49 protein-coding genes (1 of these 49 running past the window's edge) are annotated in these 57,671 nt (G+C 71.4%); 34 read left to right on the plus strand and 15 right to left on the minus strand.

The genetic code is table 11. The features are described from left to right. The first annotated feature begins 327 nt into the window (after positions 1–327). From ABIC29_RS02515 to ABIC29_RS02560, 10 genes are all read left to right on the plus strand, one after another. The gene (locus tag ABIC29_RS02515; protein ID WP_116080697.1) at positions 328–957 is read left to right on the plus strand and encodes a hypothetical protein; all 630 of its coding nucleotides are present in this window, start codon (positions 328–330) and stop codon (positions 955–957) included. Between the two features lie 71 nt (positions 958–1,028). After that, entirely contained in the window at positions 1,029–2,066 is a 1,038-nt protein-coding gene (locus ABIC29_RS02520; protein WP_199471277.1) for a WxL protein peptidoglycan domain-containing protein, read from the plus strand. Continuing rightward, positions 2,063–2,320 carry a hypothetical protein gene (locus ABIC29_RS02525; protein ID WP_116080699.1) on the plus strand — a complete coding sequence of 86 codons (258 nt, stop codon included), beginning with the start codon at positions 2,063–2,065 and terminating at the stop codon, positions 2,318–2,320. Before ABIC29_RS02520 ends, ABIC29_RS02525 begins: the two co-directional genes overlap by 4 nt. Positions 2,321–2,382: 62 nt before the next feature. Further along, the gene (locus ABIC29_RS02530; RefSeq protein ID WP_354242421.1) at positions 2,383–5,013 is read left to right on the plus strand and encodes an immunoglobulin-like domain-containing protein; all 2,631 of its coding nucleotides are present in this window, start codon (positions 2,383–2,385) and stop codon (positions 5,011–5,013) included. Positions 5,014–5,183: 170 nt separating this feature from the next. Further along, positions 5,184–6,212: a LacI family DNA-binding transcriptional regulator gene (locus tag ABIC29_RS02535; protein WP_116082254.1), complete on the plus strand. Its 1,029-nt coding sequence runs from the start codon at positions 5,184–5,186 to the stop codon at positions 6,210–6,212. Then, positions 6,209–7,753, plus strand: a complete 1,545-nt coding sequence (locus tag ABIC29_RS02540) for a sugar ABC transporter ATP-binding protein (RefSeq protein ID WP_354242424.1) — start codon at positions 6,209–6,211, stop codon at positions 7,751–7,753. Before ABIC29_RS02535 ends, ABIC29_RS02540 begins: the two co-directional genes overlap by 4 nt. A gap of 195 nt (positions 7,754–7,948) precedes the next feature. Further along, complete coding sequence (locus tag ABIC29_RS02545) at positions 7,949–8,944, plus strand: ABC transporter substrate-binding protein (RefSeq protein WP_116080702.1); 996 nt, start codon at positions 7,949–7,951, stop codon at positions 8,942–8,944. A gap of 131 nt (positions 8,945–9,075) precedes the next feature. Further along, a complete protein-coding gene (locus ABIC29_RS02550; RefSeq protein WP_116080703.1) occupies positions 9,076–10,707 on the plus strand; it encodes a sugar ABC transporter ATP-binding protein in 1,632 nt (543 codons plus the stop codon). After that, complete coding sequence (locus ABIC29_RS02555; protein WP_116080704.1) at positions 10,704–11,798, plus strand: ABC transporter permease; 1,095 nt, start codon at positions 10,704–10,706, stop codon at positions 11,796–11,798. The genes ABIC29_RS02550 and ABIC29_RS02555 overlap by 4 nt, the downstream gene beginning before the upstream one ends. Further along, on the plus strand, positions 11,795–12,850 hold the full coding sequence (locus tag ABIC29_RS02560; RefSeq protein ID WP_116080705.1) for an ABC transporter permease: 1,056 nt from the start codon (positions 11,795–11,797) through the stop codon (positions 12,848–12,850). The genes ABIC29_RS02555 and ABIC29_RS02560 overlap by 4 nt, the downstream gene beginning before the upstream one ends. A gap of 81 nt (positions 12,851–12,931) precedes the next feature. On the opposite strand, the gene ABIC29_RS02565 is transcribed toward ABIC29_RS02560, so the two are convergent. Beyond that, on the minus strand, positions 12,932–14,689 hold the full coding sequence (locus ABIC29_RS02565) for an L-aspartate oxidase (protein ID WP_354242429.1): 1,758 nt from the start codon (positions 14,687–14,689) through the stop codon (positions 12,932–12,934). Positions 14,690–14,766: 77 nt separating this feature from the next. Here ABIC29_RS02565 and ABIC29_RS02570 point away from each other — a divergent pair, with 77 nt between their 5' ends. The 3 genes from ABIC29_RS02570 to ABIC29_RS02580 all read left to right on the plus strand — a co-directional run bounded on the left by ABIC29_RS02570 (position 14,767) and on the right by ABIC29_RS02580 (position 18,507). Then, entirely contained in the window at positions 14,767–15,699 is a 933-nt protein-coding gene (locus ABIC29_RS02570; protein WP_354242432.1) for a LysR family transcriptional regulator, read from the plus strand. Between the two features lie 67 nt (positions 15,700–15,766). Next, positions 15,767–17,146: an FAD-binding oxidoreductase gene (locus ABIC29_RS02575; protein ID WP_116080707.1), complete on the plus strand. Its 1,380-nt coding sequence runs from the start codon at positions 15,767–15,769 to the stop codon at positions 17,144–17,146. Then, the gene (locus tag ABIC29_RS02580; protein ID WP_354242435.1) at positions 17,143–18,507 is read left to right on the plus strand and encodes a class I SAM-dependent methyltransferase; all 1,365 of its coding nucleotides are present in this window, start codon (positions 17,143–17,145) and stop codon (positions 18,505–18,507) included. Before ABIC29_RS02575 ends, ABIC29_RS02580 begins: the two co-directional genes overlap by 4 nt. A 71-nt stretch (positions 18,508–18,578) precedes the next feature. Here the strand turns inward: ABIC29_RS02580 and ABIC29_RS02585 are convergent, their stop codons facing one another. Then, positions 18,579–20,006 carry an APC family permease gene (locus ABIC29_RS02585; RefSeq protein ID WP_354242437.1) on the minus strand — a complete coding sequence of 476 codons (1,428 nt, stop codon included), beginning with the start codon at positions 20,004–20,006 and terminating at the stop codon, positions 18,579–18,581. Positions 20,007–20,173: 167 nt separating this feature from the next. Further along, positions 20,174–20,653 carry a pyridoxamine 5'-phosphate oxidase family protein gene (locus tag ABIC29_RS02590; protein WP_354242440.1) on the minus strand — a complete coding sequence of 160 codons (480 nt, stop codon included), beginning with the start codon at positions 20,651–20,653 and terminating at the stop codon, positions 20,174–20,176. Positions 20,654–20,790: 137 nt separating this feature from the next. Between ABIC29_RS02590 and ABIC29_RS02595 the strand changes: the two genes are divergently transcribed. The 9 genes from ABIC29_RS02595 to ABIC29_RS02635 all read left to right on the plus strand — a co-directional run bounded on the left by ABIC29_RS02595 (position 20,791) and on the right by ABIC29_RS02635 (position 31,261). After that, positions 20,791–23,034 (plus strand): HelD family protein, encoded by a 2,244-nt coding sequence (locus ABIC29_RS02595; RefSeq protein WP_502915460.1) that lies wholly within the window; start codon positions 20,791–20,793, stop codon positions 23,032–23,034. 43 nt (positions 23,035–23,077) lie between these two features. Further along, complete coding sequence (locus ABIC29_RS02600; RefSeq protein WP_354242443.1) at positions 23,078–23,563, plus strand: nucleoside deaminase; 486 nt, start codon at positions 23,078–23,080, stop codon at positions 23,561–23,563. Between the two features lie 173 nt (positions 23,564–23,736). Further along, positions 23,737–24,657, plus strand: a complete 921-nt coding sequence (locus ABIC29_RS02605) for a lytic transglycosylase domain-containing protein (protein ID WP_116080712.1) — start codon at positions 23,737–23,739, stop codon at positions 24,655–24,657. 140 nt (positions 24,658–24,797) lie between these two features. After that, complete coding sequence (locus ABIC29_RS02610) at positions 24,798–25,550, plus strand: oxygenase MpaB family protein (protein ID WP_354242445.1); 753 nt, start codon at positions 24,798–24,800, stop codon at positions 25,548–25,550. Between the two features lie 69 nt (positions 25,551–25,619). After that, complete coding sequence (locus ABIC29_RS02615) at positions 25,620–26,837, plus strand: low temperature requirement protein A (RefSeq protein WP_116080714.1); 1,218 nt, start codon at positions 25,620–25,622, stop codon at positions 26,835–26,837. A gap of 69 nt (positions 26,838–26,906) precedes the next feature. Beyond that, positions 26,907–28,103 (plus strand): MFS transporter, encoded by a 1,197-nt coding sequence (locus tag ABIC29_RS02620; protein ID WP_116080715.1) that lies wholly within the window; start codon positions 26,907–26,909, stop codon positions 28,101–28,103. Between the two features lie 55 nt (positions 28,104–28,158). Then, positions 28,159–29,718 (plus strand): SLC13 family permease, encoded by a 1,560-nt coding sequence (locus tag ABIC29_RS02625; RefSeq protein WP_354242448.1) that lies wholly within the window; start codon positions 28,159–28,161, stop codon positions 29,716–29,718. Positions 29,719–29,843: 125 nt separating this feature from the next. Next, positions 29,844–30,473, plus strand: a complete 630-nt coding sequence (locus tag ABIC29_RS02630) for a hypothetical protein (RefSeq protein ID WP_116080716.1) — start codon at positions 29,844–29,846, stop codon at positions 30,471–30,473. Then, positions 30,470–31,261: a PspA/IM30 family protein gene (locus tag ABIC29_RS02635; protein ID WP_116080717.1), complete on the plus strand. Its 792-nt coding sequence runs from the start codon at positions 30,470–30,472 to the stop codon at positions 31,259–31,261. Before ABIC29_RS02630 ends, ABIC29_RS02635 begins: the two co-directional genes overlap by 4 nt. A gap of 26 nt (positions 31,262–31,287) precedes the next feature. Here the strand turns inward: ABIC29_RS02635 and ABIC29_RS02640 are convergent, their stop codons facing one another. Then, on the minus strand, positions 31,288–31,911 hold the full coding sequence (locus ABIC29_RS02640; RefSeq protein ID WP_116080718.1) for a response regulator: 624 nt from the start codon (positions 31,909–31,911) through the stop codon (positions 31,288–31,290). Further along, the gene (locus ABIC29_RS02645) at positions 31,908–33,131 is read right to left on the minus strand and encodes a sensor histidine kinase (RefSeq protein WP_116080719.1); all 1,224 of its coding nucleotides are present in this window, start codon (positions 33,129–33,131) and stop codon (positions 31,908–31,910) included. Before ABIC29_RS02645 ends, ABIC29_RS02640 begins: the two co-directional genes overlap by 4 nt. A gap of 186 nt (positions 33,132–33,317) precedes the next feature. Here ABIC29_RS02645 and ABIC29_RS02650 point away from each other — a divergent pair, with 186 nt between their 5' ends. Together ABIC29_RS02650 and ABIC29_RS02655 are read left to right on the plus strand one after the other, a co-directional pair. After that, on the plus strand, positions 33,318–34,391 hold the full coding sequence (locus tag ABIC29_RS02650; protein ID WP_354242454.1) for an ABC transporter permease: 1,074 nt from the start codon (positions 33,318–33,320) through the stop codon (positions 34,389–34,391). Further along, positions 34,388–35,083 carry an ABC transporter ATP-binding protein gene (locus ABIC29_RS02655; protein ID WP_354242457.1) on the plus strand — a complete coding sequence of 232 codons (696 nt, stop codon included), beginning with the start codon at positions 34,388–34,390 and terminating at the stop codon, positions 35,081–35,083. Before ABIC29_RS02650 ends, ABIC29_RS02655 begins: the two co-directional genes overlap by 4 nt. A 99-nt stretch (positions 35,084–35,182) precedes the next feature. Here ABIC29_RS02655 and ABIC29_RS02660 read toward each other — a convergent pair whose 3' ends face one another. Together ABIC29_RS02660 and ABIC29_RS02665 are read right to left on the minus strand one after the other, a co-directional pair. Beyond that, positions 35,183–35,872: a DNA alkylation repair protein gene (locus tag ABIC29_RS02660; RefSeq protein ID WP_354242460.1), complete on the minus strand. Its 690-nt coding sequence runs from the start codon at positions 35,870–35,872 to the stop codon at positions 35,183–35,185. Positions 35,873–35,920: 48 nt separating this feature from the next. After that, entirely contained in the window at positions 35,921–36,898 is a 978-nt protein-coding gene (locus ABIC29_RS02665; protein ID WP_116080723.1) for an LLM class flavin-dependent oxidoreductase, read from the minus strand. A 111-nt stretch (positions 36,899–37,009) separates the two neighbouring features. Between ABIC29_RS02665 and ABIC29_RS02670 the strand changes: the two genes are divergently transcribed. Then, positions 37,010–37,669, plus strand: a complete 660-nt coding sequence (locus ABIC29_RS02670) for a pentapeptide repeat-containing protein (RefSeq protein ID WP_354242463.1) — start codon at positions 37,010–37,012, stop codon at positions 37,667–37,669. A gap of 85 nt (positions 37,670–37,754) precedes the next feature. Further along, positions 37,755–38,654 carry a methylisocitrate lyase gene (gene prpB, locus ABIC29_RS02675; RefSeq protein ID WP_354242466.1) on the plus strand — a complete coding sequence of 300 codons (900 nt, stop codon included), beginning with the start codon at positions 37,755–37,757 and terminating at the stop codon, positions 38,652–38,654. 85 nt (positions 38,655–38,739) lie between these two features. On the opposite strand, the gene ABIC29_RS02680 is transcribed toward prpB, so the two are convergent. From ABIC29_RS02680 to ABIC29_RS02690, 3 genes are all read right to left on the minus strand, one after another. Next, entirely contained in the window at positions 38,740–39,855 is a 1,116-nt protein-coding gene (locus ABIC29_RS02680; RefSeq protein ID WP_116080726.1) for a WxL protein peptidoglycan domain-containing protein, read from the minus strand. A gap of 70 nt (positions 39,856–39,925) precedes the next feature. After that, positions 39,926–42,355: a purple acid phosphatase family protein gene (locus tag ABIC29_RS02685; RefSeq protein WP_354242470.1), complete on the minus strand. Its 2,430-nt coding sequence runs from the start codon at positions 42,353–42,355 to the stop codon at positions 39,926–39,928. Between the two features lie 141 nt (positions 42,356–42,496). Beyond that, the gene (locus ABIC29_RS02690) at positions 42,497–43,750 is read right to left on the minus strand and encodes a HupE/UreJ family protein (RefSeq protein WP_354242473.1); all 1,254 of its coding nucleotides are present in this window, start codon (positions 43,748–43,750) and stop codon (positions 42,497–42,499) included. A 152-nt stretch (positions 43,751–43,902) separates the two neighbouring features. Here ABIC29_RS02690 and ABIC29_RS02695 point away from each other — a divergent pair, with 152 nt between their 5' ends. After that, the gene (locus tag ABIC29_RS02695; RefSeq protein ID WP_354242476.1) at positions 43,903–44,703 is read left to right on the plus strand and encodes a BMP family ABC transporter substrate-binding protein; all 801 of its coding nucleotides are present in this window, start codon (positions 43,903–43,905) and stop codon (positions 44,701–44,703) included. Between the two features lie 31 nt (positions 44,704–44,734). Here the strand turns inward: ABIC29_RS02695 and ABIC29_RS02700 are convergent, their stop codons facing one another. From ABIC29_RS02700 to ABIC29_RS02710, 3 genes are all read right to left on the minus strand, one after another. Beyond that, entirely contained in the window at positions 44,735–45,403 is a 669-nt protein-coding gene (locus tag ABIC29_RS02700) for a GAP family protein (RefSeq protein ID WP_158551744.1), read from the minus strand. 19 nt (positions 45,404–45,422) lie between these two features. Continuing rightward, complete coding sequence (locus ABIC29_RS02705; protein ID WP_354242478.1) at positions 45,423–46,643, minus strand: AI-2E family transporter; 1,221 nt, start codon at positions 46,641–46,643, stop codon at positions 45,423–45,425. A gap of 112 nt (positions 46,644–46,755) precedes the next feature. After that, entirely contained in the window at positions 46,756–47,325 is a 570-nt protein-coding gene (locus ABIC29_RS02710; protein WP_116080732.1) for an NADPH-dependent F420 reductase, read from the minus strand. A 107-nt stretch (positions 47,326–47,432) separates the two neighbouring features. Between ABIC29_RS02710 and ABIC29_RS02715 the strand changes: the two genes are divergently transcribed. From ABIC29_RS02715 to ABIC29_RS02735, 5 genes are all read left to right on the plus strand, one after another. Then, the gene (locus ABIC29_RS02715; protein WP_354242480.1) at positions 47,433–47,954 is read left to right on the plus strand and encodes a MarR family winged helix-turn-helix transcriptional regulator; all 522 of its coding nucleotides are present in this window, start codon (positions 47,433–47,435) and stop codon (positions 47,952–47,954) included. A 91-nt stretch (positions 47,955–48,045) separates the two neighbouring features. Beyond that, on the plus strand, positions 48,046–50,586 hold the full coding sequence (locus tag ABIC29_RS02720; protein WP_354242482.1) for a glycoside hydrolase family 2 protein: 2,541 nt from the start codon (positions 48,046–48,048) through the stop codon (positions 50,584–50,586). A gap of 92 nt (positions 50,587–50,678) precedes the next feature. Then, positions 50,679–51,974: a flavin-dependent oxidoreductase gene (locus ABIC29_RS02725; RefSeq protein WP_354242484.1), complete on the plus strand. Its 1,296-nt coding sequence runs from the start codon at positions 50,679–50,681 to the stop codon at positions 51,972–51,974. After that, positions 51,971–52,501 (plus strand): MarR family winged helix-turn-helix transcriptional regulator, encoded by a 531-nt coding sequence (locus ABIC29_RS02730; RefSeq protein WP_354242487.1) that lies wholly within the window; start codon positions 51,971–51,973, stop codon positions 52,499–52,501. The genes ABIC29_RS02725 and ABIC29_RS02730 overlap by 4 nt, the downstream gene beginning before the upstream one ends. Beyond that, entirely contained in the window at positions 52,498–52,998 is a 501-nt protein-coding gene (locus ABIC29_RS02735; RefSeq protein WP_354242490.1) for a DUF3237 domain-containing protein, read from the plus strand. The genes ABIC29_RS02730 and ABIC29_RS02735 overlap by 4 nt, the downstream gene beginning before the upstream one ends. Here the strand turns inward: ABIC29_RS02735 and rox are convergent. Further along, positions 52,983–54,419, minus strand: coding sequence for a rifampin monooxygenase (rox, locus tag ABIC29_RS02740; RefSeq protein ID WP_354242493.1), 1,437 nt, complete (start codon positions 54,417–54,419; stop codon positions 52,983–52,985). The two genes, ABIC29_RS02735 and rox, sit on opposite strands and share 16 nt — an antisense overlap. 30 nt (positions 54,420–54,449) lie before the next feature. Next, entirely contained in the window at positions 54,450–55,055 is a 606-nt protein-coding gene (locus ABIC29_RS02745) for a TetR/AcrR family transcriptional regulator (protein WP_354242496.1), read from the minus strand. 210 nt (positions 55,056–55,265) lie between these two features. Here ABIC29_RS02745 and ABIC29_RS02750 point away from each other — a divergent pair, with 210 nt between their 5' ends. Both ABIC29_RS02750 and ABIC29_RS02755 read left to right on the plus strand, forming a co-directional pair. Further along, positions 55,266–56,267: an SDR family NAD(P)-dependent oxidoreductase gene (locus tag ABIC29_RS02750; RefSeq protein ID WP_116080739.1), complete on the plus strand. Its 1,002-nt coding sequence runs from the start codon at positions 55,266–55,268 to the stop codon at positions 56,265–56,267. Between the two features lie 245 nt (positions 56,268–56,512). Beyond that, a protein-coding gene (locus tag ABIC29_RS02755) for a family 43 glycosylhydrolase (RefSeq protein ID WP_354242499.1) crosses the window boundary here: on the plus strand, positions 56,513–57,671 show its 5' portion. The gene runs 3,140 nt beyond the window's last position; the window shows 1,159 of its 4,299 coding nt (coding positions 1–1,159); it begins with the start codon at positions 56,513–56,515; its stop codon lies off the right edge, out of view.

Raw genomic sequence — 57,671 nt, forward strand, 5'->3', positions numbered from 1 at the left:
ACGGGTCGGCCGTCGTTCGACGCGCGTTCCGTCGCGGCACCGGCGGAGGGCTCAACGACCCGATTCGACCCCCGCGCGCGGTCGCGGAGCGCGGATGGGGCGGGTCCGTCGAGCGGGCCTCCGAGCCGTCTTGACGGCGCTGGACTGCGTGCCTATCCTGTAAATGTTCCCGGGAACATTCTCGGTTCCATTGCGGCCCCACGACGGGCCGCCACCGGCAAGGACGCCGACCTCGGTCGCATCCCGAGCCACACAAGCGAACGTGACAGCCCCCTAGCTGCACGACGATTCGGCTCGGCGGAAGCCGACCGAGAAACTGGAGGAATCATGATCAGCAAAGGTGCTGCAGCGCGTTGCGCGGCGGGAGTTCTCGGCGGGCTGCTGCTCGTGGGTGTGGGGAGCGCGGCGTTCGCGGAATACCCCGACGCAGAGGGCAGCTCGGGCGTCGACGTGAAGGTCGACATCGCGTCGGTCGAGAACGGCGCGCTGAGCCTCACGGTGGAGAACACCGAGACGACCCTGACCGAGACGGGCTCGACGGCCCAGTACCGCCAGTTCACCGGCGCCCTCCCCGACGTGACGGTCACCGACACGCGCGATGAGGTCCCCGCCGGCGTCTACTGGTACGTGACCGGCCAGGCCGGGAGCTTCGTCGGCGAGAACGGCCAGCCCGACATCAGCGCGGAGCACCTCGGCTGGTCGCCCGCCCTCGTGACCACGGGCAACGGCGAGGTCGCCGCCGGTGACGTCGTCGGCACCACGCTCGACGTCACGCCGAACAACGTCGGCCTCACGGGCGAGGAGCTGCTCGCGCTCTCGCTCGACTCCGCGGAGTCCGCCGCGGCATCCGGGCAGTGGACGGCGAACGCCGACCTCGTGCTGAAGACCCCGGTCGACGTCGCGCCCGGCAGCTACACCTCGCTGCTGACGCTGTCGCTCTTCGAAGACCAGCTCTGACCCCATCCGCCAGCGGTCGGGTCGGCGCGACACCGCCGACCCGACCGCGAACACTCCGACCAGGACGCACCGTGATCCGAACCATGCTCCGCTCCGCGACCGTCGCGCTCGCGCTCGTCGCGGGACTCATCGCCGCGACGGCCGCGCCGGCCGCCGCCGAGGAGGGAACCCCGGTGTCCTGGTCGGTCACGCCGGCGGATGCGGCCGGACCCGACGGACGCGTGTCCGTCGAGCACCCCATCGATCCCGGCGCGGAGACGCAGGACCACCTCGCGGTGCGCAACCTCGGCTCCGAGGAGGTCACGTTCCGTCTCGCGGCGGCCGACGGCTTCTACAACGACAACGGGCGCTTCGACATGCTCCCGTCCGACCAGCAGTCGGTCGATGCCGGCACCTGGATCGACCTGCCCGAGAGCGTCACCGTGCCGCCCGGGGGAACGGTCGTGGTGCCGTTCACGATCACGGTGCCCGAGAAGGCCGAACCCGGCGATCACGCCGCGGGCATCGCGGCCTCCGTGCTCTCGGTGAAGCAGGGCGACGGCGCGGGCGTCGGCGTCGAGAGCCGCGTCGGATTCCGGGTGATGACCCGGGTCACCGGCGAACTCGCACCCGCGTACTCGGTGACGAACGTCGCCACCGACTACGACCTCTCGTGGAACCCGATCCGGCCAGGAAGCATCGACGTCTCGTTCGACGTGGTCAACGAGGGCAACACGAGGCTCGAGGTGTCCGGCGTGCTCGAGATCGCCGGACGGAGCATCGCCTTCCCCGGCAAGACCGAACACCCGCAGGACGTCCTCCCCGGAGAGAGCCGGTCGTTCTCGCTCACGGTCGACCAGGTCTGGCCGCTGCTTGCCATCCCCGGTGAGATCGAGCTCGCTCCGACGGTCACCACCGCCGGCGGCGAGGAGACCACCGTCGCGCCCTCGTCGACGGGCGTCTTCGTCTGGGCCGTTCCGTGGCCCCAACTGCTGCTCCTCATCGGCATGGTCCTCGTCGCGATGGCGCTGCTCTGGCGTCGTGGCCGGTCCAGGCGCCGACTCGACGCACTGCTCGAGCAGGCACGTGAAGAGGGCCGTCGCGACCTGGCCATGGAAGGCCGGAGGTGATCGGCGGGTGGCTCGGGCATCTCGAGAAGCTCCCGGTCGTCGGTGGGGGACCGACGACCGATCCGCACGGCATCGTCATCCGCGTCGACATCCCGCCGCTCGGATGCGTCCAACTCTGCGGCCCTGAGTCGCTCCCGTTCACGGGCGTGACCGGCGACCTGCTCGCCTGGGCCGCGGCACTGCTCGCCGGGGGAGCGGTGCTGTTCATCTCCACGGTCGTCGCACGGCATCCGATCGGACGCACGCGCCGCTGACCGCCACTGCTCCACATCCGTCGTGCCCGGACTCGGGCGCGACCACGTCACAGGAGGTTCCGATGGTTCGAGGACGAACGCCGCGCGCGAGGCGCGCCGGCCGATGGGTCTCCGGCGCGACGAGCGCCCTGCTGGCCGCCGGCAGCCTGGCGATGATGGGCCCGGTCGCGTGGGCCGCCGAGCCGGCTTCGCTGCTGGCGTCGTACGACTTCTCGGAGGCGTCGGGCACGGTCGCCCACGACCTCTCGGGTGGCGGCCGCGATGCGACCGTCGTGGGCGGCGAGGCCTGGCGCAACGGGTTCATGCGGTTCACCGGGTCGAACCACGTGAAGCTGCCCGACGGGTTGCTGGCGGGCAGGTCGGCCGCGACGATCGTGATCGAGACGAGTCCGACGGCCCTGAGCGGTGCGAAGTTCCTCTGGAACATCGGCGGGTCCGGCGAAGGCGCCACCGGGCAGTTCTTCATCCAGCCGATCGCCCCGCGCGTGGCGATCACGAAGACGAACTGGTCGGGCGAGCAGACGGTGACGTCGGCCACGAAGCTCGCCGAGGGCCGCTGGCAGTCGGTGGCGGCGACGATCGCGAAGAACGCCGACGGCACGACGTCGACGCTGCGGCTCTTCATCGACGGGGTGCAGGTCGCCGAGAAGGCGAACTCGACCGTGAACCTGAGCGACCTGACGACGCACGCGATGAACTTCATCGGCAAGTCCGCGTACGCGGCCGATTCGCTCTATCAGGGGGATGTCTCGTCGTTCCGCGTCTACACCGAGGCGCTCCCGGCAGCGGACCTCGCCGCCATCGCGGCGACGGATGCCACGGCGGCCGCGGCTGAGACGGCCGCGGCGCTCGATCTGGCGGCCGTGAACACGCAGGACCTGTCGAAGGTCGAGACCGACCTCGTGCTTCCGACCGCCGGAAGCGTGACGTGGACGTCGTCGCCGGCCGGGATCGTCGGCGCCGACGGCACGGTCACCCAGCCGGCATCCGACACCGAGGTCACCCTGACGGCGACCTCGACCGTGCGCGGCAGGACCGCGACGAAGGCCTTCACCGTGACCGTGCTCCGCGCACCCACCGCCGCCGAGGCGGTGCAGCGCGACCTCGACGCGATCACCCTGCCGCACGCCGATGACGTGCGCTCCGACCTCTCGCTGCCGACGGCCGGTCCACGGTTCGGCTCGGCACTCACGTGGAGCTCCTCGGCCCCGGCCGTGGTCGACGTGATCGGCACCGACACGGTCGCGCCCGGCGTCGTGACGCGCCCCGCGAGCGGCGACGCGCGCGTCGTGCTCACCGTCACGGCGGAGAAGGACGGCGTCACGGCGACCCGCGACATCCCGCTCACCGTGCGCAAGGCGTTCGAGCTGGCCCCGACGACCGACTACCTGTTCGCGCACTTCACCGGCACCGAGGGCGCCGCGAGCGACGAGCAGATCTACTTCGCGACCAGCCGCGACGCCGCGACGTTCACCGACACCCGGGCGAGCGGCAATCCGGTGCTGTCCCTCGCCAAGGGGCAGGGCGACGGCGGCGTCCGCGACCCGTTCGTGGTGCGCTCGCCCGAGGGCGACCGGTTCTACCTCATCGCGACCGACCTCAGCATCTACCACCGCGGCGGCTGGGGCTCGGCGAACGCGACGGTCACGGGTTCGAAGGACCTCGTGGTCTGGGAGTCGACCGACCTCGTGAACTGGACGGAGCCCCGCTTCACCGACGTCGCGAGCGGCATCCCGAACGCCGGCATGGCCTGGGCGCCCGAGGCGATCTGGGACGACGTGACGCAGCAGTACTCCGTGTACTGGGCGACGCGTGCCGACGGCAACACCGAACTCGGCGACAGCGTCGACGTGTACCTCTCGACGACGCGCGACTTCCGCACCTTCTCGACGCCCGTGAAGTGGATCGACCGCCAGGGCTCGATCATCGACACGACGGTGATCAAGGTCGGCGACTGGTACTACCGGGCATCCGGTGACGGCCAGATCACGATCGAGCGGTCGAAGAAGCTCGATGCGGTGACCACCTCGGCCACGGCCAAGACCACGGGCACCGACCAGGAGTGGGTGCTCGTCGGCACCCTGCAGTCGATCCTGAGCGGCAGCGGCACCTGCGCCGCAGGCACGAACTACACCGGCGCCTGCCTCGAAGGTCCCGAGTTCTTCGCGTACAACGACGACGACCGCGGCGCCGCCCAGCAGCTCTACGGACTGCTCGCCGATCAGTACGGCGCCGGCAAGGGGTACCTGCCGTTCCGCACGACCGACCTCAACTCGACCTCCGCCTCGGTGTGGTCGAAGGCGACCAACGTGAACCTCGGCACGCTCAAGAAGCGCCACGGCGGCATCATGCCGATCACCGCTTCGGAGTACCAGCGCGTCATGTTCCACTACGCCGGCGTCGGCACGGACCCCGACCTCGCCATCGAGGCCACGGCGACGTCGCGCTGCGTCGCGGGCAAGGTCGGCCTCGTCGCCTCGGTGAAGAACGTCGACACGAGGGCGGCGGATGTCACGGTCGAGACCGCGTACGGCACGAAGACGTTCACGGGCGTCCAGCCGGGCAAGACCGTCTCGCAGGCCTTCTCGACGCGGACCGCGTCGATGCCAGAGGGATACGTCGCGGTCGACGCGACGGCGACGGGGGCGGGTTACGCGGGCGGCGCGTCGTACGAGTCCCGCTCCTGCGGTTGAGCGGTGTGCCCGCGCGGTGATCCGCGCGGGCACGCCGATCATTCCGAGACGTGATCCGAGGCGTCGAACGAATAGGCTGTGCACGTCGGCCGGTCGTCGAGCGGTCGAGGTCGGCGGTTCGGCATCGGGGAACCTGAGCGGCGACGACACTGCGAGACAGGAGACCGGTGGTGAGTGACGTCGAGAGCGGGGACCGCCCCGAGAAACTCGGCATCCGCGAGGTCGCCGTGCTCGCCGGCGTGTCGCACATGACCGTCTCGCGGGTGCTCAACGGACACCCCAACATCCGCCCGGCCACTCGCCAGCGGGTGCTCGACGTGATCGAGCAGCTCGACTTCAAGCCGAACAGCGCCGCACGGGCCCTCGCGACCCAGCGCACCCAGCGCATCGGCGTCATCGTCGACAGCTCGGTCGAGTTCGGGCCGACGAGCACGCTGCGCGGTCTCGAGTTCGCGGCGCGCGCCGGAGGCTACTCGGTGGCGTCGGTCGCGATGCAGGACGACGCGAGCCTCACGCCAGAGGGGGCGGTCAGCCACCTGATCGCCGAGGGCGTCGACGCGCTCTGCATCGTCGCGCCGCGTTCCTCCTCGGTGTCGGCGCTGCGCCGCATCTCGATCGACGTGCCGGTGCTCGTGGTCAAGGCCGCGAAGGACCCGAACTTCCTGACGGTCAGCGTCGACCAGCAGCTCGGCACCACGCTCGCCGTCGATCACCTGGTCGCGCTCGGGCACCGCGACATCCTCCACCTCGCCGGGCCCCTCGACTGGCTCGACGCCCGAGGCCGTGAGCGGGCGTTCCACGCGCGCATCGAGCAGTGGGGGCTCAGGGCCCGCCCGATCGTGGTCGGCGACTGGACGGCGGATTTCGGCTACGACTACGCCGTGGGCCTCAGCGGCATCCCCGAGTACACGGCGATGTTCGTGGCGAACGACGAGATGGCGTTCGGCGTCGTGCACGGCTTCCACGACCGCGGCATCCGGGTGCCAGAAGACGTGAGCATCATCGGATTCGACGACCTGCCGCTCTCCCGCCACTTCATCCCGCCGCTCACCACGGTCACCCAGGACTTCTACGCCCTCGGCGTCAAGGCCATGGAGGTCCTGCGTGCGGCGCTCGAGGGGCGCGAGATCCCGCAGCGGTCGAAGATCCCCAGCGAGCTCGTCGTGCGCTCGTCGACCGCGCCTCCGAGGGCGTCATGAACGCGAACGATGCCTCGACGCACCCCGTGGTCGAGATGACGGGCGTCACCGTCGACATCGACGGCACGACGGTACTGCACGGGGTCGACCTGCGCCTGTTCGCCGGCGAGGTGCATGCGCTCATGGGCGGCAACGGCGCGGGCAAGTCGTCATTGGTGAAGGCGTTGAGCGGTGCCTACCGCATCGGCGCCGGCGAGGTGCGGATCGGAGGCGAGCCCGTCGTGCTCTCGGGGCCGGCCGAGGCCGAGGCCGCCGGCATCGCCGCGGCCTTCCAGGACGTCGACCTCTGCGGCAACCTCTCGATCGCCGAGAACGTGATGATCGGTCACGAGGTGCGCCGCTGGTACGGCATCTCGTGGGGCGAGACCCGGCGGCGTGCCACCGCCGTGCTCGAGGAGCTCGACCTCGGAGACCTCGATCCCAAGCAGGCGGTGTCGACCCTGCCGCCCGCCCTCCAGCAGCTCGTCGCGATCGCGCGGGCCATGGTCACCCATCCCAAGGTGCTCGTCCTCGACGAGCCGACGTCGAGTCTCGACGCCGACGAGGTCTCGACGCTGTTCCGCGCGCTCCGGAAGCTCCGCGAGCAGGGCGTCGCGATCCTCTTCGTCTCGCACTTCCTCGAGCAGGTGTACGCGATCAGCGACCGCATCACGGTGCTCCGCGACGGCTACGGGCAGGGCGAGTACGCGACTCGTGAGCTCGATCGCGCGCTGCTCATCTCGAAGATGATCGGCAAGGATCTCGTCGAGCTGCGTCGCATCGGGTCGGATCGCCGCGCGCACCGGGTCGACCCGACGGGAACGCCCGTGTTCCGCGCGGTCGGCGTCGGTCGGCGAGGCGAGCTCGAGGCGACCGACTTCGAGTTGCATCGCGGCGAGGTGGTCGGCCTCGGCGGCTTGCGCGGCTCGGGGCGGAGCGAGTTCGGGCAACTGCTCACCGGGGTCGTGCGGAATGACTCCGGCGCGTTCCTGATCGACGGTCGGCCGGTCGGCCTGCCGAACCCGGCGACGGCGCTCCGGCGCCGCATCGCGTTCGCGAGCGAGGACCGTCGTGACGGCGGCATCATCGAGGAACTCAGCGTGCGCGAGAACATCATCCTCGCGCTGCAGGCGATCCGCGGCTGGGCCAGGCCGATCTCCCACGCCGAGCGCGATGCGCTCGTCGAACGGTACGTGGAGTCGTTCGGCATCGTCGCGCCGGGGCTGGACGCCCCCGCGCGGCAGCTCTCCGGCGGCAACCAGCAGAAGGTGCTGCTCGCGAGGTGGCTCGCGACCCGCCCGCTCGTGCTCGTGCTCGACGAACCGACCCGCGGCATCGACATCGCGGCGAAGGTCGAGATCCAGGCCCGCGTCGCCGAGATGGCCAGGGACGGCATGGCCGTCGTGTTCATCTCGTCGGAGCTCGACGAGGTCGTGCGGCTGAGCGACCGCATCGCGATCTTCAAGGACCGCCGCAAGATCGGCGAGGTGAGCAATGGTCCGGGGCTCAGCGTCGACACGATCATCGAGATGATCGCGGCCGACGACGAGGACGACGCCTAGGTGTAGTTCCCCTGGATCGGGGGTCGCGCGCCCTGTTTCCGGAATGTTATGTTTCCGGGAACAAACCGCTTGTGCGCCTGACTTTGTTCCCGGTAACATCTGGGGTGTGGGACGCGCCAAGCGTCGCCGCAATCACTCGAATCCGCTCAGCGGAAACACCGGCGCCATGGCGCCGGGTCTCAAGGAGGAGATCACATGTCAGTTCAGAGGCGATTCACGAAGATCCTCGGCCTGGCGGCCGTCGGTGCGCTGAGCATCGGCCTCGCCGCATGCTCGAGCGGCGGCGACAGCGGCTCGGATGCAGAAGGCGGCGACCTCACCACGGTCGGCTTCGTGGCGGTCGGCCCCGAGGGCGCATGGCGCGAGGCCAACGAGACGAACATCCAGGACACCTTCACGAAGGAAGCCGGGTTCGACCTCAAGTACGCGCCCGCCACCAACCTCGACCAGAAGTCGCAGATCGACGCGTTCACGTCGTTCGTCGACGAGGGCGTCGACGTGATCCTGCTGTCGGCCACCGAGGCATCCGGCTGGGAGGACTCGCTCGAGCGTGCGCAGGAGGCGGAGATCCCCGTGATCCTCCTCGACCGCGGCATCGAGCCCGACGACACCAGCCTGTACGTGACGCGCATCGCGCCCGACAACGTCGAGGTCGCGAAGGAGGTCGGCGCCTGGGCTGTCGAGCAGTTCCCCGACGGCGGCAACTACATCACCCTCGAAGGCCCCGCCGGCGTCGGCGTGGTGAACGAGCGCAACGAGGGCTGGGACTCGGCCGTCGACGGCTCGAAGCTCGTCGAGGTCGCGGCGCAGACCGCGAACTGGTCGGCTGAAGAGGGCAAGAGCGTCACCGAGACGCTCCTCAAGGCGAACGGCAACGACATCCAGATGATCTTCGCGCAGAACGACGAGATGGGCCTCGGCGCAGCCCAGGCGGTCGAAGAGGCCGGCCTCACGCCGGGCGTCGACGTCAAGATCGCCACGATCGACGGCACGAAGGCCGCCATGCAGGCGCTCGCCGACGGCCAGCTCAGCTACGTGCACGAGTACAACCCGCTCTTCGGCGAGACCGCCCTCGACGTCGTGAACAAGACGCTCGACGGCGAGTCGGTCGAGTCGTACATCATCGTGCCGAGCGAGGCATTCGATTCGGCTGAGGCGGCTCAGGCCGTGCTCGCCGACCGCAAGTACTGATCGGCTGACCACGCCGCGCATCGCGGCGTGCAGCGCACGCGGTGCGGGGTCTGCTGCCACAAGCGACCCCGCACCGCTCCATTTGAAAGGCCGGCCGCGCTCATGCGGTCGAAGCACAGGATGCGAATGCCATGAGTGAATCACTGCCCATCGTGGAGATGCGCGACATCTCCATCGAGTTCCCAGGCGTCAAGGCGCTGGACGGCGTGGACTTCCGCCTCTTCCAGGGCGAGGTCCACGCGCTGATGGGCGAGAACGGCGCCGGCAAGTCGACGCTGATCAAGGCCCTGACGGGCGTCTACAAGATCGACGGCGGCTCGATCATCGTCGGGGGCCAGGAGCGGCAGTTCCACGGCACCCGCGATGCCCAGAGCGCCGGTGTCTCGACCGTGTACCAGGAGGTCAACCTGGTCACGAACCTCACCATCGGCGAGAACGTGATGCTCGGCCACGAGATCCGCGGTGCGTTCGGCGTCAACTGGCGTGCGACCCACGCGGCCGCCACCGAGGCGCTCGCCCGACTCGGGCTCGACCACCTCGACACGCACAAGCCGCTCTCGACGCTGTCGATCGCGATGCAGCAGCTCGTGGCGATCAGCCGGGCCATGGCGGTCAAGGCGAAGGTGCTCATCCTCGACGAGCCGACCTCGAGCCTCGACGCCGCCGAGGTCGAGGGCCTGTTCCGGGTCATGCGGTCGCTCCGCGACCAGGGCGTCGCCATCCTGTTCGTCTCGCACTTCCTCGACCAGGTGTACGCCATCAGCGACCGGCTGACGATCCTGCGCAACGGCAGGTACGAGGGCGAGTACCTCACCCGCGAGCTCGACCGCCACGCCCTGATCTCGAAGATGATCGGCAAGGACCTCGGCACGCTCTCGTCGCTCGGCGGCAACCGCCGCGTCGAGCAGCGCGACTACGAGGCCGAGGAGCCGCTGCTCGCCGCGAAGGGTCTCGGCCGGCACGGCTCGATCGAGCCCACCGACCTCGAGATCCACCGCGGCGAGGTGGTCGGCTTCGCCGGCCTCCTCGGGTCGGGCCGCACCGAGCTCGCGCGGCTCCTCTACGGCGCCGACCGGGCCGACGAGGGCGAGATCACGCTGCACGGCAAGCGCGTGGACATCAAGAACCCGGCCGACGGCCTCGTCAAGCGCATCGCGTTCTCGACCGAGAACCGTCGCGACGAGGGCATCATCGCCGATCTCACCGTGCGCGAGAACATGATCCTCGCCGTGCAGGCCGAACGCGGATGGGCGCGCCCCATCCCGCGCAAGGAACAGGACGAGCTCGTCGAGAAGTACATCGCCGCGCTGAACGTGCGCCCGTCCGATCCGAACCGGCTCATCAAGAACCTCTCGGGCGGCAACCAGCAGAAGGTCCTGCTCGGCCGGTGGCTGGCGACGAAGCCCGAGCTCCTGATCCTCGACGAGCCGACGCGCGGCATCGACGTCGGCGCGAAGGCCGAGATCCAGGAGGCCGTGGCCGAACTCGCCGAGGACGGCGTCTCGGTCGTCTTCATCTCGTCCGAGCTCGAGGAGGTCGTGCGCCTGAGCGAGCGCATCGTCGTCCTGAAGGATCACCAGAAGATCGGCGAGATCGTCAACGGACCCGCCATCACCGCTCAGCACGTCGTCGACGTCATCGCCGCGCACGGTGTCGAGGCGGCGGCGGAGAGTGGCATCATCGATGCCGAGGCGGGTTCGCACCCGACCGAGGCCCCGCACGCGAGCGCGCTTGCGCCCGCTGCGCCGGAGGAGGAATCATGAGCACCGCTGCTCGATCGAACTGGCTGCGCGAGCTCATCCGCAAGCCGTACTTCTGGGGTGTGGTCGCGATCTTCGCGCTCCTCGCCCTCAACGTCCTCAAGGACCCGAACTACCTCGCACTGTCGGTCAACCCGGTCAACGGCAACCTCGTCGGCAACGTCGTCGACATCCTGAGGGCGTCTGCTCCGATCCTGATGATCGCCGTCGGCATGTCGCTCGTCATCGCCACCGGCGGCATCGACCTCTCGGTCGGCTCGGTGATGGCGGTCTCGGGCGCCGTCGCGATGGTGTTCATGAAGGATGCCGGACAGTCGGGCTCGCTCGGCGTGGCCCTCGGGGCCATCGGGCTCGCGCTCCTCGTGAGCGCCGTCCTCGGCGCGATCAACGGCGTGCTGGTCGCCTACATCGGCCTCCAACCGTTCATCAGCACGCTCATCATGATGCTCGCGGGCCGCGGCATCGCGAAGGTCATCACCGAGGGGCAGAACACCTCCGCCACGAACGATCCGTTCCGGTGGATCGCGAACGGCTTCGTGGTCGGCCTGCCCGTGGTGTTCCTCCTCGCGATCGTGATCGTGATCATCGTCGGCCTGGTCGTGCGCCGCAGCGCACTCGGCCTCATGATCGAAGCGATCGGCATCAACCCGAAGGCGAGCCGCATGGCGGGCATCAAGCCCAGCGGCCTGCTGCTCACCGTCTACATCCTGAGCGCCGTGCTGGCGGGCATCGCCGGCATCATGTCGGTCGGCACCGTCATGACGGTGGACGTCTCGCGTACGGGCTACCAGATGGAGCTCGACGCGATCCTCGCGGTCGTGATCGGCGGCACCTCGCTCGCCGGCGGCAAGTTCTCGATCGGCGGCGCCGTGGTCGGCGCCCTGCTCATCGCGACGCTCGACAAGACCATCGTGTTCCTCGGCATCTCGTCGTCGGCCACCCCTGCCTTCAAGGCGATCGTGATCGTCGTGCTCTGCCTGCTGCAGTCCGAGCGGGTGCGCAGCTGGTTCGGCCAGCGGCGCAAGCCTCCGCAGCTGAAGTCCGACTCGACCCCCGTTGCGCCGAAGCAGCAGAAGCAGGAGGTGACGGCATGACCACCGTGCAGACCCCCCGCGTCGACGCACCCGTCGAGGCATCCGCATTCTCGAAGATCGTCGCCCGCGTGAAGCGCGTCGTGTCGTCGAACCCGTCGGTGCTCCCGACCGTGGCGGCCATCGTCATCTTCGTCGCCATGGTGATCTACGGCGAGGTGGCCTACGGCCGCATCGTGCAGTACAACACGCTGTCGAACCTGTTCATCAACAACGCGCACCTGATCATCCTCGCGGTGGGCATGACGTTCGTGATCCTCACGGGCGGCATCGACCTGTCGGTCGGCTCGGTCATCGCGCTCTCGAGCGTCGCCGGCGTGATGCTCGCGAACGCCGGGTGGAATCCGTGGCTCGTGATCGTGCTCATGGTCCTCATCGGCACGGCCATGGGCCTCGCCAGCGGCATCCTGATCCAGTACTTCAACGTGCAGCCGTTCATCGCGACGCTCGCCATGATGTTCCTCGGTCGCGGCCTCGCCGCGCTGCTGAGCACCAAGCCCGAGCGACTCGCCGACGACTCGCCGATCCTCTGGCTCGGCGAGCAGTTCAAGGTGATCGACGGCGAGAAGGTCAACGACGTCGTCATCACGCCCGGCGTGATCATCGCGCTGCTGGTCGTGCTCATCGCGTTCTTCGTGCTGCACCGCACCCGCACGGGCCGCACGGTGTACGCGATCGGCGGTTCCGAGAGCTCGTCCGCCCTCATGGGCCTCGCGGTGCCGCGAACGAAGATCCTCGTGTACGTGATCAGCGGAACGCTCTCGGGCATCGCCGCCGTCGTCTACACGTCACGCCTCGGCATCGCGCAGAACATCACCGGCATCGGGTGGGAGCTCGACGCGATCGCGGCGACCGTCATCGGCGGCACCCTGCTCACGGGCGGGTACGGCTACGTGCTCGGCTCCGTCGTCGGCGCCCTCGTGCTCGGCCTGATGAACGTGCTGATCACCCGCGACGGCGGCATCCCGCCCGAGATGACGACGATCATCACCGGCGGCATCCTGCTGGTCTTCGTGCTCCTGCAGCGCGCGGTGACGTCGAAGCGGCACACCTAGCCGCCGCAGGGCCTGAACGATCGAAGGGCGGATGCCGTGTGGCATCCGCCCTTCGTCGTGTTCCGGCGTGCTCGTTCCGGGCTACTCGACGAGCTTGCCCGCGACCGAGACCTCCTCGCGCATGAGGGCGGCGATCTCGTCGGGGATGGGCGGGATCGACTCGCGGGTGACCCCGCCCGACGGCGACCAGACGAGGTTGACCTGCAGCGCGGCATCCGTCTCGGGGTGGTCGCTGCGGTTGTGGCAGCCGCGGGTCTCGCGCCGTTCGAGGGCGGCCTCGAGTGTGGCACGTGCCGCGAGGGCGGCGGACTTGAGGTCGAACGCGTGCGCGAGGTCCTGGTACCCGGCGATGTCGGGGTGCACGCCGATGTCGGCCATGCGGGCCTCGATCGCGTCCAGCTCGGCGAGGCCGGCCAGCAGTCCCTGCTCGTCGCGCACGACGCCGGCGTGCTCGGTCATGGTGTTGCGGATTGCGCGCTGCAGGGCGCGCACGTTCTCGGTGCCGTCCGAGGCGAGCAGGCCGGCGATCTCGTCGCGCGCCGTCTGCACGGCGGCGGCCGACCGGGCTTGCGCCGGGAGGTCGGCCGAGTACGCGGCGGCGGCCTGGCCGACGATGCGTCCGAACACGAGCAGCTCGATGAGCGAGTTGCCGCCGAGGCGGTTGGCGCCGTGCAGGCCACTCGATGCCTCGCCGATGGCGTAGAGCCCGGGGACATCCGTGCCGTGGTCGTCGGGCCGCACCCACACGCCGCCCATCGAGTAGTGGGCGGTGGGAGCGATCTCGATCGGCTCCTTCGTGATGTCGAGCATCTGCAGCTCGAGCATGGTCTGGTAGACGCGGGGGAGGCGCTGCATGATCGTCTCGCGCGGCAGGTGCGAGACATCCAGCCAGACACCGCCATTGGGGGTGCCGCGCCCCTCCTTGATCTCGGTGTAGCAGGCGAGGGCCACGCGGTCGCGGGTCGAGAGCTCGAGGCGCTCGGGGTCGTACCTGTGCATGAAGCGCTCGCCGAGGCCGTTGGTGAGGATGCCGCCCTCACCGCGAGCGGCCTCGGAGATGAGCGTGCCGGCCGCGTTCTCGGGCTCGATGATGCCCGACGGATGGAACTGCACGAGCTCGGGGTCGCGGAGCCGCCCGCCCGCCTCGACGGCGAGGCGGAAGGAGTCGCCCGTGTTCTCGTCGCGCCGCGACGACGTGCGCCGCCAGATGCGGTTGTGCCCGCCGGCGGCGAGGATGACCGCGTCGGCATGGATGAGGTACCGCGTGCCGTCCTCGAGGTCGAACCCGTAGGCGCCGAACACGGCGCCGTCGTCGTTCACGAGGATGCGCGTGACGTAGACCGTGTCGAGGATCGGCACGTCAAGCTGCGCGGCGCGGTTGACGAGCGTGCGCTGGATCTCGAGGCCGGTGTAGTCGCCCGCGAACGCCGTGCGGCGGTAGGTGTGCGCGCCGAAGAAGCGCTGCGAGATGCGGCCGTCGTCCTCACGGGCGAACGGCATCCCGTAGCGCTCGAGGTCGTCGATGCCGCGGGCCGCGCCCGACGTGACGATCTCGACGGTGTGCGGGTTGGCGAGCAGGTAGCTCTCCTTGAGGGTGTCGGCGGCGTGCTGCTGCCAGCTGTCGTCGGCGTCCATCGTGGCGAGGGCCGCGTTGATGCCGCCGGCCGCGAGCGACGTGTGCGCGTCGGACTTGGGGCGCTTGCCGAGGGCCAGCACGTCGACGCCGGCCTCGGCGAGTTCGATGGCGGCGCGCAGGCCGGATCCGCCCGTGCCGATGACGAGGACGGTCGTGGAGATCCGCCGCTCTGCGGGGCGGTCGGCGGGAGTCGTGGTGCTCATGGCGTCCACGTTAGGCAGCGGCATCCGATTACTCCAATGCATGTATCGCGTTACAACGATGTGCATAAGCTATCGATATGAACCTCGAGCAACTGCGCAGCTTCGTGGAGGTGGCCCGGTTCGGCAACTTCACCCGTGCCGCCGAGGAGCTGTACCTCGCCCAGCCCTCGCTGAGCCGCCAGATCGCCGCGCTCGAGCAGGACCTCGGCGCGGAGCTGTTCCACCGTGCTCGAGGCGGCAGCACGCTGACGGTCGCGGGCGAGTCGCTGCTGCCGCTCGCCAGACGCATGCTCGCCGACGCGGAGTCGGTGCGCCGCGAGCTCGCCGAGCTCGCAGGACTCGAGCGCGGCCGGGTGCGCCTCGGCGCCACGCCCACCCTGTGCATCAGCCTCGTCGCCGAGGTGCTCAGCGCGTTCCACGCGGCGCATCCGGCCATCGAGCTGCACCTGTCCGAGCACGGGTCGCGGCACCTGCTCGACCAGCTCGCCGGCGGTGAGCTCGACCTCGCGCTGATCACGACGTCGGATGCCTCATCGGCCGATCGCTTCACGGTGAGCCCGCTGCTCGTCGAGGAGCTCGTCGTGATCTCGTCGGCCGGCTCGCCGCCGGTCGCCGTCGGCGACGCCATCACGCTCGACGAGGTCGCGAGGCTGCCGCAGATCGTCTTCAGCTCGAGCTACGACCTGAGAGCTGCGACGGATGCCGCGTTCCGGGCCACCGGCGTCACGCCGGAGGTCGTGCTCGAGGGCGCCGAGATGGACGCGGTGCTGCGCTTCGTCGAACGCGGGCTCGGCGTCGCGATCGTGCCGGCGATGGTGCTCCTCGACCGGCCCGGACTGCGATCCGTGCGACTCGCCGGGCATGCCCTCGAGCGCACGATCAGCGTCGCCGGTCCGGCGGATGTCGCGCCGACCGCGGCGGTCGAGGTCATGCGCCGCACCATCACCGCCGGCGCCACCGCCTTCGCGGCCCGCGCAGGTGCGACGATGCGGCTCGCCGGCGACGGCTGACCGACCGGCTCGGCGCCCCTTCGCCGAGCCAGTGGCCACGGCGGGCGGGCAGGACTAGCGTGGGATCGTGTCCGCTCCCGCGACCGATGCACGGACCGCTCACGCCGCCGGCGTGGAGCGCCTGCTCGCGAGCTACCGGGCCGTGCCCGAGGCATCCGCGGTCCGGCTCGCGAAGCGCACCTCGAACCTGTTCCGCACGCGCGCGAAGGCGGATGCCGCGGGCCTCGACACCTCGGGCCTGACGCACGTGATCTCGGTCGACCCAGAGGGCCGCACGGCCGATGTCGCGGGCATGTGCACGTACGAGGACCTCGTCGCCGCGACCCTGCCGCACGGCCTCGCGCCGCTCGTCGTGCCGCAGCTGAAGACGATCACGCTCGGGGGTGCCGTCACGGGCCTCGGCATCGAGTCGACCTCGTTCCGCAACGGGCTCCCGCACGAGTCGGTGCTCGAGATGGACATCCTCACGGGCGCGGGGGAGGTGGTCACGGCATCGCCGGAGGAGCACGCCGACCTCTTCCTGGCGTTCCCGAACTCGTACGGCACCCTCGGCTACGCCGTGCGACTGCGCATCGAGCTCGAGCCCGTACTGCCGTTCGTCGCCCTGACGCACCTGCGGTTCCACGACCTCGCCGAGCTCGTCGCGACCATGGACCGCATCGTCGCGACGGGCGAGCACGACGGCACGCCCGTCGACTTCCTCGACGGCGTCGTGTTCGCCGCCGACGAGGGTTACCTCTGCCTCGGCAGGCGGACCGCGACATCCGGACCCGTCAGCGACTACACGCGCCAGCGCATCTACTACCGGTCGATCCAGCACGCCGAGGGCGCGAAGGCCGATCGGCTCACCGTCCACGACTACCTCTGGCGGTGGGACGCCGACTGGTTCTGGTGCTCCGAGGCGTTCGGCGCGCAGCATCCGCTCGTCCGTCGGCTCTGGCCCCGGCGGCTCAGGCGCAGCAGTTCCTACGCGCGACTCATGCGGCTCGAACGCCGGTACGACATCGGCGACCGACTCGAGAGGCTGAAGGGCCGGCCGCCGCGGGAGCGCGTCATCCAGGACGTCGAGGTGCCGATCGAGCGCACCGTCGAGTTCCTCGAGTGGTTCCTCGAGCACGTGCCGATCGAGCCGATCTGGCTCTGCCCGCTGCGGCTGCGAGGCGACGGCGCCTGGCCGCTCTACCCGCTCGAGCCGCACCGCACCTACGTCAACGTCGGCTTCTGGTCGACCGTGCCGGTCGGCGTGACCGAGGGCGAGACGAACCGCCTGATCGAACGCGAGATCACGGCGCTGGACGGGCACAAGTCGCTCTACTCCGACGCGTACTACGCCCGCGACGAGTTCGACGCGCTCTACGGCGGCGACGCCTTCCGAGCCGCGAAGGCGCGCTACGACCCCGACTCACGACTCCTCGACCTCTATGCGAAGGCGGTGCAACGTCGATGACGACGACCAAGGGACCGATGACCGGCACGACCGGCACGAGCGATCCGATCGATCGAGCGGATGCCCCAGGCGACCCGGATACGGCAGGAAGGCTCTCACTCGCCCAGGTGCTCGAGGTCTTCGCCGGCGGGCGGTTGCCGCTGCGGTTCAGCGCCTACGACGGGAGCTCGGCCGGGCCGGCCGACGCGGAACTCGGCATCGAGCTGAAGACGCCGCGGGGCACGACCTACCTCGCGACGGGACGCGGCGACCTCGGCCTCGCCCGGGCGTACATCGCCGGCGACCTCGACATCCACGGCGTGCACCCCGGGGATCCCTACGAGCTGCTCAAGGCCCTCGCCGACGAACTCGTCTTCAAGCTGCCGCCGCCGAAGCTCATGGCCCAGGTGGTGCGCTCGATCGGCATCGAGCACCTTCGCCCGATCGCACCGCCGCCGCAGGAGGTGCCGCCGCGCTGGCGTCGCGTCGCCGAGGGCCTGCGGCACAGCAAGTCGCGCGACGCCGAGGCGATCCACCACCACTACGACGTGTCGAACACGTTCTACGAGTGGGTGCTCGGGCCGTCGATGACCTACACCTGCGCCTGCTACCCGACGCTCGAGGCGACGCTCGACGAGGCCCAGGAGAACAAGTACCGCCTCGTCTTCGAGAAGCTTCGGCTGAAGCCGGGCGACCGCCTGCTCGACGTCGGCTGCGGCTGGGGCGGCATGGTGCGGTACGCCGCGCGCCGCGGCGTCAAGGCGATCGGCGTCACGCTCTCCGAGGAGCAGACGGCGTGGGCGCAGCGCGCCATCGACGACGAGGGCCTCTCCGGCCTGGCCGAGGTGCGCTTCGGCGACTACCGCGACATCCGCGAGACCGGCTTCGACGCCGTCTCGTCGATCGGGCTGCTCGAGCACATCGGGGTCAAGAACTACGCGTCGTACTTCCGGTTCCTGCAGTCGCGGCTGCGCACCGGCGGGCTGCTGCTCAACCACTGCATCACCCGCCCCGACAACACCTCGCAGCCCTCGGCGAAGGGATTCATCGACCGGTACGTCTTCCCCGACGGGGAGCTCACGGGCTCCGGCCGCATCATCCGCGAAGCCCAGGACGTCGGCTTCGAGGTGCTGCACGAGGAGAACCTGCGCGAGCACTACGCGCTGACCCTGCGCGACTGGTGCGCGAACCTCGTCGACCACTGGGACGAGGCGGTCGCCGAGGTCGGGTTGCCGACCGCGAAGGTGTGGGGACTGTACATGGCGGGGTCGCGGCTCGCGTTCGAGTCCGGCGGCATCCAGCTGCACCAGGTGCTCGCCGTCAGGCCCGACGAGCAGGGCGGCAACGGGGGGCTGCCGCTCCGGCCGTGGTGGTCGGCCTGACCCCGCGAGCACGATCGACGACGGCATGACGAGAGGCGGATGCCGCGGCATCCGCCTCTCGCAGGCGATCGCTACTCGGCCGCGTCGAGCCGCTTGCGGTCCTCGGCGAGCAGGGCGTCCTCGCCCTCGTCGCCCTCGGCGATGACCTCGTCCTCCTCGAGCGAGAGGCGCATCGGACGGCGGAACAGGCGGGTCAGCACCAGCAGTGCGACCACCCCGATCGAGAGCCAGAGGAGGCCGTAGATCATCGCGTCGCCGCTGATGTTGAGCCAGAGCACCACCGTGAGCACCACGCCGATGACCGGCAGCACGATATTGCGCACGATCTGCGACGCGGACCTCACCTCGCGGCGGCGCACGGCGAAGTGCAGGATCACGGTGATGTTCACGACCGTGAACGCGATCAGCGCGCCGAAGTTGATCAGCGAGAAGATGAAGTCGAGGTCGGCCACCGCTGCGCCGAGCGAGACGACGCCGACGAGCACGATCGCGACCGCCGGCGTCTGGAATCGCGGGTGCACGTACGACAGGCGGCGCGAGATCGGGCCGGTGCCGTTGCGGCCCATGACGTAGATCATGCGCGAGACGCTCGCGTGCGAGGCGAGGCTCGATGCGGCGACCGCGGCGACGGCGGCCGTGACGAAGAGGATCTGGAAGAGCATGCCGCCGACCGAGTACGCGAGCTCCGGCAGCGCGGTGCCCTCGGTGAGTCCCTCGACGCTCGGGAAGAGCGACTGGGTGAACCATCCGGCGACGAAGAACAGCCCGCCGCCGATCACGAGCGAGAGCACGATCGCCGTCGGCACGGTGCTCGCGTCCTTCGCCTCTTCGGTGTACATCGTGATCGCGTCGAACCCGATGAACGAGAAGCACACGATCGTGGCGGCGCTGATGACCGTCGCGATCTGCACGTTCGCGTGGTAGAGCGGTTCGATGCTGAACGGCGTTCCGTTGCCGGCGCCCGCGTTGAGCGCCCCCCAGGCGAGGCCGATGAACACGACGATGAGCACGACCTGGAAGACGAGCAGCGTGGCATTCACGCGCGAGGTCGACGTGATGCTCCACAGGTTCAGGAGCGTGATGAGCGCGACGTACCCGCCGACCCAGATCCAGCCCGAGATGTCGGGGAAGAACGCCTCGAAGTACTGGCGCAGCAGCAGCGCGTTCACGAGCGGCAGCAGCAGGTAGTCGAGCAGGGCCGTCCACCCCACGAGGAAGCCGACGTTCGGGTGGATCGTCTCGGACGCGTACGTGTACGCCGAACCCGCCGAGGGGTAGACGCGCGTCATGCGCCCGTAGCTGATCGCGGTGAAGAGCATCACCACGAGCGCGAACAGGTAGGCGAGCGGCACCACCCCGCCGCTCTCGTCGGAGACGTAGCCGAACGTGTCGAACACGGTCATGGGGGTCATGTAGCCGAGGCCGAGGGCGACGATCGCCCAGAGCCCGAGCGAACGCCGGAGCTTCACGGGGTGGGCGGTGGGTGCGGAGGTCGTCATGGGTGTTTCCTGTCGTCGCCGTCGATCGAGCGGGGCGACGCTACGCTACTCGCGCCCCGCCCGACATCGCCACTCCGGCGAGTTCGTCCACGAGCACCGGCCGCGCCGTACGTTGCGCGGCGTACGCAACCGCGAATCTGCGGTGTCCAGGACGTGCTCCGATGAGCTCAGAGCGTGACGGTCTCGTTCTCGCCGCCGTCGTAGCGTTCGCCGGTCACCTTGGCCTTGACGAAGCTGATCAGCGTGGCGATGCGCCCGCCAGGGGTGTCCCAGTACTCGCCCGACTCGGCGGTGACCTTGATGAGGACCGCATTCGGGCTCTGCGGGCCGTCCGGCAGCCAGGCCTCCACCGCGGCATCCCACAGCTCGTCCTTGCGGGCGGGGTCGTCGACGAGTTCGGCGATGCCGGCGAACGAGACGAACGTCGACCCCGAGTTCAGCGTCACGCCGACGTTCGCGTTCGCCGAGATCTCGCTCGCGTCGCGCGAGTCGCGCTCGGCGAAGTACCAGATCACCCCGTCATCCGTGACCTCGCGGGGCGACATCGGCCTGGAGACGAGCTTGCCGTCGCCGGTCACGGTCGTCAGCCACCCGAACGGGATGGCGCGCGCGAGTTCGATGATGCGTTCCTTCTCGGTGCCGGGCATGGCCCCTCCTTCGATCGTCGTGTCATCCGACGCTAGGCCGACCGGCGGGCACGCTGCAGGGGATTGACTTCACAGGTGGATGTCGCGGCGTCAGCGGAGGGTAGAATCGACGGTTCCGCCGCACGAGGAGACCCGACATCAGCAGCAGCACTTCCACCACGCCCGTCGCCGAGGAGCAGGCGGCGCTCGACCACATCCGCGGGGTCGTCGCCGGGCTCGTCGAGCAGGAGGCCGAGTACCTCCGCGCGATGCTCGGCCGCCCCAGCGACGAGTTGAACCTCACCGAGCGCGACGCGCTCGTCGCGCACCACGCGCAGCGGCTGCAGGGGCTCCGCACCGCGTCGTACGGCCTGCTCTTCGGGGGCATCGAGACCGACGAGGGCGAGCGGTTCCGCATCGGCCGCATCGGCCTCAGCGACCCCGACGACGGCGAGCGACTGCTCATCGACTGGCGTGCGCCCGTCGCGCGCCCGTTCTACACGGCGACACCGCTGCACCGCGAGGGCGTGAAGGCCCGGCGTCGCATCTCGTCGACCGACCGCACCGTGACCGCGGTCTACGACGAGCCGCTCCTCGTCGACCTCGACCACCCCGACGCCATCGTCGAGGCGGTCGGCGATGGTCCGGATGCCGCGCTCATGGCCGCACTCGACCGACCGCGCACGGCGCACATGAGCGACATCGTCGGCACGATCCAGCGCGAGCAGGATGCGATCATCCGGGGTCCGCTCGCCGGCACGCTCGTCGTGCAGGGCGGGCCGGGCACCGGCAAGACGGCGGTCGCCCTGCAGCGCGCGGCGTACCTGCTCTACGAGCACCGCAACCGCCTGTCGAAGTCCGTCGTGCTCATCGTGGGCCCGAACCTGCGGTTCCTCGAGTACATCTCGCAGGTGCTGCCGTCGCTCGGCGAGGACTCCGCCGTGCTCGTCACGCCGAGCACGCTCGTGCCCGGCGTGACGGCGACCGCGACCGAATCCGCGCCCGCGGCCGAGTTCAAGGGCCGGCTCGACATCGTCGGTGCGCTCAAGCAGGCCGTGCGCGCCTTCGAGGTCTCCCACCAGGGTGACCTCGTGCTGCGCCCGGCGGGCCTCAAGCCGATGACTCTCGACGGCCGTCTGCTCGCGCGCGTGCGCTCGCGCGGCCGGGCGGGTGCGACGCCGCACAACGCGGCGCGGCCGAAGTTCGAGACGGCGCTGCTGACCGAGATCCTCCGCCTCGAGGATGCCGAGCACGGCGCCTCGGCGATGGAGGACTGGGAGCGACGCGCCGACTGGGCTGAAGACCCTGCGGTGCAGGAACTCTTCGACGAGCTCTGGCCGCTGCTCGACCCGGTCGACGTCGTTCGCGAGCTCTTCAGCGACCCGGTGCGGTTCGACGCGGCGTTCCCGTCGCTCGACCCGTCGCTGCGCTCGGCGCTGCTTCGACCGCACGGTCACGGGCTCACGCCGGCCGACGTCCCGCTCGTCGACGAGCTCGCCGAACTCCTCGGCCACGATCCGCGGCCGATGACGGCGGCGGCCGCGCGGGCCCGCGCCGATCGGGCGACCGACCTCGCCTACGCGCAGAACGTGCTCGACATGGTGACCGACGCCGACGCCGACGAGGACCACCTCAGTGCACCGGTCGAGATCGTGAGCGCCGCGATGCTCGCCGACCGGCAGGTGGCCGGCGACGGCCGCACGCCCGCGGAGCGCGCGATGTCGGACCGCGAGTGGGTCTACGGCCACATCATCGTCGACGAGGCGCAGGAGACGAGCCCGATGCTGCTGCGCGCGCTGATCCGCCGCTGCCCCTCGCGGTCGATGACCCTCGTCGGCGACGCGAACCAGTACACGGCGACGGACGCGCCGTTCACCTGGGCGGGGCTGCTCGACCCGCAGGTGCCCAGGTGGAGCCGCACCGACCTCACGGTCAACTACCGAACGCCGGGACGCATCATGCGCATCGCGACCGGGGTGCTGCGCCGCATCGATCCCGGCGTGCACGAGCCGACCTCCGCCCGTGACGGCGAGCACGAGCCGCGCACCGTGCGGGTCGCGCCCGCCGAGCTCGGCGAGGCGACCGCGCGCGCGGCCGTCGAGGCGCTCGCCGAGAGCGAGGGCACCGTCGGCGTGATCGCGCCCCTCGGCGTGCTCGGCGCCCTTCGCGGGGTGCGGGCGGCCGAGGCCGAGCGTGCGACCGCCACCGGTGCCGCCGATCGGCTCTGGGCGGGCACGCCCGACGACGCGAAGGGCCTCGAGTTCGACGCCGTGGTGGTCGCCGTGCCCCCGATGCCGGCGCCGCAGGCGGTGTCCGTCGCGACGTGGAAGCGGCTCTACGTCGCGCTCACCCGGCCGACGCAGCGACTCACGGTCGTCGAGGCGGGCGACGTCATCGGCTGACGAGACCCGTGACGCCGGGCGACGAGCGCGACAGACTGGGCGGATGGCGATCTCCGACGACGACCTCATCCACCTGCGGCGCGCCGTCGCGCTCGCCCGCGAGGCGGCCGAATCCGGCGACGGCCCGTTCGGGTCCGTGCTCGTCGATGCGGGCGGCGTCGAACGGTTCGCCGACCGCAACCGCGAACAGAGCACGGGCGACGCGACGCGGCATCCGGAGCTCGAGATCGCGCGCTGGGCGGTTGCGAACCTGACGCCGGACGAACGCGCGGCGGCGACCGTCTACACCTCGGGGGAGCACTGCGCGATGTGCTCGGCCGCGCATGCGTGGGTCGGCCTCGGCCGCATCGCGTACGTCGCGTCGGCGGAGCAGATCGCCGGGTGGCGTCAGTCCGAGGGCAGCGCCCCGTCGGCGGTGGCGCCCCTGCCGATCACGACCATCGCGCCCGGCCTGACGGTCGACGGCCCCGTCGACGAGCTCGTGCCCGACGTGCGGGCGCTCATCGTCCGCGCGGTGCGGCAGGGCTGACCCCGGTCGGCGTGGCGGTGCGCGGCGCCGTGCGCGTTGGGGCAAACCCGTGCGTCGTGAGCGGCTCGCGCGTAGGGTGAAGGGGCGGTCGCTCCGCCGTGCTCGAACGAGCCGGCACCGGGGCGATCGCATTGGGCAGCCCTGAACCACCGCCCGAACGGAGCCACCGAACGATGTCATGGGACGACGATTTCGACGCCGACGAGCGCGGCGGGCCCCGTGCAGCCCGTGAGCGGGCGACCGGCTGGCAGGTCGTTCGCCGCGTCGCCGCATATGCGGGCGTCGTGGTCGGCGTCGTCGCCCTGGTGGTCGGCGCGGTCGTCGCGGTGAACCTCGTCGGCACGGCGACCAACCCCGGCGGGTTCGCGGCGCCATCGGCCGACGGGCCGCATGTGGCCATGCCCCCCACGATCGTGCAGCCCGAGCAGACGTCGGAGCCAGAGGTGCTCGACCAGGAGACGCCGGCCGAGGAGGAGCCCGCTGCCGACGAGGAGTCGACGGACCTGTCGGGTGCGGTTCCGCTGGCCGCGGCGCTGCCGCTCATCGACGCCGAGTGGGCCGGCCAGGTCGCCGCGGCCACCGACATCCCCGAACGCGCGCTCGCGGCCTACGCGCTCGCGCACATCGTGGTCGCCAGCGAAGACCCGGAATGCGGGGTCGACTGGGCGACGGTCGCCGCCATCGGCTCGATCGAGTCGGGCCACGGAAGCCACGACGGCCGGACGATCGACGAGGCCGGCAACGTGCAGCCGGCGATCATCGGCCGCGCGCTCGACGGCAACGGGGTGGCGAGGATCGCCGACACCGACGGCGGCGCGCTCGACGGCGATGCCACGTGGGACCGGGCGGTCGGCCCCATGCAGTTCATCCCGTCGACGTGGGCGAAGTGGGCGAGCGACGGCGACGGCGACGGCGTGGCCGACCCGAACCAGATCGACGACGCCGCACTCACGACGGCGAACTACCTGTGCGCGTCGGGGTCGATGACCACGCCGGAGGGATGGCGCGCTGCCGTGTACTCGTACAACCACGACAACGACTACGTCGACAAGGTCGCGAAGGTCGCCCAGCGGTATGCGGAGGCGGCCGCATAGCCCGCACGGCCGGCTCCTCGATCGGCGCCGCGCGCTGGCATCCGCTGCGCAGCCGCCGACCCGATCCGCCGGCGTGGACCGCCGCGCTCGCCGAGGGCGACGACGCCGGGTTCTTCGGCCCGGGCAGTGCGGTCTGGGCCGTGAACGGCGCGCTGCCGACCCTCGTCGCCGGCATCAGGGCGCTGCTGCTGCAGACCCTGCATCCGGGCGCGATGGCGGGGGTGCACGACTGGTCGAGGTACCGCGAGGACCCGCTCGCGCGGCTCGACGGCACGGTTCGATGGGTCGCCGTCACGACGTTCGGCGACCGACGGGCGGCAGCCGCGGCATCCGCCTTCGTGTCCCGGCTGCACGAGCACGTGCAGGGGACCTACGTCGACGCGAAGGGTGCCGAGCGAGCCTACGCGGCGAACGACGAGGAGCTGCTGCGCTGGGTGCACGACGCCTTCACCGAGGCGTTCCTCGGCGCGCACGAGCTCTGGGGCGGACCGATCCCCGGCGGGCCCGACGCCTACGTCCGCGAGTGGGCCGAGGCCGGGAGGCTCATGGGCGTGACCGATCCGCCCACGACGGTCGCCGCGCTGCGCGGCGAGATGACCGCGTTCCTCGCCGACGCCAAGCGCGATGAGCGGGTCGTCGAGACCGTGCACTTCCTTCGCCGGCCCGGCCTTCCCGGGCTCACCGGGCGGCTCTACCCGATCCTCTTCGGCGGTGCCGTCGCGTCGCTCGAACCGCAGCACCGCGAACTGCTGGGACTGCGTCGACCCAGGTGGCCGGCCATCACGCTCACGCGCCTGCTGCTCGCGGTCGCCCGCCGCGCGCTCGGCGGCATCTCGCCGAGCGAGCGCAACGCGCGGGCCAGGGTCGCACGGCTCGCCGCGGCAGGCGGGTGATCACCTCGGTCGCGCGGCCCGCGACGCCGCGCACGGCCGATACGCTCGGGCCCGGGAGGTGATGCGTCGATGGGCGATGCCGTCGGGCGGCGGACGACGACCGCGAGGTTCGGATTCCGTCGCGACCTCCTGAGGCCGTCGGGTTCCGAGCGAGCCGACCGCGTGACCTTCGTCGAATTGTTCTTCGACCTCGTGTTCGTGTTCGCGCTCACCCAGCTCGGCACCTACCTGTACGCGAATCAGACGCTCCTCGGGGCGTTCGAGGGCGCGCTCGCCGTGACGGCCCTGTGGTGGGCGTGGATCTCGACGAGTTGGCTGACGAACTGGCTCGACCCGGTGAAGCTGCCGGTGCGCGGCGCCGTCATCGCGCTCGCCTTCGTGGCGCTCGTGCTGAGCGTGTCGATCGCCGAGGCGTTCGGCGACCGCGCGTGGGCGTTCGCGATCTCGTACGTCGTGCTCCAGCTCGGCCGGGCGGTGTTCATCGTGCTGGCCGCGGCGCGGCACGACGCGGCGCTCGCCAGGGACTTCTCGTGCGTGCTCGTCTGGACCACGGCCGGCTCGGTGCTCTGGATCGTCGGCGCCCTGCTGCCGTTGCCCGTCCAGTTGCCGTTCTGGGCGGCGGCTCTCGGCATCGAGCTGCTCGGCAGCGTGCTCGGCTATCCGGTGCCGCGTCTCGGCCGCGTCGAGGTCGGGTCGTGGGATGTCTCGGGCCCGCACATCGCGGAGCGTGCGGCGCTGTTCGTGCTCATCGCCCTCGGCGAGGGGCTGCTCGTCACGGGCTTCCAGGTCGTCGACTCGGAAGCGAGCGTCGAGGTCGGCGTGGCGCTCGTCACCGCGTTCGTGGCGGCGGCGGCCTGCTGGTGGATCTACTTCGACCACGGGGAGCGCGTCGGCCCCGAGGCGATCGCAGCACACGAGGCGCCGGCGCGATTGGCCCGCGCGGCGTACACCTGGGTGCACCTGCTCATCATCGCGGGCATCGTCGTGCTCGGCGTCGGCGACAAGGAGGTGCTCGCGCACCCGCACGAGCACAGCGCGGGTGCGGTCGTGACGGTGATCGGAGGGCCGCTGCTCTTCCTCGGCGGCACGCTGCTCTTCCGGCGCGTGCTCGAGGGGCGCTGGATGCGTGCGCAGCTGGCCGGCCTCGGCCTGCTCGTGATTCTGACGGCGCTGAGCGGCCTGCTCGAGCCCCTCTCCATGAGCGTCCTCGCGGCGCTCGTGCTCGCGGCGACCGCCGCCGGTGAGACCGTCGAGCGGATCCGCACCGGCCGGCGCACCGGCGGCTGAGCCCGGTCAGGGGAATCGGGCGAACAGGTCGGTCCGCGTGGCGTCGGGTGCGGTCGGTACCCTCGCGGTATGAGCGCATCCGGCGACGCGAGGGCCTGGCGTCCGGGCACCGTGCGCGACGCTGCCGGAGGCATCCTCGCGCTCACGATCGCGACGTTCCTCGCCGTGACGACCGAGATGCTCCCGGTCGGCGTGCTGCCGGCGATGGGCGCGGAGCTCGGCGTCTCGGAGTCGATCGCCGGGCTCCTCGTGACCGTCTACGCGTTCATGGTCGCGGTGCTCGCCGTGCCGCTGACGCTCTGGACCCGCCGGCTGCCGCGCAAGGCCCTGCTGCTCGGCACCCTCGCCGCCTACACCGCGGGCAACGTCGTCGTGGCACTGGCGCCGACGTTCGCCGTGGTCGCGGCCGGTCGTGCGATCGGGGGCATCGCGCACGCCCTGTTCTTCTCGCTCAGCATCGCCTACGGGTCGCGCCTGGTGCGCGCCGAGTTCACCGGCCGGGCGCTCGCGCTCGTGACGGCCGGCGCGTCGGCCGGCTTCGTGCTGGGTGTTCCGCTGTCGACGTCGCTCGGCACCGCGGTGGGGTGGCGGGTCGCGTTCGGCGTGCTCGCCGTCGCCTGCGCGATCACCCTCGTGCTCGTGGCGGTGCTGCTGCCTGCGGTGTCCGTCGCGCCTCCCGCCGACGGGGCGGATCCCGAGCGGATGCTGCGGCGCGGGCGCCTCGCGATGGTCTCGGTCGCGAACGCGCTCGTCTACCTCGGCCAGTACACCGTCTACACGTACGTCGCCGTGATCCTGCTGGCAGCGGGGCTCGCCGCGAGCGGCATCGGCCCGGTGCTGCTCGTGCTCGGCGCGCTCGGCCTCGTCGGCACCTGGTTCGCCGGCGTCACGCTCGATCGACGGCCGCGCGCGAGCCTGCTGCTCGTGCTCGTCGCCATGGTCGTCGGGCTCGTCGCGCTCGGGCTGGCGTTCCCCGGGCTCCCCGGCGTGCTCGGGGCCTCCGCGCTGTGGGGTGCCGCGTTCGGCGCGGTGGCCTCGAGCTTCCAGACCGCCGCCATCCGCACGCGCGGTGCGACGCCCGACCTCATCGGCGCCCTCGTGAACGCCACCGCGAACATCGGCATCGGCGGGGGAGCGGCGCTCGGCGGTGCCGTGCTGGCGGGCGTCGGGCTCGCGTGGGTGCCGTACTGCGGCGCGGCACTCGTGCTCGCGGGCGCCCTGGTCGTGCTCCTCGCGCGCCGGGCGTTCCCGGCCGCGCCGGGATAGGCAGCGTGCCCGCGTCGCCGACATCGGCGGGGCCGCGGTCGCTATGGTGAGCCTCATGGATCCCGTCGCGACCACGCTCGTGATCCTCGCGCTCGCCATCGTGGCCTTCATGTCGAACCGGGTGCCACTGGGCATCGTCGCGATCGGCGTCTCGGTGGCGCTCTGGGCCACCGGCATCCTCGACCTCGCGCAGGCCCTCGCCGGGTTCGGCGATCCGACGGTGATCTTCATCGCGACGCTGTTCGTCGTGAGCGAGGCGCTCGACTCTACGGGCGTCACGGCATGGGCGGGCCAGCAGGTCATCGGTCGGGCCGGAACCGGACGCAAGGTGCTCCTCGTGGTCGTGTGCCTGCTGGTCGCCGCGGTGACCGCGCTGATCAGCGTGAACGGCGCGGTCGCGGCGCTGATCCCGGTCGTCGTGGTGGTCGCGTCGCGCGCCGGCGTCCCGCCGTCGCAGATGCTCATGCCGCTCGCGTTCTCGGCGCATGCGGGGTCGTTGCTCGCGCTGACGGGCACCCCCGTGAACATCATCGTGAGCGAGACGGCGGCGGATGCCGGGGCTCGCCCGTTCGGCTTCTTCGAGTTCGGGCTCGTCGGCGTCCCGCTCGTCGCCGGCACCGTGCTCATCATCACCCTGCTCGGACGCCGGCTCCTGCCGAACCGGGCGCCCTCGGTGATCCCGCAGGACACGTCGGCGCACGCCAGGGCCCTGCGCGCGCAGTACGCGCTGCCAGAGGGCACCGAGCTCATCGGCGTGCGTCGCGGTGCGACCGAGGTCGTCGTCGCGCCCCGCTCGTCGCTCATCGGCATGCGCCTGTTCCCCGGCATGCAGACGCCGAGCGGCGACCTCGTGGTGCTCGCCGTGCAGCGCGCCGGCGAGGACCTCGTCGGCCCCGACGCGACGCTGCAGGCGGGCGACACGCTGCTCCTCGGCGGCGGCTGGGACGAGCTGGAGCGCAACACGGCGGGCCCGGAAGTGCTCGTCGTCGAGGACCCGGCGCGCATCCGGCGCTCGGTTCCGCTCGGGGTCGGGGCGAAGCGGGCCATCGGCGTGCTCGCGGTCATGGTCGTGCTCCTCGCCACGGGAATCGTGCCGGCCGCGATCGCCGGCCTCGCCGCGGCATCCGCCATCGTGCTCCTGCGCGTCGTGACGCCGACGCAGGCGTACCGCAGCATCTCGTGGACGACCGTCGTGCTCGTCGCCGGCATGATCCCGCTGTCGACGGCGTTCGTCACGACCGGCACGGCCGACGTGATCGCCCGCGCGCTGCTCGACCTCGTGGGGGAGTCGTCGCCGTACCTGGCGCTCGCCGCGATGTGCGTGCTCACCGTGGTGCTCGGCCAGCTCATCTCGAACACCGCGACCGTGCTCATCGTCGCGCCGATCGCGGTCGTCGTCGCGGCCGACCTCGGCGTCTCGGTGCTGCCGTTCATGATGGCGCTGACCGTGTCGGGCGCGGCGGCGTTCCTCACGCCGGTCGCCACGCCCGCGAACACGATGGTGCTGGAGCCCGGCGGCTACCGCTTCGCCGACTACTGGAAGCTCGGGCTCCCGCTCCTGCTGTTCTTCCTCCTGATCGCGGTGCTGTACGTGCCGCTGATCTGGCCCTTCTGAGACCCGGACCTCGGGCACGCAGGCTGCGAATCCGCCGCCGGCACTCACGGTTCTCAGGATTCCGGGGTATTCTCGCGACACGCGTTATATCGCGTTCGACGGAGTCGTCGAAGACAACCTTGGGGGTGGTGCAGGTGACGGGCATCGAGGCGATCCTGATCGGGCTCGGCGTGATCATGCTGCTCTCGTTCGCCGTGCTGGTGACGTTCGTGCTCGTCGTGCGGTCCGCCGTGCGGCGCGTGCGACGCAACCGCACGGTCAGCGGTGCGGCGCTGCGCACGCGTGCCCGCCTCGCCCACGGGTCGCAGCGAACGGTGCTCGCCCTGCGCGTGCGACTCGACGAGACCCTGCGCAGCGGGCGGGCTGCCGTCGAGCTCGTCGCCGACTCGTCGCGAAGCGAGCTGCCCCGGCTCTTCCGCCGCATCGGCGACGAAGGCTCCGTGCTCGACCTGCAGCTGCGCTTGATGGAGTCCGAGACCGACGACCGTGCGCTCGCCGACGAGCTGCCGGCCGCACGCCAGCGCGTCGAGCAGGTCGAGGCGCTCGTGAAGCAGGTGCGGACCGCCGTGGCATCCGGGCTCTCCGGCTCAACCGATGACGCCCTCACGGCGCTCGGCTCCGAGGTCGACCGCGAGGTCGCCGCCCTGCACGCCGGCATCGAGCAGCTGCAGGCGCTCAACCGACGCGACGGCCGCACCGCGCCGCCACCGACCACGACGTTCACCACCGTTCGAGATGAGGGGACCCAGCGATGAGCACCAGCAACGGCAACAGCAATTCGGCGAGGATGAAGACGATCTTCCGGAGCAAGACCTCGAAGGCGCTCGACCGCATGGAGGATCCTCGGGAGACCCTCGATGACAGTTACGACCAGCAGGTGAAACTCCTCCAGCAGGTGCGCGTCGCGGTCGCCGACGTCGCGACCGCGAAGAAGCGCATCGAGCTGCAGGGCGAGGAGATGGGCGCGCGCTACCAGCGGCTCGGATCGCAGGCCGCCGAGGCGCTCGCGCAGGGTCGCGAAGACCTGGCCCGCGCCGCGCTCGAGCGACGCGCGATGCTCGAGGGGCAGGTGGGGCAGCTGCAGAGCCAGTTCGCCTCGCTCCAGCAGCAGACGGCCCAGTTGCAGGAGCGCGAGCGCCGGCTGACCGACCAGGTCGCCGCCTTCCGCATCGAGAAGGAGACGATCAAGGCGACCTACACGGCGTCCGAAGCGCAGGTGCGGGCGAACGAGGCCGTGTCGGGCATCAGCAACAGCATCACGGATGTCGGATCCAGCCTCGACCGTGCACGCGACCGCGTCGCCCAGATGCAGGCTCGGGCGGCGGCGACCGACGAGCTGCTCGCGAGCGGCGCGTTGACCGACCTCACGGCTGCACCCGACGCCGACATCGAGCGCCAGCTCGCGGTCATCTCGGCGCAGGCCGAGATCGAGCGCCAACTCGAGGCGATGAAGGGCGGATCAAGCGCGGGTGGCGCATCCGCGCAGCCTGGCTCTGGCGGCTGGACGAGCATCGGGCAGGCGCGGCCGGCCGGTCAGGCCTGAACCCGCGACACCATCCCGGCGAGGCGTCAGCGCAGGATGCCGCGCTGACGGGCCGCGGCGACCGCGGCCGTGCGCGACGACACGTCCAGTTTCGAGAAGACGTGCGCCAGGTGCGACTTCACGGTGGTCTCGCTGACGAAGAGTTCGGCGGCGATCGCGGTGTTCGACCGCCCGGCGGCGACGAGTTCGAGCACCTCGATCTCGCGTGAACTCAGGCTCACCGATGGTGCCCGCATGCGGTCAAGCAGTCGTGAGGCGATGACCGGGGCGAGGGCGCTCTCGCCCGCTGCGGCGGCGCGTACTGCTGCGAGGAGCTCGTGCGGCGGGGCGTCCTTCAGCAGGTAGCCGCTCGCGCCGGCCTCGACCGCGCCGAGGATGTCGGCGTCGGAGTCGTAGTTCGTGAGCACCAGCACGTACGGCGGGGCGCTGAGCGAGCGGATGCGCCGGGTCGCGTCGGCCCCGGTGCCGCCGTTCGCGCCGAACTGGAGGTCCATGAGCACCACGTCGGGATTCTCGCGCTCCGCGGCGCGCACGGCCTCATCTCCCGATGCGGCCTCGGCGACGACGTCGACATCGGACTCCTGACCGAAGAGCGCGACGAGCCCGGCTCGCACGATGGGGTGGTCGTCGGCGATCACGATGCGGATCATGCGACCCCCTCGAGCGCGATGGTCACGGCGAGCGTCGTGCCCAGACCCGGTGCGGAGTCGATGACGAGCACCCCGCCGAGCTGCTGCACACGCTCACGTGTGGCCCTCAGTCCGAACGAATCCGATCGACCGTCGGTGTTCGTGCTCTGCAGCGGATCGAACCCGTCGCCGTCATCGACCACGGTGAAGAGCACCTCGTCGTCCTCGACGGCCAGCGTGATCGTCGCGACGGATGCGTGTGCGTGCTGGATGACGTTCGCGATCGCCCCTTGCGCGATGCGGAGCAGTGCGGTCTGCAACTGCATCGGCAACGCCACCTGGTCGGAGACGCGCACGCGCACCTCCAGCCCGTCGGTCGCCCATTGCGTCTCGGCGAGACGGCGCAGCGAACCACCGAACCCGTGGTCGTCGAGGTCGGGCGGGGTGAGCTCACGGATGAACCGACGCGCGTCGGCGAGGTTCGCGGCGGCGGTCTCGCGGGCCAGCCGGATGTGCTCGATGCCGGGCCGCTCGCCGTCGGCGCGTTCGGCCGCGTGCAGGAGGATCTGGATGCTCGAGAGCCCCTGCGCCACCGTGTCGTGGATCTCGCGGGCCAGTCGTGCGCGCTCGGCGAGCACCCCCGACTCGTGCTCCGTCGTCGCGAGCTGGTTGCGTGTCGCGAGCAGTTCGTCCATGAGGGCCTCGCGTTGCGCGGCTTCGCGCGCGAGCGCCTGGTATCCGAGCCCGATGAGGAGCGCGACCCCGGCGCCGACGAGCGGGCCGACGACTCCGCCGATCGTCCACTCGCCGTGCAGGCCCAGCGCGCAGATCGCGATGATCGTCGAACCGAGGATCGCGGCGGACCCCCACCACCGGCCGAGCAGGTGCAGGTAGAGGAAGAACATCGGAAACACGAGGTAGGCGGCCTCGGGGATGAGCCACACGAGCACGACCCACTCGACGGTGAGCGCCGCGAGCCAGATCAGCGGGGCGACCCGCCGGCGCGAGCCTTCGCGTGCGTTCGCGGAGGCCAGCTCGTGCGCGTGCTCGCGCGGCCGGGCGACCACGCCGCCCAGGGCGTAGGTGAGCAGCAGCACCGCCGAGATCGCGACGACCAGGCCGCTGGATTCGGTCGGGGCGAGGATCGCGCGCACCATCACGAGCACGGTGAGGGCTGCGAACAGCACGTGCAGCCCGGTTCGCAGACCCACGAAGACCGGGGTCAACGCGGTGTGGGCCATGGGGCCGACTCTACGGGCAGGTCGCGGCGGCGGCACCCTTCGAAAGGACGATTCCCGGGTCATCCGTTCGCCCGCCGAATCGTGTGCGGAGTGCGGATGACGCGGGCGGGCCCCGCGAGAAGAGTGGGACATGCCACCTCGTCGGGTGGTCATGCCGCCCCATCGGGTGGCCGGAAAGGACTCAACATGTTCGTCGCGATCCGCGACCTCCGATTCGCCAAGGGCCGATTCGTGCTCATCGGCTCGGTCGTCGCGCTCATCACCATCCTGGTCGGGTTCCTCAGCGGGCTCACCGGCGGTCTCGCCACGCAGAACATCTCGGCCGTGCTCGACATCCCGGGCGACCGCATCGTGTTCTCGGCGCCCGCCGACGGCTCCGACGCGCCGAGCTTCTCGGACTCCGCCGTCACCGCGCAGCAGGCCGAGGACTGGGCCGCCGTTCCCGGCGTGCGCGGCGTCGAGCCCATCGGCATCAGCCAGACGAGCGCCGAGGCCGGTGACGTGCGCACGGCGATCGCCGTCTTCGGGGTGCAGCCCGGGTTCGACGCCACGGCCCCGTCCGCCGACGGACGCGTCGGGCTCTCGACGCCCGCCGCGAAGGACCTCGGCGTCGAAGGCGGTGACGAGATCTCCATCGCCGGCACCGCGTACACCGTCGAGACGATCGGGGGCGACGCCTGGTACAGCCACACCCCGGTCGTCGAGATGACGCTCGCCGACTGGCAGTCCTACGCCGCAGCGACCGGCGATCCGGGGGCGGACGCCACGGTGCTGGCCGTGAGCGGCGACCCCGACTGGGACGCCGCCGACGCCACGAACGGCACCGTCTCGAAGACGACCCTCGGATCCCTGCTCGCGCTCAGCGCCTTCAAGTCGGAGATCGGCTCGCTGCTGCTCATGGTCGCGATGCTGTTCGGCATCTCGGGGCTCGTCATCGGCGCGTTCTTCACCGTCTGGACCATGCAGCGCAAGGGCGACATCGCCGTGCTCAAGGCCCTCGGGGCGAGCACCGGTTCGCTCGTGCGGGACGCCCTGGGGCAGGCGCTCGTCGTGCTCGCGCTCGGCATCGGGGTGGGCCTCGCCGTGGTCGCGCTGTTCGGTGCGCTCGTCGGCGGAAGTGCCCTGCCGTTCCTGCTCAGCCCGATCACCACCCTCCTGCCGGCCGTCATCATGATCGTGCTCGGCCTCGCCGGAGCCGGCTTCGCGCTCCGCTCCGTCACCTCCGCAGACCCACTGACCGCCCTCGGGAGCAACCGATGATCACCCTCGACACCATCACCCTGACCTTCCCCGACGGCGACGGGCGGCTCACGGCCGTCGACCGGGTGTCGCTCACCGCGCACCCCGGAACCGTCACGGGCATCACCGGCCCGAGCGGGTCGGGCAAGTCCAGCCTGCTCGCCGTGGCCGCGACGCTCATCCGACCCGATGCCGGCCGCGTGCTGATCGACGACGTCGACGCGACGCAGCTCGACGCCGGCGAGGCCACCGAGCTGCGACGCAGCCGGATCGGCATCGTGTTCCAGCAGTCGAACCTGCTGCCCTCCCTCACGGCGACCGAACAGCTCACGGTGATGAACGAGCTCGGCGCGAAGCACAGTCGCCGCAACCGCGGTGCCGCCTCGGCTCGGGCCGACGAACTCCTCGACGCCGTGGGCCTCGCCGATCAACGTGGCAAGCGACCGCACCAGCTCTCGGGAGGTCAGCGGCAGCGCGTGAACATCGCGAGGGCGCTCATGAACGATCCGAGTGTGCTGCTCGTCGACGAACCCACGAGCGCCCTCGACCAGGAGCGCGGGGCGAGCATCATCGAGCTGATCCTGAGGCTCACCGACGAACGCAACACCTCGACCCTGCTCGTCACCCACGACCTCGTGCACCTGCCGCGCATGCACGGCGTCGTGCACCTGGTCGACGGGCGGATCACCGAGGTCGCACGCGCCGCGGCCTGACGCCACCGAGCGGATGCCACGCGGGCCGACGTCGACGATCGTGTCGGCGAGACCGATCCGGTCGCGACCCGTGCGGCGCTGCGCCGTCGGTCTCGGGACTCAGCCGGCTGACTGGCGGCGCACCATCTCGGCGATCCAGAGCGGTGCGAACGGCGACGTGCAGTTCGGCGGGGTCGGGTAGTCCTTCAGCACCTCGAGGCGTTCACCGATGTCGATCGCCCGTTCCCGGTACTCGGGGTGGTGGATGCCGATGGAGGCCAGGCAGTCGTTCATGGACCACTGCAGGCGAGGCGGGGCGTCTTTCATGTGCGCGTCGATGAGGTCGAGGAGCCCGGCGAGGTCGAGTCCTTCGGGGCTCTTCGCGATGCGGGCGGCGGTGAGCGACCATCCGGCGCTCGCGACGATGTCGTCGGGGTCGTCGAACCAGGCGACCCGCAGTTCCTCGACGTGCGGGCTCTTCTTCACGAGGTAGTTGACGAGCCAGTCGTGCACCTTGGGCACGCGGCCCTCGCGCAGCATCTCGTCGAGCTCGGCGGCGGTGTACTCCTTGGGGCGACTGATCAGGATCGCGACGAGCCGCGCCGGCGTCTCGCCGGTCGCCCAGAGCTGCACCGCGAGATCCTGCTGGATCTTCAGGCGCTTGGCCACGCCGCGCAGCTGGCTGAGGTTGACGCCGTGGTCGTCGCCGTGGCGTTCGTTGACCGCCCGGACCTTCGGGTCCTCGAGTGCCGCGAGCTCGGCGAGCACCTCGCCGACTGCCGGGTCGAGCACCTTCGCACCAACTGCCACCGTGGTCTCCTCCGTTCGGCCGGGCTGGGATTCCAGCCTAGGTCGGGATCAGCGCGGCAGCACCTCGGCGAGGTGCTCCAGCTCGCCCAGGCGGTCGTCGCCGATCGGCGTGAGCACGACGGTGGTCGCGCCGGCCGCGTGCCGGGCGGCGAGCCGCTCGCGCACCTGCTCGGCCGTGCCGGCGAGGGCGAGCTCGGCGACCCACGCGTCGGGCAGGCGCTCGGCGAACTCGTCTGGTCCGGCGCTCGACGCGCGCAGCGCGGCGAGGTCGTCGGCGAACGGGAGGCCGACGAGGTGCGGGGCCCAGTCGGGCTCGCCGATCCACGCGAGTCCGGGGCGCACGCGGGCGAGTGCCGCCTGCGGGTCGGCGTCGACCGCCGCGACGTCGTAGGACACGACGAGGTGGCTCGCGGCATCCGTCGCCCCGCTCCTCACGTGCTCGACCGCAGCGGCGATGTACGGCGGCGCGGCGGGCTCGGCGAGCACCACGCCGTCGGCCGTCGCCCCGGCCACCGCGAGCGACTTCGGTCCGCGCACGCCGAGCACCACGGGCGGCACGACCGACGCGGGCTCGACGAGTTCGACGCCCTCGACGTCGACGTACCGGCCGGCCGCGGGCCCCGGTTCACCGCGGAGCAGCGCCCGCACGGCCGTCGTGAACTCGCCGAGCAGGGTCAGCGGGCTCTTCGGCCACGCGCCGACCTGCCGCATCCACTCGGGCATGCCGTGCCCGATGCCGGCGATGAACCGGCCAGGGAACATGAGGGCGAGCGTGTTGATCTCCATCGCGGTGAAGGCCGCGTTGCGCGCGCCTGCGGGCAGGATGCCGACGCCGACGGTGATGCGCTCGGTCGCCGCGAGCACGGCCCCCGCCTGCGCGAGCCCGCCGCGGAATCCCAGGTCCTCGACGAGCCAGACCTCGTCGAAGCCGAGCTCCTCGACGCGCCGCGCGTACGGCAGCACCTGGTCGACGGGCAGGTCACGGGGCAGCAGGACGCCGACGCGGGCGGCGATGGGAGCGGTCACGGTGTCATCCTTCCAGAGGCGAAGCTCCGTTCGGGGCGTGGCCCGCCGCGCCGTAGGATCGACCGGTGCCAACCCTCGCCCTCGCCACCGTCCAGCTGATCGTGCTCTGACATGGCGAAGCCGGCTCGCACGATCGCCCCGCGCATCGACCGCATCCTGCTGCCCGACCTCGACCCGGCGGATGCCGCGGTGCTGGTGTCGGGCGCAGACCTCGAGGGCGTCCGGGTCGCCGGCGGCGACCTCTCCGAGCGCGACCTCACGGGCATCCGCCTGCGCGAGGTCGAGGTCGTCGGGGTCACGGCCCACGACGTGCACCTGCGCGGCGCCGACATCGCCGAGACGGTGCTCGACCGCTGGGACGCACCGGTGCTGCGGGCGCCGCGCGCGAGCCTTAGCGACGTGGTCGTGTCGAACTCGCGCATCGGGTCGGTCGAGTTCTACGAGGACACCTGGCAGGCCGTCCACTTCGTGGGATGCAAGCTCGGGTTCGTGAACCTCCGCGGCGCGACGCTGCGCGACGTGCGGTTCACCGACTGCACGGTCGACGAACTCGACCTCGGCGGAGCCAGGGTCGAGCGCATGGCGTTCACGGACTCCGACGTACGCTCGCTCGACGTCACGAGCGCCAGGCTCGCCGATGTCGACCTGCGGGGCCTCGACCTCGACGTGACCGGGGTCGAGGGGCTGCGCGGCGCGACGATGGACGAGCTGCAGGTGGCGCTCATCGCGACGCGGCTGGCCGAGCAGCTCGGCATCCGCATCGTCGGCTGACCCGCCGCGGCGGGCGGGTAGCCTGAGAGGTGCGCCCCGCCGGTCCGTCGACCGCGCCGGGCGCGGCCGCGAAAGGACACCCCTGATGCTGTATTCCCAGACCCCTGCCGCCGAGAAGCGCCGCCTGTTCCGCGAGCGCCTCGCCTCGGGCGAGCTGCTCCGCTTCCCCGGCGCGTTCAACCCGCTGTCGGCCCGCCTCATCGAGCGCAAGGGCTTCGAGGGCGTCTACATCTCGGGCGCGGTGCTCGCGGCCGACCTCGGCCTGCCCGACATCGGCCTGACGACGCTCACCGAGGTCGCCGGCCGAGGCCAGCAGATCGCGCGCATGACCGAGCTGCCGGCGATCATCGACGCCGACACCGGGTTCGGCGAGCCGATGAACGTGGCCCGCACGATCCAGACCCTCGAAGACGCCGGCATCGCGGGCACCCACATCGAGGACCAGATCAACCCCAAGCGCTGCGGCCACCTCGACGGCAAGCAGGTCGTCGACGAGAACACCGCGATCAAGCGCATCCGCGCGGCTTCCGATGCCCGCCGCGACCCGAACTTCCTCATCATGGCGCGCACCGACATCCGCGCCGTCGAGGGGCTCGACGCGGCGATCGACCGCGCCAAGGCGCTCGTCGACGCCGGTGCCGACGCGATCTTCCCCGAGGCGATGCGCGACCTCGGCGAGTTCGAGGCCATGCGCGCGGCGCTCGACGTGCCGATCCTCGCCAACATGACCGAGTTCGGCAAGAGCGACCTGTTCTCGGTCGACCAGCTGCGCGACGCCGGCGTCAACATCGTGATCTGGCCGGTCTCGCTGCTCCGCATCGCGATGGGCGCGGCCGGCCGCGGCCTCGACACGATCATCGACGAGGGCCACCTCACCTCGAAGCTCGGCGAGATGCAGCACCGCGCCGACCTGTACGACCTCGTCGACTACGAGGAGTACAACCACTTCGATCAGGACGTGTTCAACTTCCAGATCGCGCGCTGAGTCGGCGCTGCCGACGACGCAGAGGGGCGGATGCCACGGCATCCGCCCCTCTGTCGTACCCGTCGGTCGTACTCGCCCGCGCGGGCTAGCCGACCGACTCCAGCTCGTGCTCCCGCTGCGCGAGCGCCTCGGCCACGGCGGCCTCGATGCGGGCGGCCTCACGGCGCTTCCGACGTCGGCGCAGCACGAGGAACGCGATCGCGGCGGCCGCGAGCACGAGCACGATGAGGAGCAACGTCCACGGCACGGCCCAGCCGGTGGCAGATGCCTGCACCTCGGGCAGCGGGGCGTTGCCGGTCGTGCTGCCCTCGACCGGAAGCCGGGGCGAGAGGTCGACGGTCGCGGTCAGCAGGCCCGTCGGCACGACGCCGGGCACCACCGCGGTGACGTCCCTCGTGTCGCCGGGCAGCAGTTCGGGCAGGGCCTCGAGCTGCGTCGCCTCGACGCGGAGCATGCCGAACGGGCCCGCCACGTCGATCGCCTGGTCGGCTGCGAGTCGCGCGTTGCCCGTGTTGTGCACCGTGTAGGTGACGGTCGCGGTGCCGGCGGCGAAGGGGTCCGCGCTCCCCGAGTAGTCGATGCGCAGGTCCTCGATCGCGAGCACGGGGGCGAGCTCACCGCCGACGCGCAGCTGCACGCGGATGCCGAGGCGGCGGTCGACGCTGACACCCGACGCCGACTCGGGGGTCGGCAGCGCGGTCACGATGCCGCCTGAGTAGTCGCCGGGGGTGACGCCCGCCGGCACCTCGACGTGGAAGGGGATCTCGGCCGATTCGCCGGCCTCGAGGTGCACGGTCGGCGCCGCGAGCGTGATCCACGAGCCGACCGCGGTCGACGGGGTGTCGTTCGCCACGAGGTCGAGCACGCCGGTCTCGGTCGTGAAGCCGTCGGCGGCGGAGAGGTCGAGGTCGACCGCCACGTCGTCGTTGTTGGTGACGACGATGGCGTCGTCGAGCCCGGTGCCGGGGTCGAGCACGTACGCGTAGTTCGCGCGCTCGGCGCCCAGGTCGTTCGAGGCCGTTCGCACGCCCCAGCTGACGGGGTCGTCGGCGGCGACGGCGGGCCCGGCCCCGAACCCGGCGAGTCCGGCCAGCGCCGTCGCGACGACGGCGGCGCCGAGGGCGAGTGCGGCGGCCGGTCGCGAACGGCGGGTGCGGCGCGGGAGCGCGGCTGCGGGGGAGGGCAGGTGGAGTTCGTGCATGGGGTCCTCGATGGATCTGGTGGAACGGGGGAGGCCGGGGCGGGGATCGCCCGCCCCGGCCGGGAGACGACTAGCTCAGCGCCGTGAGCGTGAGCGTCGCCGTGTAGGTGCCCTCGGCGATGTTCGACGGGACCTTCAGGAACAGGTCCGCGCCGAGCTTGGCCGCGCCGAACGCGTGGCCGACCGCAGCCGAACCGAGCGTCGAGGCCACCGAGAGGCCGTCGCCGGCGTCGAAGCCCGAACCGATCGCCGCGCCGGCGGTCGCGCCGCCGCCCGCTTCGGTGACCTTCGGGGTCCAGCCGAGGTACTTGCCCGAGAACGTCTCGCCGCCGGCCGCGAACTCGCCGGCCTGCGCCGAGATCGACCAGACGGGCGCGCCCCTGCGGGTGTCGGAGACGCGGATCGGGTTGATCGCGCCGTTCGCCTCGAACGCGTCGGCCTTCTGCACGGCGGTGCCGAGGTCGACGAGGCCGTTCGTGCCGTCGATGTTCCAGGCGAACTCGCCTGCCGCGGCCTCGGGCACCGTGACCTGCACCTGCTGCGCGACGCCGGACTCGTCGGCCTCACGCGTGAGCGTGACCTGGTCGACGACGCTGTTCACGGGCTTCTGGGCGCCGTTCGCCTGCGAGCGCAGGGTCTTCACGGTGATCGCGGCGTCGCTGATCTCGACGGCCGAGTAGTTGCGCACGTTCTCCTGGTTCGAGACCGAGAGCCACGGGAAACCCGAGGCCTGGAGGCCGTAGTACTTCGAGCCCGAGGCGGAGTTCGCGGTCACGTACAGCACGCCGCCGGGGCCGGCGACGACCTGGTCGGCGCCGGCGGCCTCATCGGCGTTCGCCTTCTCGCCATTGCGCAGCAGGTAGCTGCGCGCGTAGCTGTGGTCGTGGCCCTGGAGCACGAGGTCGACGCCGAGGTCGGAGATCACGGTCGGCAGGTTGGCGCGGCGGTCGGCCACATCGCTGTCGGTCGCGTGCGGACCGGCCGAGTAGATCGAGTGGTGGAATGCGAGCACCTTCCACGTCGCCTCGTCGCCGTGCTCGGCCACGACCTGCTGCATCCACGGGATGTGGGTGCTGTAGTCGCGGCTGTTGGAGTTCAGGTTCATGAACAGGACGTCCTTGTAGATGAACCAGTAGTCGCCGCCCGACGCGGTCGCCGTGCCGGAGCCGGCCGTGCGGTCGGTGTTCGGCGTGTTGAAGTGCTGCTCGTAGGCCTTCGAGCCGACGTCGTGGTTGCCGTTCGTCGCGACGAACGGGACCTCGCGCAGCTGGTCAGGGCCGAGGAACGCCTGGTACTGCGCCTCGTTCGAGGCCGACTCGACCTGGTCGCCGGCCGAGAAGAGCAGCTCGGCATCGGGGTAGGTCTGCGTGGCCACGTTGACCGTGTCGAGCCATCCGGCGGCGTCATTCGCGACGTTGCCGGAGGAACCGATCTGCGGGTCGCCGAAGAACAGCAGGTCGAACGCGCCCTCGAAGTCCTGCGTGCGGAACGACTCGACGGCCGACCAGGCGCCCTCGGCACCGACGCGGTACACGTAGGCGGTGTTCGAGGCGAGCCCCGAGATCGTGGCGAAGCGGTTGAACTCGCCGCTCGTCGTCGGGCCGCCCGTCGCGGCCACGCTCGTCGCGGACGCCGGGAAGGCCCCGCCCGTGTACGCGGCGGCCGGTGCGAACTGCACGACCTGCGCGGTGTCGGCCGAGGAGTACCACGCGAGGTTGCGCTGGGTCTCGTCGGAGCCGACGCCGAGCACGAGGTCCGAGAGCGACGCGGCGCCGACCTGCTCGGCGACCGGTGCGAGCGACGTCAGGTCGAGGTAGACGTCGCTCGAGGTCGCGCGGTCCTGATACAGCGCGATCGCGACGGTGTTCGTGCCGGCGTGCAGCACCGCGTCGGGCACCGTGAAGGCGCTCGTCACGGGGTCGCTCAGGCCGTTGCCCGCATACGTGAGGTTCTGCGTCGCGGGGTCGGCGGCGTTCACGCGGTCGTCGGCGAAGCCCGCGACCTTGGTGCCGTTGATGAAGATCTGCACCGCGTCGTCGTAGACGACCGAACCGGTCAGCCCCGAGATCGCGCCGAGCTGGTCGTTCGTCAGGTCGAAGGTCGTGCGGAAGTGGTACGTCGGCACATCGACCTTCGTCGCCGCGGCCGGGTCGAGGTACTGGTTCACGACCGTCGTCACCGGGAATCCGCTGCCGAGGTTCGGCACGGCCGCGCCGTTCTTCGCGCCGAACGCGCCCGCGCCCGACTTCCAGGCCGTGTCGTCGAATCCGGCGACCGTCCAGGCGAGCCGGTTCGCGTTGCCGGCTGCCGGGTCGGTGCCGTTGTCGGAGAACTTCCAGGTGGAAGCCGTGGTGAGGAGGGTCGCGGGCAGTTCGGCCGCGCCGGCCGAGAGAGCGCCCATGGCCACGGATCCCGCGATGAGCGAGATCAGGGTGCCGGTGGCGACCACGCCGCGTGAGGGACGGAGGTTCCGCCCGCCCGCTTCGCTTGTCATCTTCATGAAGGGGTGCAACACCTTTCGGATGCGTATGAGGTGCGCGGAGTGCGCGGCCCAACGGTCGTCTCGCGGCGTGAACCGGAACTGAACATCCGTCCGACGGTCGATGACCCGCAGCCGAATCCCGGGCGGCTGGCGGCAGGGTTAGCCGAGTCCGAGCAGGCGCTCGACGAACCACACGAGTCCCATGAGCGCGACGCCGGCCGAGACGGCGACGCCCAGCCAGAGGCCGGTGCGCGGGGCGCGCGAGCGGGTCGTCGCCAGCAACGGGAAGACCACGAGGATGATGGCGATCTGCACGGCCTCGATGCCGACGTTGAAGACCAGGAGCGAGCCGAGCAGCGACCACGACCACGGTTCGTCGATGCCGAGGGCGCCGGCGAACCCGAGCCCGTGGATCAGGCCGAACCCGAACACCACGGCCAGGCGGAGCCAGTCGGTGCGGGTGAGCCCGAGGAGCCCGGTCGGCGCGGTCGGCGTCACGAGCGCACGGCCGCGCTGCCGCGAGACCTGCCAGAGGTACACGACCGCCACGACGGCGATCGACAGTGCGATGATCGGCTCCACGACCGCCGCCGGCACGGTCACGATGCCGACCGCGGCGAGCAGGAACGTCACCGAGTGGGCGATCGTGAAGCTCGTCGCGGCGAGCACCACGTCGCGGAGGCGCCGCGAGCCCACGATGAGCGCGAGCAGGAACAGGATGTGGTCGGCGCCCGACAGCAGGTGCTCGGCGCCGAGCAGGAAGAACTCGCCGAAGCGCTCGGTCCACGCCTGCCCGGTGGAGAACTCGGGGTGCGCGGCGTCGAGCGCCGCGCTGCCGGCTGCGTCGCCGAACGCGTAGTCGAGGATCGTCTCGGTGCCGGTGACGTAGCCCTCCTCGTCGGGGAAGAGACTGCTGCGAACTGCGATCGCCGTCTCGGTTCCGGATGCCGCGGGGCAGGCGAACTCCAGCGTGAGCTGCGCGTACGGCACGCCGTCGCGCTCGTGCGCGCGCAGGTCGCCCACCTGGGTCGGCGCGCACGAGGCGCCGTCGGCGGAGACCGCGAACCGCTCGGTGACGTAGCCGACGACCGTCTCGGCGTGCGCGTTCAGAGCCTCGGCCTCGCTGCCCGTCTCGAAGAGCGACATCCCGTCGTCGAAGAACGCGTCATCGTTCCCGTTCTCGGCGGCCGAGACGACGAGCAGGTCGTACTCGAGGTCGAGCTCGGTGCGGATGCCGCCGTCGGGGGACTCGGCGGCGTCGACGTAGACGGTCGACGAGAAGCCGTGCGCTGCGGCGGGCGTCGCGCCGAGCAGGGCGGCGAGGGTCGCGAGTGCGGCGAGCACGAGGGTGAGCGCGGCCGCCGCGCGTGGCGACGGGCCGCGGCGGATCGACGGGGTGGCGGGTCGGGGCATCGGGGCGGAACTCCTTCGGGTCGCGGGTACCCTGCCGCAGCGAGGTGAACGTGCGGCGGACGCGAGGCGAACGGCCGAGCGTTCCGCTCCCGTTCACCTCGGGGGCACCGACGGGTCGGCACCGGGTCGCGCGCCTCGGGCACGATCGGCGGGTGCCTCGCCCCGCCCCTCGCCCCGCCCCTCGCGCCGATCCCCGCGCCGACCCTCGCCGTTCCCGTCCCGGACCTCTCGGCCGTTCCGGGCTCCGCGCTCCCGCGCTCCGGCCGGCCGCCGGAGTCCTCGCCGCGGGTCTCGCACTGCTCGCCGGGCTGAGCGGGTGCGCGGTCGCCGGGTCGACGACGATCGCGGACGGCTCCGTCGTCGGCGAGGCGGGCTCGATCGGCGTGCTCGGCACCGGGTTCCTCGGCGACGACCTCAGCCCGACACCCGAGGCCACGATCGCCCCCGAACCCGGCTCGTGGAGCCGGGTCGAGGTTCCCGCCGGATTCCGCGCGGTCGTGGTGGCCGCCCAGGGCGACGCCACGACGGCGACCATCGTCGCGGCGATCTCGGCATGGGCCGACCGGGCCGGCGCGGAACTGGAGATCCTCCCCGCGGCCGGCGCCGCCGAGCTCAGCGACCGCTTCGAGCAGGCGACGTCGGCCGGCGCAGACCTCGTGATCGGCGCCGGGGAGGGGGTCGTCGACGAGTTCGCCTACGGCACGGCCCAGCACCTCGACCAGCAGTACCTCGTGATCGGCGCCCAGCTCGGCGAGCCGACCGAGAACGTCACCTCGGTCATCTGGCCGGGCGCCACGTTCCGGGGCACCGGCATCACCGACGACGTGCAGGATGCCGCGGCGGTCACGCCTGCGCGCGCCGGCGAGGCGCTCGACGCCGGCGTCGCCGCCGTGCTGCACGGCGTGACGGGCATCGTGGTCTCACTGCCGGAGTCGGCGACGGCGTCGGAATGAGCGGTGCGGATGCCGCGGCATCCGCTCGCCCTCAGAACCGGCTGAGTCCGCTGCCGAGCACGACGACTCCGACCATCAGCACGATCAGCGAGGTGACGACGGCGCTGTTGCGGATCAGCCAGTCCTGCCAGATGACGAGGCGGGGCTCCATGCGCGCGGGGGCGGCGAGGGTGACGATGATCGGCACGGCGACGCTCGACGCGGCGATCACCACGTAGACGCCGACCGCGATCGCCGTCGCGGTGAGGTCGAGGCCCTCTCCGCGGATGGCCAGCCCTGCGGCGATCGCGAGCAGGATCGCCTTGGGGCGCAGGTTGAGCACGAGGGCGAGTCCGACGGCCTGCCACGCGCCGATCCGGTCGATGGATCGGAGCCACTTCGGCAGCTCGGTGCGCGCGTCGTGCCGACTCCGCACCCACGAGACGATGGCGAGCACGATGAGGGCCGACCCGATCACCGTCTCCCAGATGCCGATCGCCGTGTTCGGGCGCAGGCCGATCTTCGGCGTGGGGATGAGCTGCGCGAACAGCGTGCAGATCGAGACGACGACGAGCAGTCCGGCGACCCAGCCGATGAGGAAGGGCAGCGCCGTGCGGGTGCGGTTCGGCGAGAGCAGCAGCACGATGGTGGCCATGACGGGCACGGAGCTGACCGCGGCCGCGACCGCGATCGGGAGCAGGTGGCCGATGGCGGCGAGCATCGTCGTCGGTCCCGCCGGCTCAGTCGGACTTCGCGTCGTCGCCGGGCACGGCGGTCTCGGTGAGGGCCGAAGGGCCGGCCTTGCGCGTGCGGCGCTCGGCCTTGCGCGCGGCATCCGATGCGCTGAGGGTCGCCTTCGTCTCGTCGAGGTCGCCGAGCAGGGGGCGAACCCACGGCATGCGCGGATTGGTGTCGACGAGCATGCCGCGCACGAGGAGCGTGAGCGGGATCGCGAGGATCGCCCCGGTGGGCCCGAGCACGATCGCCCAGAACAGCACGGAGAAGAAGGTGATCGACTGGCTGAGGGCGACGGCGTTGCCGACGACGCGGGGCTGGACGATCGACTGCACGCCCGCGTTCACGATGCCGTAGAGCACGATGACGGCGATCACGGTCGGCCAGCCGCCGGTGAGGGCGCCGAAGATGATGGGCGGGATGATCGCGATGAAGTAGCCGACGTTGGGGATGAAGCTGCAGATGAACGACAGGAGGCCCCAGATGAACGCGCCGGGCACGCCGAGGAGTTCGAGGACGACCCAGTTGATGACGCCCTGGGCGACGCCGAGCGCGGTCGTGACGACCATGTAGCGACGGACGTTCGAGGCGTAGCCGCGGAGCGAGCGCACGAGCAGCGGGCGATGCGGCTCGATCTTGCCCAGCACGGCCGGCAGCAGCGAGGCGTCCATGGGCATGAGGAGCAGCATCGTGAAGATGATGACGAAGGTCGTCGTGAGGCCGACGGCGCCGCCGACCAGCCCCCAGACCACCTGCACGACCTGTCCGGCGTCGAAGCTGCCCAGCACGGCGGAGATCTCGGTGGAATCGACGCCGATCGAGGCGAGCCAGCCGCCGAGGCTCGCGAGCCAGGCATGGATCTCGGGGGCGAACTGGGGGAGCAGCTCAGCGAACTGGCTGAGCGCGATGGCCACGGCGTAGCCGAAGACGACGACGAGCGCGATGAGCGCGACGATCACGGCCCCGGTGGCGATGCCGCGGGGCACGCCGCGTCGCTCGAGCGCGACCCTGATCGGCTGCGCGCAGATCGTCAGGATGAGGGCGAGGAAGACGGGCGCGACGATCGAGGCGATCTGGGCGAGGCCGATGACCGCCAGGGTTCCGCCGCCGAGGGCCATGAGGAGGTACGCGTTGCGGTTCACGGGCGTGGCTGCGGCGGCGGCAGCGACGGCTTCCGGCGCGTCGGGCGCCGGTTCGGGCTTCGGGTGCTTCCGATTCCACCACATCGAGGTCAGGCTAGTACCCCGGCGGTGCCGGGTGGGGGAGATGCGCCGGATCCGTCCCGAACGGGCGGGGCCGCGTCGCGGCCCCGCCCGTTCGGGTGATGCGTCGGACGCCCTATGCGGCGAGCGGGAAGCCGCCCGTCCAGGAGATCTTCTCCTGCACGGCGAGGGTGAGCTGCAGGAAGCCGAGCGACTCGAGCTCGCGGGCGCGCTTCAGCGACCCGGCGTCGACGGCCTTCACGCCGCCGGCGCTGACGGCCGAGGCGAGCAGCGCCTTGGCGTCGGCGTCGTCGCCCGCGATGAGCACGGTGGTGGGCGCGTCGCCGACGGTCTTCGAGGCGAGCGTGCTCGCGAAGTTGGTGTTGAAGGCCTTGAGCACGCGCGATTGGGGGAGCGCTGCGGCGAGGTCGGCGGCGGCCGAGCCGTCGGCGTCGACCACGAGGCCGTCGAACGTGGCGAAGTCGAGCGGGTTCGTGATGTCGACGACGACCTTGCCGGCGAGCTGGTCGCCGCGCTCGGCGACGATCTGCGAGAGGGCGGGGTGCGGCACGGCCAGCACGACGATGTCGCCCGCGATGTCGGTGGTGGCGCGGTCGATGTACTCGACGGTCGTGCCGCCGTCGGTGAGCAGTCCGCCGATCGCCGTGCCCATGTTGCCGTTTCCGATGATGCTGACCGTGGTCATGTGGTTCTCCTCGTGGTGCCTGTGCGGCGGTTTACTTGTTGGAACAACTAAAAGACACGGTAGCACGATATTGGTTGTCATGACAACCAATGCGCTAGAATGGGGCCATGACCTCGACCCAGCCCTTCTCGTCGGCCGAAGCCACGGCATGGGCGAGGCTCGTCGCCGTGAGCGAACTGCTGCCGACCATGCTCGACGCCCAGCTCCTGCGCGACGTCGAGCTCACGCACTTCGAGTACCTCGTGCTGTCGGTGCTCGCGGCCTCGCCCGAGCAGACCAGCCGCATGACCAGGCTCGCCTCGCAGACCAACGCCACGCTTCCGCGGCTCTCGCATGTCGCCCGACGGCTCGAGCAGAAGCGGCTCCTCGAGCGCTTCCCGTGCCCGCAGGACAAGCGGGCGACGAACGCGCGCATCACCCCCGACGGTCTCGCCGTGCTCGAGCAGGCCGCGCCCGGCCATGTCGCGACCGTGCGCTCGAACGTGCTCGACGCCCTCGATCCCGCCGAGGTCGAGCAACTCGCGGCGATCACCGCGAGCATCCTCGCGCGGCTCGATCCCGAGGGGCGCCTGTCGGCGACGCAGTGCGATGCGGCCACGACGTCGGTCGAGGCATCCGCCCGCCCCTGACTCCTCGCCGGGGTCGCGGCCGATCGGCCGACTCTGCGACGCTGTATGCGAGCGGCCGGAACGGACCGGCCGTCGAGCAACGACGGAGACCATGACCTCGTCAGCATCGCAGCCACTGGCCAGAGTCGAGCGACCCCTGCATTCCGGATGGCGCGTGCGCGCGGCGTCCGGCCCCGTGCCCGACTCGATCGGCGGTGCGGCGATCCCTGCGGTCGTGCCCGGCGTCGTGCACCTCGACCTGCTGCGCGAGGGGCTGATCCCCGACCCGTACCTCGACGACCACGAGTCCGCGCTGGCCTGGATCGGCCTGGTCGACTGGACCTTCGAGACCACGTTCGAGCTGTCGGCAGGCGAACTCGCCGCGGCATCCGTCCACGAGCTCGTGTTCGACGGCCTCGACACCGTCGCGACCGTCTCGCTGAACGGCACGGTCGTCGCCGAGGTCGCGAACCAGCACCGCACGCACCGGATCGACGTCAGCTCGATCGTGCATGCGGGCGGCAACGACCTCGTCGTCGCGTTCCGCAGCCCGGTCAGGTACGCGAACGCTCGGAGCGTCGCGCTCGGAGCCCGGCCCCGCCCGTATCCGACGCCGTTCGACGCGATCCGCAAGTCGGCCTGCAGCTTCGGCTGGGACTGGGGCATCGCGACCGCGACGAGCGGCATCTGGCGCCCGGTGCGCCTCGAGTCGTGGTCGACGGCGCGCCTCGACGAGGTGCTCGTGCGGGCCGAGGTCGTCGGAGAGCGCAGCGTCGTCGTCGCCGAGGTCACGGTCGCGCGGGCGCCCGAGACCGAGGGCTCGCCGTTGCTCGTGTCGGTCGCGGTCGACGGCCCGGGCCTCGTCGAGATCCCCGCGGCCGTCGTCGAGGTGGTGGACGGCCGGGCGAGCCTGCGCCTCGAGCTGGCGGACGTCGAGCTCTGGTGGCCGATCGGCTACGGCGCGCAGCCGCGGTACGTCGTCGACGTGCGGCTTCATGCCGAGGGGGTGATCGACGCCACGCACCGCACCGTCGGGTTCCGCGAGCTGCGCTGGAACACCGAGCCGGATGCCGACGGCACCCCGTTCCAGCTCGTCGTGAACGGGCAGCCCGTCCTCGTGAAGGGCGTCAACTGGATCCCCGACGACGCGTTCCCGGTGCGCGTCGACCGCGCCAGGTATCGCACGCGGCTCCAGCAGGCGGCATCCGCGGGGCTCAACCTGATCCGCGTGTGGGGCGGAGGCGTCTACGAGGCCGACGACTTCTACGACCTCGCCGACGAGCTGGGCCTGCTCACCTGGCAGGACTTCCTGTTCGCGTGCTCCGCCTACGCCGAGGAGGAGCCGCTGCGCTCCGAGGTCGCCGCGGAGGCGCGCGACAACATCGTGCGGCTCGCGCATCACGCCTCCCTCGCGCTGCTCACGGGCAACAACGAGAACCTCTGGGGCTACGAGGACTGGGGCTGGAAGCTCGCGCTCGACGGCCGAACGTGGGGCGCGTACTACTACCACGAGCTGTTCCCCGGCCTCGTGGCCGAGCTCGCGCCGCAGGTGCCGTACGCGCCGGGCAGCCCGTTCAGCCCGAACGGCGAGCACCCGAATGCCGAGTCGCACGGCACGATGCACGTCTGGGACCTCTGGAACCAGCAGGACTGGCCCCACTACCGCGACCGCGTGCCGCGCTTCGTGGCCGAGTTCGGCTGGCAGGGTCCGCCAGCATGGTCCACGCTGACCCGGGCGATCAGCGACGACCCGCTGACGCCGGACTCGCCGGGCATGATCGTGCACCAGAAGGCCACCGACGGCAACGCGAAGCTCACCGCGGGCCTCGTGCGCCACTACCGGGTGCCGAACGACATCGAGACCTGGCACTGGGCCATGCAGCTCAACCAGGCGAACGCGATCTCGTGCGCCCTCGACCACTACCGGTCGCACTGGCCGACGACCGCGGGTGCCGTCGTCTGGCAGCTGAACGACTGCTGGCCCGTCACCTCGTGGGCCGCGATCGACGGCGACGGACACGCGAAGCCGCTGCTGCACGCGATCCGCTCCGCGTCCGCGCCGCGCGTCGTGACGATCCAGCCCCGGGGCGACGGGCTCGCCGCGATCGTCGGCAACGACACCGGCGAGGCCTGGTCGGGCGAGGTCGTCGTCGAGCGTCGCGGGTTCGACGGGTCGGTGGTCGCGCGCGCCGGGGCATCCGTCGAGGTGGTGGCCCGGTCGTCGGCGACCATCGCGATTCCGGCCGAGGTCGCCGAGGCGACGGATGCCGCGGGCGAGCTGCTCGTGGCCTCGATCGGCGACGTGCGCGGCCTCTGGTGGTTCGCCGAGCCGCGCGACAGCCGGCTCGCTGCGGCGGACCTGGCGGTCGTGGTCGGGGCGGTCGAGGTCGGGGCGGTCGAGGTCGGGGCGGGCGACCACGCGGCCCCCGGCGTCGTCGTGACCGTCACGGCGCGCGGCTCGGTCGTGCGCGACCTGACCCTGCTCGTCGACCGGCTCGACCCCCGGGCCTCGGTGGACTCGGGCCTCGTGACCCTGCTGCCGGGGGAGTCGTGGACCTTCGTGGTGTGCGGCGTCGACGCCCTCGACCCCGACGCCGTGGCCGATCCCCGCGTTCTGCGCAGCGGCAACCAGCTGGTCGCCGCCGCCGGCTGATCCGCGGTCGCGCGGCGACGAACGGCTTCCGTAACCCTTGACAGGGAATTGTGTTTGTTCCAAACTCAATTCACCACTTGCAAGGAGGCAGCGTGAAGATCGTCATCGTCGGAGCCGGAATCGGCGGACTGGCCACGGCCCTGAGTCTCGGGGCGGCGGGGTTCGACGACGTGACCGTCGTCGAGCGGGCAACCGAGCTGCGACCGCTGGGCGTCGGCATCAACCTGCTCCCGCACGCCGTGCGCGAGCTCACCGAGCTCGGGCTCGCCGACCGGGTCGGCTCGATCGGCGTCGCGCCGAGCCGGCTCTCGTACTTCAACCGCTTCGGGCAGCCGGTGTGGAGCGAACCCCGCGGGCTCGAGGCCGGCTACCACTGGCCGCAGCTCTCGGTGCACCGCGGCGAGTTCCAGCTGCTGCTGGCCGACGAGGTGCGCCGTCGCTTCGGCGCTGAGGCGATCCGAACGGGCTGGCGCGCCACGGGCGTCGAGCACGGCGTCCCGGGCGCCGACGGCGGCGTGTGCGAGCGTGTGCGGTTCACGGATGCCGCGGGCTCCGAGCTCGTGCTCGACGCCGACGTCGTGGTCGGCGCCGACGGCATCCACTCGGCCCTCCGTGCGCAGGAGCACCCGGGCGAGGGCGCACCGCCGTGGAACCGGCTCGTGCTCTGGCGGGGAACCGCGCTCGCGCCCACCTACCTCGACGGCCGCACGATGATCATGGCGGGCGACGCCGAGCAGAAGTTCGTCGCCTACCCGCTCGTCGCGCCCGGCGCCGAGGGCGGCATGACGCGGGTCAACTTCATCGCCGAGCGTCGAGCGCCGGAGGGCGTCGACGAGACCGCCGACTGGAACCACGCCGTCGACCCGGCGCCGATCGTCGAGCTCTTCGCCGACTGGGCCTTCGACTGGCTCGACGTGCCCGCGGTCATCGCGGCCGCCGACGAGATCCTCGAGTACCCGATGGTCGACCGGAACCCCCTCGAACGCTGGACCGTCGGACGCACCACCCTCATCGGCGACGCCGCGCATGCGCTCTACCCGAACGGCTCGAACGGCGCCTCGCAGGCGATCCTCGATGCCAGATCGCTCGCCTTCCACCTGGCGACCGCGGCCGACACGGGCATCGACGGCATCGAGGCCGCGCTCGCCGCGTACGAGGCCGATCGCCGGCCGATCACCACGAGGCTGTCGGCCATGACGCGCGAGCTCGGCCCGGAGCGCGTGATGCAGCTCGCGTACGAGCGCGCACCGCAGGGCTTCGCCGACGTCCATGACGTGATCCCCGAGGCCGAACTTCGGCAGATCGCCGACTCGTACAAGGTCGCGGCCGGGTTCCACCCCGACGTGCTCAACGAGCGGTCGTCGCTGACCGCGGCGGTGCGGCGGTGAGCGCTCGGGACGACACGCCGGGCGGGGGACCCGACGGCCTCGACGTCGCCCGCCTGAGCGGCCTGGTCTCGCCGCTGCGGCGGAGCCTGCTCCGCGCGGCGCGCGCGGCCGAGCACCTGCCCGAGATCCCCGACGCGCAGATCGAGGTGCTCCGCGCGCTCCCGGCCGGCACCACGCGCAGCCCCGTCGAGCTCGCCGACGACCTCAGCCTCAACCGCACGACCGTGAGCAACCTGCTGAAGTCGATGGAGGCCGCCGGGCTCGTCACGAGGGCGACGGATGCCGCAGACCGTCGCCGTGTCGAGGTGCGCGCCTCGGCCGAGGCGCACCGACTGCTCGGGCGGTTCGACGCCGCGAGCGCGAGCCTCGTCGGCGAGGCCCTCGCCGACCTCGAGCCGGCCGACGCGGCCGCCCTCGCCGCCGCGCTGCCCGCCCTCGAACGGCTGCGCGACACGCTGCATGTGCGCTCGCGGGCCGACCGCGGCATCCGCTCGACCGCCGAAGTCGTCGAAGAGGCACGCGCATGACGGGGGGATCGGATGCCGCTGGCGCCCCGGGTCGCGTCGAGCCGCCCGCGACCCGGCTCGTGAAGCTGTTCCGCGCCGAGGTGCTCGTCGACGGCATCGAGGACCACGGCGTGACGAGCGCCGGGCACCGGCGGGTCGTGCCGATCCTCGGCGGTCGCCTGAGCGACGGCATCGACGCCGAGGTGCTGCCCGGCGGCGCCGACTGGCAGGTCGTGCGCCCCGACGGCACGATCGAGATCGACACGCGCTACACGGCGCGCACCGCCGACGGCGACCTGCTGCACCTGCGAACCCACGGCATCCGCTCCGGCAGTGCCGAGGTGCTCGCGGCGCTCGGGCGCGGCGAGGTCGTGCCGCCCGAGCGGTACACGTTCCGGCTGCACGTCGAGGTCGAGGCATCGGCCCCCGCGCTGGCGCACCTGCAGCGCTCGCTCATCGTCGGCGCCGCCGCGCGCGGTCCCCGGCAGGTCGTCTACGACGCCTACGCGGTCGACTGAGGGGCGCCGAACCAGGCCTGCAGGCGGTCGTCGAGGTCGCGCTGGTCGTCGCCGATCCACGCGACGTGCCCGTCGGGCCGCAGCAGGGCCGCCGGCGCGTCGAGTTCGGCGTCGGCGTCGGCCACCAGGTCGACCCGGTCGGTCCACCGGGTCGTTGAGAACTCGCCCGTGCGGTCGAGCAGCAGGCCGCGGCCCTCGTGCATGCGGTCGTAGAGGCGCCCCGTTGAGAGGCGGATGTCGCGCAGCCGACGACCGAGCAGCGCGGGTCCGTCGCCGAGGTCGTAGCGGAGGCCGATCGAGGTGACCTTCTCGGCGAGGAACCGGCTGACGTCCTCGAAGTCCATGAGCTCGGTCAGCAGTCGCCGCACGGCGAGCGGACCCGGCTCGGGCAGCAGCAGCTCGCTCTGCGCGCGCGTGAGGGTCAGCACGTCCTCGGCGACCGGATGCCGCTCGCTGAAGTAGCTGTCGAGCAGGCCCACCGGCGCCCACCCGTCGACCTCGGCGGCGAGCTTCCAGCCGAGGTTGAACGCGTCCTGGATGCCGAGGTTGAGCCCCTGGCCGCCGAGCGGCGGGTGCACGTGCGCCGCGTCGCCGGCGAGCAGGATGCGGCCCGCCCGGTAGCGCTCGGCGAGCCGGGTGGCGTCGCTGAACCTCGTCAGCGAGCGCGGCGAGTGCACGCCGAAGTCCGTGCCGGCGTAGGCCAGCAGCTGCGTGCGGAACTCCTCGAGGGTGGGCGGCACCGTGCGATCCTCGGCGACGGATGCCGCGGGCACGACAGCGCGGTGCAGCCCGTCGCCCGCGGGCCCGATGCCGAACCCGCGATGCGTCTTGCGCACCTCCTCCGAGATCCCGGCGATCTCGTCGGGCGATGCCGTCACGCGGACCTCGCCGAGCAGCCACTCGGTCGTCGCGGGCTCTCCGGGGAACGCGATGCCGAGTCGCCGCCGGGTCAGGCTGCGCCCGCCGTCGCAGCCGACGAGCCACCGCGCGCGCAGCCGGCCGCCGTCGGCGAGGTCGACGTCGACGCCCGAGCCGTCCTGCGAGAACCCCGTCACCTCGCTGCCGCGACGCACCTCGGCGCCGAGTTCGACGGCGCGCTCGGCGAGCAGGCGATCGGTGACCGGCTGGGGGATGCCGAGCACGTACGCGTGCTCGCTGTCGAGGTCGGCGGGGGCCGGTGCGTCGATGCCCGCGAAGCGGCCGACGCCGGCCGGATACCTCGTGCCGTGCTCGAGGAAGCGGTCGAGCAGTCCTCGCTGGTCGAGGATCTCGATGCTGCGCGCGTGCAGTCCGAGCGAGCGCACGGCCGGGTTCGGCACCGCGTCGCGCTCGAGCACGAGCACGTCGACGTCGTGCAGCCGCAGCTCGGCGGCCAGCATCATGCCCGTCGGCCCGCCGCCGCTGATGATCACGTCGTGCATGTGCGCTCCGCTCCCGGGATCTTCCGTCTTCTAGGATTCCGAATCGTGCCGTTCCGACGCGATCGGCACGCCGGGCCCGACGAGCACGCGCCACACCCAGTCCGCGGCCGTCTCGATGCTCGGGCGCGGGTCGAGTTCGAGCCAGGCCTGGATGACGGACATGCACGACCCGGCGATGCCGGCCGCCACGATGTCGATCGGCAGGCCCTCGAAGGCCGTGGTGCCCGAGGAGATCACGCCGGCGCGAGCCTGCGCCTCGAAGCGGGCGCGGATGCGGGCGACGACGATGGGGGAGCCGCGCGAGCCGAGCAGGCGACGGTAGAGGTCGGCGTCGGCATCGAAGTGCTGCAGGAACGCGATCATCGACGCCGGCAGGTGCGACGGGACGTCGGTCGGGGTGTCGAGCCCCTCGACGGCCTCGATCTCCGCGGCCTCGATGGCGTCGGCGAGCAGCACCTGGCGATCGTCGTAGTGCTGGTAGAAGCTCGAGCGGTTGACCCCGGCATGCTCGGTGATCTCGGCGACCGTGGCGTCGTCGAAGCGTCCGTCGCGCGCGAGCGTGAGTGCGGCCTGCTGCAGCACGCGCTTGGTGCGCTCGACGCGCGCATCGACGCGCTCGTCGCTCGATTCGCTCACCTCGGCATTCTCGCACCCGCTCGTCGCCGAATCCGTGATTTCGCCGACAATTGTCGGATATCCGACAGATGTTGTTTAGGCTGGAGGTGTCCCGTCCGGAGTCGCACGGTGTTGTGCAGCATCCCGACGGACCGACGGATGCCGCAGCCCCGAGACATCCGGCGTACTCCCGCTTCGACCGATCCGGCCGGACAGAAAGAAGGAAGCATCATGGCGCTGACCGCCAACTCCACCATCGCCGAATGGCTCGCCGACCCCGCGGGCAAGGCGGCGCTCCAGGGACTCGTCAGCCAGGGCGGCGGCTCGACCGACCAGCTCGCACCGATCGCGAGCCTCCCCCTGCAGCAGCTCGTCGTCATGAGCCAGGGCCAGATGCCCCAGGCCGCCGTCGACGAGCTCGTCAAGGCCGTGAACGGCGGCGTCATCCCCGAAGACGCCGAGTCCACCGCCTGGAAGGAGCAGGTCACGCAGGGCCGCTTCGCCGGCAAGACGGTCATCGTCACCGGCGCCGCGTCCGGCATCGGCCGAGCCACCGCGAGCCGTGTCGCCCGAGAGGGCGGCCGCGTCGTCGCCGTCGACATCTCGGCCGAGAAGCTCGACGAGTTCGCGGCATCCGTGCCCGGCGCCGAGATCGTGACCGTCGCCGGCGACATCACCAAGCAGGAGTCGATCGACGCGATCGTCGCCGCCGCGGGCGACGAGATCTGGGGCCTCGCCAACGTCGCCGGCATCAACGACGACTTCTCGCCGATCCACGAGACGCCCGACGCCATCTGGGACAAGGTCATCGCGGTCAACGTGACCGGCACGTTCAAGCTCACGCGCGCCGTCGTGCCGTTCATGCTCGAGGCCGGCAAGGGCTCGATCGTCAACGTCGCGAGCGAGGCGGGCCTGCGCGGCAACGCGTCGGGCAACGCCTACACCGCGTCCAAGCACGCGGTCGTCGGCCTGACCAAGTCGGCCGCCTTCATGTACGCGCTGCAGGGCGTGCGCGTGAACGCCGTCGCACCCGGCGGCGTCGCCACCGGCATCCCGTTCCCCCCGCACGTGTCCGAGGTCGGCTCGGCCCGCCTCGCGCCGTTCCAGGGTGCGATCCCGTCGGTCGCGACCGCCGAGGCGCTCGCCGCCTCGATCACCTTCCTGCTCAGCGAGGACGCCGTGAACATCAACGGCGCGATCCTCGCCTCCGACGGCGGCTGGTCGGTGCAGTAACCCGGACAGTCGTCTCGCTTCACGGCGAGCGGGGGCGGGGCGGATGCTGCGGCATCCGCCCCGCCCTTTCGCGTACCCGCCCGCCCGCCCGCCCGCACGCGCCCGCCCGCACGCGCCAGCGCGGCTCTCACGCGTCGATGCTTGTGTTGACGTCAACACTGCCGATATGTTGACGTCAACACCTGCTGAGGGGTGGCCCGCGCGCGCACCCGCAGCATTCACCGCAACGAAGGGAACCGCAGACGATGACGTCTCGGACACGCCTCGCGATCGCCATGGCGGCGGCGACGACGGCACTCGCACTGGCGACCACCTCGGTCGCGGCGGCCGCACCGCCGACCACGACCGATCCACCCGAGTACACCGCGTACCCGGCGGTCTCGGATCCGGGCGCGAGCGCCTCCGGGTACTTCCAGCCGTACTGGTTCGACGACACGGGCACCCACATCCAGGCCCACGGCGGGCAGATCGTGACCGCCGAGGAAGACGGCAGAACCGTCTACTACTGGTACGGCGAGGATCGCTCGAACGACTACTACGACAGCCCGGGCGTCGCCGTCTACAAGTCGTACGACAGCCTGAACTGGGAGAACCAGGGCGTCGCCCTGCGCTCGGTCAGCTCGAAGGACCAGCTGCTCGGCGGCTACTTCGACGACCTCTACGACACCGTGGGCGACGACGGCACCGTGAACGCGTCGACGGTCAACGAGCTGTACTACCACCTCAACGTCGAGAACACCGCGAGCGACGGCTCCGCCCAGCTGAACGCGATCTTCGAACGCCCGAAGGTGCTCTACAACGAGCAGACCGGCAAGTGGGTCATGTGGTGGCACTCCGACGGCAGCATCACGCCCGGCGGCAGCAGCTACGCCCGATCGCTCGCGGCCGTCGCGGTCTCGGACAGCCCCACCGGCCCCTTCAAGCTCCAGGGCGCCTACCGCCTCTACAACGAGCCGACGTACAAGACGGCGTGCAACCAGTCCGGCGCGGTGCCGGGCGGTGCTCGCGACATGACCGTGTTCCAGGATGACGACGGCACGGCGTACATCGTCTACTCCTCCGAGGAGAACCGCTCGCTGTACATCGCCAAGCTCGATGCGGACTACACGAACCTCGAGCACACGACGACGACCGACTCGGTCGGCTTCCAGTTCTCGGCTGACGGGCAGTACCCGGTGATCTTCGCCGACGGGTCGGCGAACGCGCCGGTCGCCGGCGCCGACTACGCGATCGTCGAGCGCTGCGGCCTGCTCGAGGCGCCCGCGACGTTCGAGCACGACGGGAAGTACTACATGGTCGCCTCCGGAGCCACCGGCTGGGGGCCCAACCCGCAGACCTACTACACGGCCGACTCGATGCTCGGCTCGTGGATCCGCGGCGTCGAGTCCGACGACGCGTACGAGA

The organism is Agromyces sp. PvR057 (assembly GCF_040547485.1).
Classification (GTDB): domain Bacteria; phylum Actinomycetota; class Actinomycetes; order Actinomycetales; family Microbacteriaceae; genus Agromyces.

Coding starts and splice junctions, on each gene's coding strand:
- ABIC29_RS02515 (WP_116080697.1), top strand. CDS start 328: ATGATCAGCAAAGGTGCTGCAGCGCGTTGCGCGGCGGGAGTTCTCGGC.
- ABIC29_RS02530 (WP_354242421.1), top strand. CDS start 2,383: ATGGTTCGAGGACGAACGCCGCGCGCGAGGCGCGCCGGCCGATGGGTC.
- ABIC29_RS02540 (WP_354242424.1), top strand. CDS start 6,209: ATGAACGCGAACGATGCCTCGACGCACCCCGTGGTCGAGATGACGGGC.
- ABIC29_RS02545 (WP_116080702.1), top strand. CDS start 7,949: ATGTCAGTTCAGAGGCGATTCACGAAGATCCTCGGCCTGGCGGCCGTC.
- ABIC29_RS02550 (WP_116080703.1), top strand. CDS start 9,076: ATGAGTGAATCACTGCCCATCGTGGAGATGCGCGACATCTCCATCGAG.
- ABIC29_RS02555 (WP_116080704.1), top strand. CDS start 10,704: ATGAGCACCGCTGCTCGATCGAACTGGCTGCGCGAGCTCATCCGCAAG.
- ABIC29_RS02560 (WP_116080705.1), top strand. CDS start 11,795: ATGACCACCGTGCAGACCCCCCGCGTCGACGCACCCGTCGAGGCATCC.
- ABIC29_RS02565 (WP_354242429.1), bottom strand. CDS start 14,689: ATGAGCACCACGACTCCCGCCGACCGCCCCGCAGAGCGGCGGATCTCC.
- ABIC29_RS02570 (WP_354242432.1), top strand. CDS start 14,767: ATGAACCTCGAGCAACTGCGCAGCTTCGTGGAGGTGGCCCGGTTCGGC.
- ABIC29_RS02580 (WP_354242435.1), top strand. CDS start 17,143: ATGACGACGACCAAGGGACCGATGACCGGCACGACCGGCACGAGCGAT.
- ABIC29_RS02585 (WP_354242437.1), bottom strand. CDS start 20,006: ATGACGACCTCCGCACCCACCGCCCACCCCGTGAAGCTCCGGCGTTCG.
- ABIC29_RS02590 (WP_354242440.1), bottom strand. CDS start 20,653: ATGCCCGGCACCGAGAAGGAACGCATCATCGAACTCGCGCGCGCCATC.
- ABIC29_RS02600 (WP_354242443.1), top strand. CDS start 23,078: ATGGCGATCTCCGACGACGACCTCATCCACCTGCGGCGCGCCGTCGCG.
- ABIC29_RS02605 (WP_116080712.1), top strand. CDS start 23,737: ATGTCATGGGACGACGATTTCGACGCCGACGAGCGCGGCGGGCCCCGT.
- ABIC29_RS02615 (WP_116080714.1), top strand. CDS start 25,620: ATGGGCGATGCCGTCGGGCGGCGGACGACGACCGCGAGGTTCGGATTC.
- ABIC29_RS02620 (WP_116080715.1), top strand. CDS start 26,907: ATGAGCGCATCCGGCGACGCGAGGGCCTGGCGTCCGGGCACCGTGCGC.
- ABIC29_RS02625 (WP_354242448.1), top strand. CDS start 28,159: ATGGATCCCGTCGCGACCACGCTCGTGATCCTCGCGCTCGCCATCGTG.
- ABIC29_RS02635 (WP_116080717.1), top strand. CDS start 30,470: ATGAGCACCAGCAACGGCAACAGCAATTCGGCGAGGATGAAGACGATC.
- ABIC29_RS02640 (WP_116080718.1), bottom strand. CDS start 31,911: ATGATCCGCATCGTGATCGCCGACGACCACCCCATCGTGCGAGCCGGG.
- ABIC29_RS02645 (WP_116080719.1), bottom strand. CDS start 33,131: ATGGCCCACACCGCGTTGACCCCGGTCTTCGTGGGTCTGCGAACCGGG.
- ABIC29_RS02650 (WP_354242454.1), top strand. CDS start 33,318: ATGTTCGTCGCGATCCGCGACCTCCGATTCGCCAAGGGCCGATTCGTG.
- ABIC29_RS02655 (WP_354242457.1), top strand. CDS start 34,388: ATGATCACCCTCGACACCATCACCCTGACCTTCCCCGACGGCGACGGG.
- ABIC29_RS02670 (WP_354242463.1), top strand. CDS start 37,010: ATGGCGAAGCCGGCTCGCACGATCGCCCCGCGCATCGACCGCATCCTG.
- prpB (WP_354242466.1), top strand. CDS start 37,755: ATGCTGTATTCCCAGACCCCTGCCGCCGAGAAGCGCCGCCTGTTCCGC.
- ABIC29_RS02680 (WP_116080726.1), bottom strand. CDS start 39,855: ATGCACGAACTCCACCTGCCCTCCCCCGCAGCCGCGCTCCCGCGCCGC.
- ABIC29_RS02685 (WP_354242470.1), bottom strand. CDS start 42,355: ATGAAGATGACAAGCGAAGCGGGCGGGCGGAACCTCCGTCCCTCACGC.
- ABIC29_RS02690 (WP_354242473.1), bottom strand. CDS start 43,750: ATGCCCCGACCCGCCACCCCGTCGATCCGCCGCGGCCCGTCGCCACGC.
- ABIC29_RS02700 (WP_158551744.1), bottom strand. CDS start 45,403: ATGCTCGCCGCCATCGGCCACCTGCTCCCGATCGCGGTCGCGGCCGCG.
- ABIC29_RS02705 (WP_354242478.1), bottom strand. CDS start 46,643: ATGTGGTGGAATCGGAAGCACCCGAAGCCCGAACCGGCGCCCGACGCG.
- ABIC29_RS02710 (WP_116080732.1), bottom strand. CDS start 47,325: ATGACCACGGTCAGCATCATCGGAAACGGCAACATGGGCACGGCGATC.
- ABIC29_RS02715 (WP_354242480.1), top strand. CDS start 47,433: ATGACCTCGACCCAGCCCTTCTCGTCGGCCGAAGCCACGGCATGGGCG.
- ABIC29_RS02720 (WP_354242482.1), top strand. CDS start 48,046: ATGACCTCGTCAGCATCGCAGCCACTGGCCAGAGTCGAGCGACCCCTG.
- ABIC29_RS02735 (WP_354242490.1), top strand. CDS start 52,498: ATGACGGGGGGATCGGATGCCGCTGGCGCCCCGGGTCGCGTCGAGCCG.
- rox (WP_354242493.1), bottom strand. CDS start 54,419: ATGCACGACGTGATCATCAGCGGCGGCGGGCCGACGGGCATGATGCTG.
- ABIC29_RS02750 (WP_116080739.1), top strand. CDS start 55,266: ATGGCGCTGACCGCCAACTCCACCATCGCCGAATGGCTCGCCGACCCC.